The sequence below is a fragment of the Polaromonas sp. P2_G11 genome (assembly GCF_056403595.1).
Genome location: NZ_JBFUFE010000004.1, coordinates 112620 through 169420, shown reverse-complemented (window position 1 = coordinate 169420; position 56801 = coordinate 112620). Strand labels below are relative to the sequence as shown.

General features: G+C 63.7%; 50 protein-coding genes (2 of these 50 cut by a window edge). 17 read left to right on the top strand and 33 right to left on the bottom strand.

Translation table 11 applies throughout. The features are described 5' to 3' along the window. On the top strand, positions 1–107 hold the 3' portion of the coding sequence (locus tag AC1DWQ_RS14940; RefSeq protein WP_477670347.1) for an SDR family NAD(P)-dependent oxidoreductase. It extends 703 nt beyond the left edge of the window; 107 of the gene's 810 nt are visible here — the last part of the coding sequence; the start codon falls outside the window, past its left edge; its stop codon occupies positions 105–107. Positions 108–110: 3 nt separating this feature from the next. On the opposite strand, the gene AC1DWQ_RS14935 is transcribed toward AC1DWQ_RS14940, so the two are convergent. Then, complete coding sequence (locus AC1DWQ_RS14935; protein ID WP_477670346.1) at positions 111–1301, bottom strand: pyridoxal-phosphate-dependent aminotransferase family protein; 1191 nt, start codon at positions 1299–1301, stop codon at positions 111–113. A 9-nt stretch (positions 1302–1310) separates the two neighbouring features. Further along, positions 1311–2213 (bottom strand): DMT family transporter, encoded by a 903-nt coding sequence (locus AC1DWQ_RS14930; RefSeq protein WP_477670345.1) that lies wholly within the window; start codon positions 2211–2213, stop codon positions 1311–1313. 87 nt (positions 2214–2300) lie between these two features. Here AC1DWQ_RS14930 and AC1DWQ_RS14925 point away from each other — a divergent pair, with 87 nt between their 5' ends. The 4 genes from AC1DWQ_RS14925 (at position 2301) to AC1DWQ_RS14910 (ending at position 6589) form a co-directional block, all read left to right on the top strand. Then, complete coding sequence (locus AC1DWQ_RS14925) at positions 2301–3203, top strand: LysR family transcriptional regulator (RefSeq protein WP_477670344.1); 903 nt, start codon at positions 2301–2303, stop codon at positions 3201–3203. Positions 3204–3288: 85 nt separating this feature from the next. Beyond that, a complete protein-coding gene (locus AC1DWQ_RS14920) occupies positions 3289–4296 on the top strand; it encodes a Bug family tripartite tricarboxylate transporter substrate binding protein (protein ID WP_477670343.1) in 1008 nt (335 codons plus the stop codon). Between the two features lie 214 nt (positions 4297–4510). After that, on the top strand, positions 4511–5593 hold the full coding sequence (locus AC1DWQ_RS14915; protein WP_457281800.1) for an asparaginase: 1083 nt from the start codon (positions 4511–4513) through the stop codon (positions 5591–5593). A gap of 3 nt (positions 5594–5596) precedes the next feature. Then, a complete protein-coding gene (locus AC1DWQ_RS14910; RefSeq protein ID WP_477670342.1) occupies positions 5597–6589 on the top strand; it encodes a M14 family metallopeptidase in 993 nt (330 codons plus the stop codon). A gap of 22 nt (positions 6590–6611) precedes the next feature. Here AC1DWQ_RS14910 and AC1DWQ_RS14905 read toward each other — a convergent pair whose 3' ends face one another. Further along, the gene (locus AC1DWQ_RS14905) at positions 6612–7130 is read right to left on the bottom strand and encodes a flavin reductase family protein (RefSeq protein WP_477670341.1); all 519 of its coding nucleotides are present in this window, start codon (positions 7128–7130) and stop codon (positions 6612–6614) included. A gap of 203 nt (positions 7131–7333) precedes the next feature. Between AC1DWQ_RS14905 and AC1DWQ_RS14900 the strand changes: the two genes are divergently transcribed. After that, positions 7334–8080, top strand: a complete 747-nt coding sequence (locus tag AC1DWQ_RS14900; protein WP_477670340.1) for a M14 family zinc carboxypeptidase — start codon at positions 7334–7336, stop codon at positions 8078–8080. Positions 8081–8106: 26 nt separating this feature from the next. On the opposite strand, the gene AC1DWQ_RS14895 is transcribed toward AC1DWQ_RS14900, so the two are convergent. The 10 genes from AC1DWQ_RS14895 to AC1DWQ_RS14850 form a co-directional block, all read right to left on the bottom strand. After that, the gene (locus AC1DWQ_RS14895) at positions 8107–8925 is read right to left on the bottom strand and encodes a M55 family metallopeptidase (RefSeq protein ID WP_477670339.1); all 819 of its coding nucleotides are present in this window, start codon (positions 8923–8925) and stop codon (positions 8107–8109) included. Continuing rightward, complete coding sequence (locus AC1DWQ_RS14890) at positions 8922–9998, bottom strand: DmpA family aminopeptidase (RefSeq protein WP_477670338.1); 1077 nt, start codon at positions 9996–9998, stop codon at positions 8922–8924. The genes AC1DWQ_RS14895 and AC1DWQ_RS14890 overlap by 4 nt, the downstream gene beginning before the upstream one ends. An 18-nt stretch (positions 9999–10016) precedes the next feature. Then, positions 10017–10913, bottom strand: a complete 897-nt coding sequence (gsiD, locus tag AC1DWQ_RS14885; protein WP_477670742.1) for a glutathione ABC transporter permease GsiD — start codon at positions 10911–10913, stop codon at positions 10017–10019. A 68-nt stretch (positions 10914–10981) separates the two neighbouring features. Next, positions 10982–11902 (bottom strand): glutathione ABC transporter permease GsiC, encoded by a 921-nt coding sequence (gene gsiC / locus AC1DWQ_RS14880; RefSeq protein WP_477670337.1) that lies wholly within the window; start codon positions 11900–11902, stop codon positions 10982–10984. Between the two features lie 42 nt (positions 11903–11944). After that, a complete protein-coding gene (gsiB, locus tag AC1DWQ_RS14875) occupies positions 11945–13495 on the bottom strand; it encodes a glutathione ABC transporter substrate-binding protein GsiB (protein ID WP_477670336.1) in 1551 nt (516 codons plus the stop codon). Positions 13496–13567: 72 nt separating this feature from the next. Then, positions 13568–15469, bottom strand: coding sequence for a dipeptide ABC transporter ATP-binding protein (locus tag AC1DWQ_RS14870; protein ID WP_477670741.1), 1902 nt, complete (start codon positions 15467–15469; stop codon positions 13568–13570). A 26-nt stretch (positions 15470–15495) separates the two neighbouring features. Then, complete coding sequence (locus tag AC1DWQ_RS14865; RefSeq protein WP_477670335.1) at positions 15496–16506, bottom strand: isoaspartyl peptidase/L-asparaginase family protein; 1011 nt, start codon at positions 16504–16506, stop codon at positions 15496–15498. Next, positions 16503–17462, bottom strand: a complete 960-nt coding sequence (locus tag AC1DWQ_RS14860; protein WP_477670334.1) for a MurR/RpiR family transcriptional regulator — start codon at positions 17460–17462, stop codon at positions 16503–16505. The genes AC1DWQ_RS14865 and AC1DWQ_RS14860 overlap by 4 nt, the downstream gene beginning before the upstream one ends. Before the next feature lie 354 nt (positions 17463–17816). Then, positions 17817–18119, bottom strand: a complete 303-nt coding sequence (locus AC1DWQ_RS14855; RefSeq protein ID WP_477670333.1) for a hypothetical protein — start codon at positions 18117–18119, stop codon at positions 17817–17819. Positions 18120–18217: 98 nt separating this feature from the next. Beyond that, complete coding sequence (locus AC1DWQ_RS14850) at positions 18218–18784, bottom strand: flavodoxin family protein (RefSeq protein WP_477670332.1); 567 nt, start codon at positions 18782–18784, stop codon at positions 18218–18220. An 88-nt stretch (positions 18785–18872) separates the two neighbouring features. On the opposite strand from AC1DWQ_RS14850, the gene AC1DWQ_RS14845 reads away from it, so the two are divergent. Continuing rightward, entirely contained in the window at positions 18873–19322 is a 450-nt protein-coding gene (locus tag AC1DWQ_RS14845; protein ID WP_477670331.1) for a VOC family protein, read from the top strand. Here AC1DWQ_RS14845 and AC1DWQ_RS14840 read toward each other — a convergent pair. Together AC1DWQ_RS14840 and AC1DWQ_RS14835 are read right to left on the bottom strand one after the other, a co-directional pair. Next, complete coding sequence (locus tag AC1DWQ_RS14840; RefSeq protein ID WP_477670330.1) at positions 19291–19926, bottom strand: LysE family translocator; 636 nt, start codon at positions 19924–19926, stop codon at positions 19291–19293. The two genes, AC1DWQ_RS14845 and AC1DWQ_RS14840, sit on opposite strands and share 32 nt — an antisense overlap. A gap of 17 nt (positions 19927–19943) precedes the next feature. Further along, entirely contained in the window at positions 19944–20465 is a 522-nt protein-coding gene (locus tag AC1DWQ_RS14835) for a hypothetical protein (RefSeq protein WP_477670329.1), read from the bottom strand. A gap of 99 nt (positions 20466–20564) precedes the next feature. On the opposite strand from AC1DWQ_RS14835, the gene AC1DWQ_RS14830 reads away from it, so the two are divergent. Next, positions 20565–21515: a helix-turn-helix transcriptional regulator gene (locus AC1DWQ_RS14830; RefSeq protein ID WP_477670328.1), complete on the top strand. Its 951-nt coding sequence runs from the start codon at positions 20565–20567 to the stop codon at positions 21513–21515. A 15-nt stretch (positions 21516–21530) separates the two neighbouring features. Here AC1DWQ_RS14830 and AC1DWQ_RS14825 read toward each other — a convergent pair whose 3' ends face one another. Then, positions 21531–22883 (bottom strand): D-amino acid dehydrogenase, encoded by a 1353-nt coding sequence (locus tag AC1DWQ_RS14825; RefSeq protein ID WP_477670327.1) that lies wholly within the window; start codon positions 22881–22883, stop codon positions 21531–21533. A gap of 107 nt (positions 22884–22990) precedes the next feature. Between AC1DWQ_RS14825 and AC1DWQ_RS14820 the strand changes: the two genes are divergently transcribed. After that, positions 22991–23935, top strand: a complete 945-nt coding sequence (locus tag AC1DWQ_RS14820) for a LysR family transcriptional regulator ArgP (RefSeq protein ID WP_477670326.1) — start codon at positions 22991–22993, stop codon at positions 23933–23935. A gap of 209 nt (positions 23936–24144) precedes the next feature. Beyond that, positions 24145–28209 (top strand): PAS domain S-box protein, encoded by a 4065-nt coding sequence (locus AC1DWQ_RS14815; protein ID WP_477670325.1) that lies wholly within the window; start codon positions 24145–24147, stop codon positions 28207–28209. A gap of 295 nt (positions 28210–28504) precedes the next feature. Here the strand turns inward: AC1DWQ_RS14815 and AC1DWQ_RS14810 are convergent, their stop codons facing one another. Continuing rightward, a complete protein-coding gene (locus tag AC1DWQ_RS14810) occupies positions 28505–29056 on the bottom strand; it encodes a hypothetical protein (protein WP_477670324.1) in 552 nt (183 codons plus the stop codon). Positions 29057–29333: 277 nt separating this feature from the next. Then, positions 29334–30185 carry a metallophosphoesterase gene (locus AC1DWQ_RS14805; protein ID WP_477670740.1) on the bottom strand — a complete coding sequence of 284 codons (852 nt, stop codon included), beginning with the start codon at positions 30183–30185 and terminating at the stop codon, positions 29334–29336. A 117-nt stretch (positions 30186–30302) separates the two neighbouring features. Between AC1DWQ_RS14805 and AC1DWQ_RS14800 the strand changes: the two genes are divergently transcribed. Beyond that, positions 30303–30716 carry a DUF1801 domain-containing protein gene (locus AC1DWQ_RS14800; RefSeq protein ID WP_477670323.1) on the top strand — a complete coding sequence of 138 codons (414 nt, stop codon included), beginning with the start codon at positions 30303–30305 and terminating at the stop codon, positions 30714–30716. A 33-nt stretch (positions 30717–30749) separates the two neighbouring features. On the opposite strand, the gene AC1DWQ_RS14795 is transcribed toward AC1DWQ_RS14800, so the two are convergent. After that, the gene (locus AC1DWQ_RS14795) at positions 30750–32291 is read right to left on the bottom strand and encodes a sensor histidine kinase (RefSeq protein WP_477670322.1); all 1542 of its coding nucleotides are present in this window, start codon (positions 32289–32291) and stop codon (positions 30750–30752) included. Positions 32292–32481: 190 nt separating this feature from the next. Between AC1DWQ_RS14795 and AC1DWQ_RS14790 the strand changes: the two genes are divergently transcribed. Next, positions 32482–32658 carry a hypothetical protein gene (locus AC1DWQ_RS14790; RefSeq protein ID WP_431099058.1) on the top strand — a complete coding sequence of 59 codons (177 nt, stop codon included), beginning with the start codon at positions 32482–32484 and terminating at the stop codon, positions 32656–32658. Between the two features lie 135 nt (positions 32659–32793). Here AC1DWQ_RS14790 and AC1DWQ_RS14785 read toward each other — a convergent pair whose 3' ends face one another. From AC1DWQ_RS14785 to AC1DWQ_RS14770, 4 genes are all read right to left on the bottom strand, one after another. Beyond that, complete coding sequence (locus tag AC1DWQ_RS14785; RefSeq protein WP_477670321.1) at positions 32794–33795, bottom strand: Bug family tripartite tricarboxylate transporter substrate binding protein; 1002 nt, start codon at positions 33793–33795, stop codon at positions 32794–32796. 405 nt (positions 33796–34200) lie between these two features. Then, positions 34201–35088: a hypothetical protein gene (locus AC1DWQ_RS14780; protein ID WP_477670320.1), complete on the bottom strand. Its 888-nt coding sequence runs from the start codon at positions 35086–35088 to the stop codon at positions 34201–34203. Between the two features lie 80 nt (positions 35089–35168). Further along, the gene (locus tag AC1DWQ_RS14775) at positions 35169–37940 is read right to left on the bottom strand and encodes an autotransporter family protein (protein ID WP_477670319.1); all 2772 of its coding nucleotides are present in this window, start codon (positions 37938–37940) and stop codon (positions 35169–35171) included. Between the two features lie 730 nt (positions 37941–38670). Continuing rightward, positions 38671–39627 (bottom strand): LysR family transcriptional regulator, encoded by a 957-nt coding sequence (locus AC1DWQ_RS14770; protein ID WP_477670318.1) that lies wholly within the window; start codon positions 39625–39627, stop codon positions 38671–38673. Between the two features lie 182 nt (positions 39628–39809). Here AC1DWQ_RS14770 and AC1DWQ_RS14765 point away from each other — a divergent pair, with 182 nt between their 5' ends. Then, positions 39810–40466, top strand: coding sequence for a hypothetical protein (locus tag AC1DWQ_RS14765; protein WP_477670317.1), 657 nt, complete (start codon positions 39810–39812; stop codon positions 40464–40466). 152 nt (positions 40467–40618) lie between these two features. On the opposite strand, the gene AC1DWQ_RS14760 is transcribed toward AC1DWQ_RS14765, so the two are convergent. Both AC1DWQ_RS14760 and AC1DWQ_RS14755 read right to left on the bottom strand, forming a co-directional pair. Next, the gene (locus tag AC1DWQ_RS14760) at positions 40619–42511 is read right to left on the bottom strand and encodes a phosphoenolpyruvate carboxykinase (GTP) (RefSeq protein WP_477670316.1); all 1893 of its coding nucleotides are present in this window, start codon (positions 42509–42511) and stop codon (positions 40619–40621) included. Between the two features lie 494 nt (positions 42512–43005). After that, positions 43006–43173, bottom strand: coding sequence for a hypothetical protein (locus tag AC1DWQ_RS14755; protein WP_164483721.1), 168 nt, complete (start codon positions 43171–43173; stop codon positions 43006–43008). A gap of 138 nt (positions 43174–43311) precedes the next feature. Here AC1DWQ_RS14755 and AC1DWQ_RS14750 point away from each other — a divergent pair, with 138 nt between their 5' ends. After that, a complete protein-coding gene (locus AC1DWQ_RS14750; RefSeq protein WP_477670315.1) occupies positions 43312–43800 on the top strand; it encodes a glycine zipper family protein in 489 nt (162 codons plus the stop codon). A gap of 9 nt (positions 43801–43809) precedes the next feature. On the opposite strand, the gene AC1DWQ_RS14745 is transcribed toward AC1DWQ_RS14750, so the two are convergent. Continuing rightward, complete coding sequence (locus tag AC1DWQ_RS14745; RefSeq protein WP_477670314.1) at positions 43810–45012, bottom strand: threonine ammonia-lyase; 1203 nt, start codon at positions 45010–45012, stop codon at positions 43810–43812. A 253-nt stretch (positions 45013–45265) separates the two neighbouring features. Between AC1DWQ_RS14745 and AC1DWQ_RS14740 the strand changes: the two genes are divergently transcribed. Beyond that, entirely contained in the window at positions 45266–47629 is a 2364-nt protein-coding gene (locus AC1DWQ_RS14740) for an ATP-binding protein (RefSeq protein ID WP_477670313.1), read from the top strand. A 93-nt stretch (positions 47630–47722) separates the two neighbouring features. Here AC1DWQ_RS14740 and AC1DWQ_RS14735 read toward each other — a convergent pair whose 3' ends face one another. The 5 genes from AC1DWQ_RS14735 to AC1DWQ_RS14715 form a co-directional block, all read right to left on the bottom strand. Further along, positions 47723–48556, bottom strand: a complete 834-nt coding sequence (locus tag AC1DWQ_RS14735; protein ID WP_477670312.1) for a class II glutamine amidotransferase — start codon at positions 48554–48556, stop codon at positions 47723–47725. Between the two features lie 4 nt (positions 48557–48560). Further along, the gene (locus AC1DWQ_RS14730) at positions 48561–49304 is read right to left on the bottom strand and encodes an amino acid ABC transporter ATP-binding protein (protein ID WP_457281767.1); all 744 of its coding nucleotides are present in this window, start codon (positions 49302–49304) and stop codon (positions 48561–48563) included. Positions 49305–49323: 19 nt separating this feature from the next. After that, positions 49324–50427 carry an amino acid ABC transporter permease gene (locus tag AC1DWQ_RS14725; protein WP_477670311.1) on the bottom strand — a complete coding sequence of 368 codons (1104 nt, stop codon included), beginning with the start codon at positions 50425–50427 and terminating at the stop codon, positions 49324–49326. Between the two features lies 1 nt (position 50428). Further along, complete coding sequence (locus AC1DWQ_RS14720; protein WP_477670310.1) at positions 50429–51631, bottom strand: amino acid ABC transporter permease; 1203 nt, start codon at positions 51629–51631, stop codon at positions 50429–50431. An 85-nt stretch (positions 51632–51716) separates the two neighbouring features. After that, positions 51717–52691, bottom strand: a complete 975-nt coding sequence (locus tag AC1DWQ_RS14715; RefSeq protein ID WP_477670739.1) for an amino acid ABC transporter substrate-binding protein — start codon at positions 52689–52691, stop codon at positions 51717–51719. Between the two features lie 490 nt (positions 52692–53181). Between AC1DWQ_RS14715 and AC1DWQ_RS14710 the strand changes: the two genes are divergently transcribed. After that, a complete protein-coding gene (locus AC1DWQ_RS14710) occupies positions 53182–53694 on the top strand; it encodes a serine O-acetyltransferase (protein WP_457281764.1) in 513 nt (170 codons plus the stop codon). Continuing rightward, on the top strand, positions 53684–54718 hold the full coding sequence (locus AC1DWQ_RS14705) for a glycosyltransferase family 2 protein (RefSeq protein WP_477670309.1): 1035 nt from the start codon (positions 53684–53686) through the stop codon (positions 54716–54718). The genes AC1DWQ_RS14710 and AC1DWQ_RS14705 overlap by 11 nt, the downstream gene beginning before the upstream one ends. A 51-nt stretch (positions 54719–54769) precedes the next feature. On the opposite strand, the gene recQ is transcribed toward AC1DWQ_RS14705, so the two are convergent. After that, positions 54770–56662 (bottom strand): DNA helicase RecQ, encoded by a 1893-nt coding sequence (gene recQ / locus AC1DWQ_RS14700; protein ID WP_477670308.1) that lies wholly within the window; start codon positions 56660–56662, stop codon positions 54770–54772. Positions 56663–56779: 117 nt separating this feature from the next. Further along, positions 56780–56801: the 3' portion of a rhodanese-like domain-containing protein gene (locus tag AC1DWQ_RS14695; protein WP_477670307.1), read on the bottom strand. It continues 371 nt past the right edge of the window; the window shows 22 of its 393 coding nt (coding positions 372–393); its start codon lies off the right edge, out of view; it ends in the stop codon at positions 56780–56782.

Here is a 56801-nt window from a genome sequence, read left to right as displayed (position 1 = left end):
ACCCGCAGGACGTGGCGGGTGCGGCCGTTTTTTTTGCGGCGCCCGCATCCCGCTTTGTGACCGGGCAGGTGCTTTACCTCGACGGCGGCATCACTGCCTCGCAGTAGGTACTAGCGTTTACCTGCCAAGGCTGCAACGGCATGCTGCACGCCGCCGCCGATGGGAATGCCCTGCACCTGCATGGCCGCTTCCAGGCCGGCCAGGCAACCCAGGATCATGGCCGGGTTCATGTCACCCAGGTGGCCGATGCGAAAGGTTCTTCCCGCCAGCGGGCCCAAACCGCCTGCAATCGCCACCTGAAACCGTTCGCGCGCAACAGTGCGCAAGGCTTCGGGATCAATGCCCGCAGTGACAGACACCGTCGTGACGGAGACCGAGCGCGCCGCAGGCTCGCGCACAAAAAGGCCCAGAGCACCGCCTTCACTCCAGGCATCGACAGCGGCGTGCACCGCACTGGCGATCAGCTGGTGGCGGGCGATGACCTCTTCGACGCCCTCATGAAAGATCAGCCCCAGTGCAGCCTCCAGGCCGAACAGCAGGCTTTGCGGGGGCGTGCCGCAGAACTTGCGGTAGCTGAGCGGGCTTTGCCGCCGCGCCCAGTCCCAGTAAAAGCGCGGCGAGGGATTGGCAGCGGCTACCTTCATCGCTGCGGCATCCGCAGCCACAAAGGCCAGACCGGGCGGCACCATCAAGCCTTTTTGCGAGGCGCCCAGCACGACGTTGGCGCCCAGCGCATCCATGGCAAAGGGCGCCGCGCCCAGCGACGCGACCACATCTACCACCAGTAGCGCGGGGTGGGCCGTGGCTTCCAGCACCCGCCGGACCTTGCCCGGGTCACTGGTCATGCCGCTCGCAGTGTCGGTATGAACCACAAATACCGCCACGATGGCATGCGCAGTGTCGGCGCGCAGCGCGGCTTCTATGGCCGGCACGTCAATCGGGTAACCCTCGCGCCAGGGCGTGCGGATGACTGCTGCGCCCATGGCCTCGGCCTGTATGGCCCAGGATTCGGAGAAGTGCCCCGTTCCGGCGATCAGCACCTGCTGCCTGGGCGCCAGCAGGTTGGCGATCACGGCCTCCCAGGCGCCGTGGCCGTTGCAGGCATACAGGAAGACGTCGGCCGCGGCGGTTTGCAGCAGCGCCTTGAGCCCGGTCTCGCAGGCCTGGATCACACGATCAAGCCGCGGGTCGGCCAGATCCATGGGCTGGCGCCGCATCGCGTCCATCACCTCGTCGGGCACCCGCGTGGGGCCAGGTGAATGGAGGAAGCGATGGCCGGGGATGCGTTTATGAGGCGTCATGCTGAAAAATTATGCGCCTGCCGGCTTGCGATTGACCAGCACAATGCCCGCCGCGACCATGGCCAGCGCCACCAGCAGGCCCGTGGTGACGCTTTCTTTCAGCCACAGCGCGCCGAACAGCAGCGCGAACAGCGGCGTGAAAAACACGAACACCGAAATCTTGGTGGCCGGGTAGCGCCCCAGCATCCACATCCAGGCCAGGTAGCTGGCGAATGCGCCTATGACGGTCTGCAGCAGCAGGGAAGTAATGGCAAACGGGCTGAAATGCCACGACCATTGCTCGCCCAGGTAGAGCGACAGGGCCGGAAACACTGCGGCGCTAACGGCCAATTGGTAGAACAGGAGTTTTTCAGCGGAGATGCTGACCAGTTTGGTGGCACGTATCACCACCGTGGTCAGGCCCCACAGCATGCCGGCGGCCAGTGCCAGCAGATCGCCCCGCGCCGTCGACGCATGATCACCGGTGAAACCTTCACGCAGCGCGAACACCACGGAGGCGAAGGCGCACAACAGGCCCAGCCATTGCACGCCGCGCAGGCGTTCGGACTTCACCCACAGCGGTACCAGCAGGGCGACCCAGAAAGGCGAGGTGTACAGAAACACCGTGAGGCGGGAAGCGCTGGTGTATTGCAAGCCTACATAAATGCAGGCGAACTCTGCGCCGAACAGCGCGCCCGCCAGCAGGCCGGCCTTCAGCGAATCGTCGCGGCTGAAGAGCGGGACCTTGCGCCACAGGCACCAGAGCCAGAGCAACGCCGTGGCGCCAACCAGCCGCAGCGAGGCCTGGAACATCGGCGGTATTTCGCTGATCGTGGCCTTGATCAAGACCTGCTGCAGGCCCCAGAACAGGCAGCATCCCAGCAAGAGGGACATGGCGAGGAGATCGAGATTGGCTTTGCGGGCTGTCTTCATGCCTTGATGGTAGCCCGACCCCTGGCAGCTCGCTGGCCGGGGTAACAAGGAATACCATTGCATTAAATCCCTGGACAAGGTGCTGCCGTGGACCATAAATGGCTGGAAGACTTCATCGCGCTGGCACGTGAGCGCAGCTTTTCGCGTGCGGCGGAGCTTCGCCATGTGACGCAGCCGCAATTTTCGCGCCGTATCCGCGCTCTGGAGCTGTGGGTGGGCGCCGACCTGATCAATCGCGCGGTGATGCCTCTGGCCCTGACGGCCGCCGGTGAAGAGCTGCTGCCGGTGGCGCGCCGCGCGGCGGCGAGCCTTAACGATGCGCGCTCCCGCATCCGCCATGCACGGGGCGGGCTGGACTGGGTCACGTTGGCAACAGGCCGCACGCTCTCACGCAGCGCCGTGCCTGACTGGCTCGCGCGCGCCAAGCGCGGAGCCGGGGAGTTTCGCTTGCGCATTCTCACAGGCTCCATCCATGAAGGCGCCACCGCCCTGGAGCAGGGGGCTGCTGACTTCCTGCTGTCGTTCACGCATCCGCGGCTGCCGCTGTTGCTGGACGAACAGACGTTCGAAGGACTCGCGCTGGGCATCGACGAACTCGTGGCCGTCAGCGCACCGCGCGCCGATGGCCAGCCGCAGCACGCCTTGCCCGGCACGGCCCGCAAGCCGGTGCCGGTGCTGGGTTATGCGCCCACGCTCGCGCTGGGCCAGATCCTTCAGGACGGGCTCAGCCGCAGTGCGCGCGAGCTGCATCTGCATACCGTGACCGAGTCTGACTTCGCCGAGTCGCTGCATGAGCAGGCCTTGCAGGGCGTGGGCCTGGCCTGGCTGCCGCGCGGACTGGTCGAAGGTGACCTGCGCAGCGGAAGGCTGGTGGAGGCCGACGGCAAGGGCCTGACGGTCCGGTTTGAGATTCGCCTGTACCGGCCGCGCAGCCCGCGCAATGAATTGGTGCAGCGCATCTGGTCCGCCAGCACGCCGGCTGCTTCCTGAATCCAGGTCGCATGCGCCCATGCGTGATACGCATGGGCCGCGCAGGGGCGGCTCCTAGACTGGCGCCATCAACAAGGAGCGCGCCATGCCAGGAATGTTTACCCTCAATCGCCGCGGCGTGAGCCGCACACTTTGCCTTGCCGCCGCAGGGCTGTTGGGTTTGCCGGCTGCCTGGGGCCAGGCCTGGCCTGCCGGCAAGCCCATTTCGCTGGTGGTGGGCTACCCTGCCGGCGGAAGCGTGGACCTGGTGGCGCGCATCATCGCCGAACCGCTGGCCAAGCGCCTGGGCACACCCGTGGTGATCGAGAATATCGGCGGCGCCGGTGGAACCATAGGCGCCCAAAAAGTGGTCAGTGCCGCGCCCGACGGCTATACGCTGCTGCTGGGTTCGGGCAGCGAAATCTCGATTGCCAAACTGTTCAACGCTGCGGTCAAGTACAACGGTGAAACCGACTTGAGCCCGGTCGGGCTGATAGGCGTCACGCCCATGGTCTTTGTGACCAACACCAAGACCGGCGTCAAAACCATGGAGGAAGCGATTGCCAAATCCAAACGCGAACGCAACCAGCTGAGCTTTGCCTCTTCGGGCATAGGCACGCCGCTGCATGTGTCGGGAGAGCTGATCAACCTGATGGCTGGCACCACCTTCCGCCATGTGCCGTATCGCGGCGCAGGACAGCAGCTGCAGGACTTGCTGGGCGGCAATATCGAGTTCAGTGTCTCTGTGCTTTCCTCCGCGCTGCCACACATCGAGTCCGGCAAGATGATCCCCTTGGGCGTCACCACGCCGACGCGTTCGCGGGCTGCACCACAAATCCCTGCACTCGGCGAGAACCCCAAGCTCAAGGGTTACGACATGAACGTCTGGTTCGGCCTCTTCGGGCCCGCCAAGCTGCCGGCGCCCATGGTGGCGCGCCTGAACAGGGAGCTCAACGAAATCCTGCGCGAAGAAGCCGTTTGGCAAAAGCTCCAGAAAGCCGGCATCTCCAATGACGGCGGCACGCCACAGGCGCTCACGGCCTTTATCCGGGCTGAAACCCAGCGCGTGCGCAACGTGGTCAACAAGGCAGTGGCGACCGGCGCTACCTCGTAAGTCGTCAGCGGGAATTCACCCAAACCCATGCGGTGCCGTTGAAGCTGAAGCCGCGGGGGCCGGGCCGGGACAACGGCGGCAGGCCCACAGAAGACCCTGGCTCGCCATGATCTGTATTTGTTAATCGCGAAGCGTGCTGGCCAGGCCCCTCCGGAGCACTGGCGGGGCTCTGCACGCCGAGCAATATTTTTAGCCCGACACGGAGGGAATTGTCATGCACTTATCTGTCATATCAATGTTGCGCGGGCTCGCCTGCGGTCTGCTATTGCCGCTTGCTGTTTCGGCTTCGGCGCTGGCCCAGGAAGTGAAGAAACCTAACGTGGTGCTCATCGCCACCGGCGGCACGATTGCCGGCGTCGGAGCATCGAGCACCAACATCGGCGCCTATCAGGCCGCTGTGGTTGCTGTCGACAAGATCATGGCCGCCGTGCCGGAAATCCAGACTATTGCCAACGTCAAGGGCGAGCAGATCTTTCAGGTCGGCTCACACAACCTCACCAACGACCGCCTGCTCCAACTGGCCCGGCGGGTGTCTGAACTCCTTCGGTCGGACGAGGTTGATGGCATCGTGATCACCCACGGCACCGATACCCTGGAAGAGACCTCGTACTTTCTCAACCTCACCGTCAAAAGCAGCAAGCCGGTCGTGATGCTCGGGTCAATGCGGCCCGGCACGGCACTCAGCGCAGATGGGCCGCTTAACCTCTACAACGCGGTGGCGGTCGCCGGGAGTAAAGAAGCGGTGGGAAAAGGGACTTTGGTGGTCATGAATGACGAGATTCACAGCGCCCGGGATGTCACTAAAACCAATGCGACCAGGGTTGACACCTTTAAATCTCCCTACGGTCCCCTCGGTCTCGTGATCGAAGGTCAGGCCAGGTTCTACCGTGCGTTGATTCGCCCGCATACGGTGCAGAGTGAGTTCGACATTGACAAGATACAGACTCTGCCGCAGGTCGACATTGCTTATGGCTATCAGAACATGAACCGTGCGGCATACGACGCGCTGGTCGCATCCGGGGCCAAGGGCATCATTCATGCGGGTGTCGGCGCGGGAAGCGTTCCTGAGTACATAGCTGGCCCGCTTAACGAGATTCGCGCCAAGGGGGTGTTTGTCGTTCGGGCAACCCGTACCGGCAGCGGTGTGGTGATTCGGAACAATTCGGTGAAGGATGACGTCAATGACTGGCTCGTTGTTGACGACCAGAATCCCCAGAAGGCCCGAATTCTTCTGGCCTTGGCCTTGACGAAAACAAGGGACACCAAAGAGTTGCAGAAAATCTTCTGGCGGTACTGACACATGAAACGATCAGGAAGCGATCAAGCGAAGTCTGGCGAAGTGATCAGGAAAGCCCATGCGGTGCAGCTTCAGCCGCCAGGGTTGTCATTCTGGGCGGCCTCCTCCACAGGGGTGGCGCATGTGCAGGAGCGCACTTCAACCGAAGCCGGCCCGGAAGTGCTGGTGTCGGCGCTGGTGCATGGCAACGAATATTCGGGCGCCTGGGCGCTGGACGCGTTTCTTCTCAGCGGGCTGCAACCGCGGCGGGGGCGCATCACGGCCGTGTTCTGCAACACCGAGGCCTTCATGCGGTTTGACACCCGCAAGCCCGACGCCTCCCGTTTTGTTGACGAGGATTTCAACCGCGTATGGTCCCCTGAGCTGCTGGACGGCCCCAGGCGCAGCGCCGAGCTGCTGCGCGCCCGCGAAATCAGGCCGTTTGTTGACCGCGCCACCCATCTGCTGGACCTGCATTCCATGCATGAACCCGGTGGCGCTTTGCTGGTGACGGGCATGCTGCCGCGCAATATTGCTTTTGCACAAAGCCTGGCTACGACGGGCCAGGTGGTCGTCGATGCCGGCCACGCCGACGGGGTCCGCATGCGGGACTACGGGCCGTTTGGCGACGAAAACGGCGACCGCATTGCCCTGCTGCTGGAGGCCGGCCAGCACTGGGAACTGGCGTCGCTGCAGGCGGCGCGCAACGTGCTCATGCGGTTTCTGGTGGGCTCCGGGGTGATTGACCGCGGCGATGTGCCGCCTGGCTGGTTGCTGCCCGATGCGCCGCCGCCGCCGCCCGTGACGGTGACACACCGCGTGGTTGCGCGGTCAATGGACTTTGCGTTTGTGCAGGACTTTTGCGGCGGCGAAACCATACGCCACGCCGGCACGCCGATTGCGCATGATGCGGGCGAACCGGTGGTGACACCCTACGACGACTGTGTGCTGGTCATGCCGTCGGTGCGGCAGTTGCGGCCCGGTGTGACGACCGTGCGGCTGGGCAGGCTGGGCTGAACACGGCTTGCGCAGGTGCGGTTTACAGCGGATGCTCGGTATAAAACTTGCCGCCGTGAAACAGCAGCGGCGCGGCCCCCGCGCGGTGGGTGCAGCGCTCCACTTCGCCCACGAAGATCACATGGTCCCCTTCTTCGTACCGGCTGCGGTTGAAGCACTCGAAAGTGGCGGCTGCGCCTGTCAGCAACGGCGCGCCGCCGACGCCCTCCGTAAACAGCACGCCTTTCCAGCGGTCTTCGCGCCGGCTGGCAAAGCGCTCGGCCAGCTCTTTCTGGTCAGCCGCGAGGATGTTGATGACGTAGTGTGATCCGGTGCTGAGCGCGGCCATCGATCCGGCCGCCTGCGCCAGGCTCCAGAGCACCAGCGGCGGCTGCAGCGATACCGAGTTGAAGGAGTTGGCGGTCAGCCCGACCAAGGCGCCTTGCGGCGTCCGTGCGGTGACGATGGTGACCCCGGTGGCAAACATGGCCAGCGAAGCCCGGAACTCCCGCTGGGAGAAGCTGGGGCTGCTCGCTTTGCGGGGGATGGCAGGGGTCAGCATAGAAGGGTAATTTAACCGAAGCGGTACAGGCGTACCCGCGTCAGGGTTTAGGCCGCGTCTTGCGAGGGACTGGCGGCCCGGCAGTTAAACTGGGTGCCATGCCATTTTTTCGTTCTGCCGCCTGTTTTTTTGCTATCTATTTAATAGCTGCTGGCGCTCGTGCAGATTCACCTTGCGCCGATTACTCTTCCAAACTCCCGAATGTGAAGCGTGAGCTGTGTGAGGCGGCGCAACTGCAGGCTTCGGGGACGCGTTCGGTTGACGGCCGGGTGCTCTGGGTGCGTGACGTCAAGCCCGAGCAGCCCGGCTTGCGTGTGCTGGTCGTCGGTGCGATTCACGGCGACGAGTTGTCCTCAGGGGCCGTGGCGCTGCACTGGATCAGGCTGGCTTCCCAGCCGCCGCTGGACTCGCCCCAGGCGATCCACTGGCGATTCGTTCCTGTCCTCAATCCGGACGGCGTGCTTTCCAGGCCGCCTCGCCGTACCAACGCACATGGTGTGGATTTGAACCGCAACTTTCCCACCCCCAATTGGGAGCGCGACGCGAAGGTTTACTGGGAAAAGCGCACCGGCAAGGACCCGCGCCGCTGGCCTGGGCCCAAGCCGCTGTCCGAGCCCGAGTCGCGGTTTTTGCATGAGCAGATGCAAAGCTTCAAACCCAACCTTATCGTCAGCATTCATGCGCCTTACGGCGTGCTCGACTTTGACGGCCCCTCGGTGCCGCCCTCCAGGCTGGGGCGCCTGTACCTTGACCAGGTGGGCATCTTCCCCGGCTCACTGGGCAACTATGGGGGTGTGCACAAGGGCGTACCGGTGGTCACCATCGAATTGCCCAATTCGACCCGCACGCCGCTGGACGCCGAGATGCGCCAGATGTGGCTGGACCTGCTGCGCTGGATGAGTGAGCGGGCCGTGGGGCAGGGCGCGGAACACGCGCCGCGCGTGCCTTAGAACCCATTTAGGCCGCGAACAGCTTCCTAGCGCAGCATGCTCGACATGGCCGACAGGCTGTTGACCATGCGCACCGCGGCTTCCACGGTGGGTGCGTCAAAGCCGACTTCGTTACCGTCCAGCCGCCGCAGGGCCGGCCATTGGCAAAACAGGTCGGCCAGGGCCGGCGACTGGGTCTGGATGCGCACGGCGATGGGGCCTGGCAGCACATAGGGGCGGGCTGAACCGTGCTGCACCAGCGCAGCGGCCACGCCGGCGCGGATGGCGCCGCAGGCCTGGGCCGGGGAAAGGCTGATGCCGCTGGTCTGGCCGGTGGCCCGCTTGGTTTGCACAAAGGTGGCGTGCGGAAACAGCGGACGGTGTTCTTCGATGAACACATCGTCGCCGCTGGCCATCACCACCGGTACGCCGTACTCGCCGGCCAGCGCGCCGTAAATTCCGGCTTCGCCCAGTTCAAGGCCGTTGAAGTACACGCGTGCAAAGGCAAAGCTGTTGATGGTGTGCGCCAGAATGCCGCGGCCCTGCGCGCGCGAGTGGTAGCCGATCATGCAGACCGCGTTCACGCCGTCGTCGACGCCGGCCATCATGCTCAGGTAGCGCGGCTTGCCCATGACGGCCTGGGCGCGTGCGTCCAGCAGGTCGGGCGGCATGTTGCGAAAACTTCCGTGTGAATCGTTGACCAGCACCTCGGTGGCGCCTGCATCGAAGGCGCCGGCGATGGCGGCGTTGGCCTCGTGCGTCATCAGCAGGCGGGCGCGTTCGTACTCGGGGTTGCCGGCGCGCACCTGTTCGTGGTGAAAAACGCCGGCAACGCCTTCGATGTCGGTGGAAATCAGGACTTTCATGGGGAATCCGGTGAAGATGGAAAGGAGGATGAGGAGGGCCAGCCGGGCAGCAAGTCGTGCAGCGCGTTGCGATGATGGCCGTCGCGGCCGGTGACGGCGCGGGCCTGCCACAGGGCGTGGATGATGGCTTGCTCGGTGCTGTCGGCAACGGCCTGGAACAGCGGGTCAATCAGGCCGTCATGCAGCATCGCCACGGCCGGCATGGGCCTGGCGGTTTGCTGCGGCACGGTGTAGGCGGTGGAAAACGCCAGCGCGATATCGCCGCTGCCGTGGCCGAATACCGAGCCGGTGCGGGCCAGGCCGGCGCCGGCGCGCAATGCCAGCCGGCGCAGCTGGCGTGCGTCAAGGGGGGCGTCGGTAGCGATCAGCAGGATGATGGAGCCTTTTTCCGGCTCTGCCGCGTGCATGCGATGTGCCGCCAGCCTGGAACCCAGAGCCTGGCCTGCCAGGACCAGTTGCGGCAGCTGGCCGTAGTTGGCCAGCACCAATGTGCCTACGATGTGCTCGCTGCCCCCAGGTGTCGCCACGCGACGCGAAGCCGTGCCTATGCCGCCCTTGAGACCGAAGCTCGACATGCCGCGACCGGCGCCGACCGAACCTTCCTCCACCTCCACACCTGCCTGTTCGCAGGCCTGCAGGTAGTGCTGCCCGGTGACAGCCATGCGCTGGATGTCGTTGAGAAAGCCGTCGTTGCATTCAAACACCAGCGGGTTGACCGTTGGCAGGCCGCGCCCCGTTTCGGGGTTGGCCGCAACGCACTGTTGGATCTGCGCTGTGGCCACGGCGGCAGCCGAAAAGGTGTTGGTGAGCGCAATCGGCGTCTCCAGCACGCCGAGTTCCTCGACCTGCATCAGGCCTACGCTCTTGCCGAAACCATTGAGCACGACAGCCGCGGCCGGGACCCGGTCTCGGAACAGGTCACCGGCATGGGGGCGCACCACCGTCACGCCCGTTTGCAGCTCGTTCGCGTCCAGCGTGCAGTGGCCCACGGTCACACCGGCGACGTCGGTAACGGCGTTGCGCTGCCCGTGCGGCAGGCTGCCGATGTGGGGCAGCAGATGGCGGGGTGTCACGACGCGGCCTTGCCCCGGCTACTGGCGGTCAAGCTTGGGGTCCAGCGCATCGCGCAGGCCGTCACCCAGCAGGTTAAAGGCCAGCACGGTCAGGAAAATGGCCAGGCTGGGAAACAGCGCGATGTGCGGCGCGTTCAGCATGTCAGCGCGCGCCTCGTTGAGCATGGCGCCCCATTCCGGGGTGGGCGGCTGTGCGCCCAGGCCCAGGAAAGACAGGCTGGCCGCCGTGATGATGGAGGTGCCTATGCGCATGGTGAGGTACACCACTACCGAAGACACCGTGCCCGGCAGCAGATGGCGCAGCATGATGACCGAGTCGGGAGCGCCTATGGAGCGCACCGCCTCGATGTAGGTCTGGTGTTTGAGCGAAAGCACATTGCCGCGCACCAGGCGCGCAAACGCCGGCACGCTGAACACAGCCACGGCCATGATCACGTTGACCATGCCGTTGCCCAGGATCGCGACGATCCCGATGGCCAGCAAAATGCCGGGAAAGGCAAACAGCACGTCGGACATGCGCATCACGATGCGGTCCCACCAGCCTTCGTAATAGCCCGCCAGCAGGCCCAGCAGCGTGCCGATCACGGCGCCTACGGCCACCGAGACCAGGCCCGCTGCCAGGGAGATGCGCGAGCCCATCAGGATGCGGCTGAAGATGTCGCGCCCCAGCGCATCCACGCCGAACCAGTGCTTGGCTGATGGCGGCGTGTTCAGCGCGTCGTAGTCAAAGAAGTTCTCCGCATCAAAAGGTGTCAGCCATGGTGCGAACACGGCCACCAGCACCAGCAGCAGCACGAAGCCGCTGGCCACCAGGGCCACGCGCTGGTTCTTGAATTTCCGCCAGAACTCGGAGGCAGGCGTGCGTACGGCAAGGGCCGTCAAGGGCACGCCGGTTTCTGCGCCGGGCTGCTCCATGGCGGGATGCGCGCTTTCCGCAGGCAACGGCTCACCTGCGATGGCAGCGTGTGGGTGTTCGGGGGTAGTCACTTGAAGCGGATGGTCGGGTTGATGATGGCGTAGAGCATGTCCACCACCAGGTTGATCAGGATGAATTCGAGCGAGAACAGCAGCACCAGCGCCTGGATTACGGGGTAGTCCCGCATCTCCACCGCGTCCACCAGCAGCCGGCCCATGCCGGGCCAGTTGAAGACGACCTCGACGACGATGGAGCCGCCCAGCAGGAAGCCGAACTGCAGGCCCATCATGGTGACCACCGGGATCAGTGCGTTGCGCAGCGCGTGTTTCACCACCACCACGGTTTCGGACAAGCCCTTGGCGCGCGCCGTGCGCACGTAGTCTTCCTTGAGGATGTCGATGAAGGAGCTGCGCGTGAAACGCGCCATCACGGCTGCCACGCCCGCGCCCAGCGTGAGGGACGGCAGGATGTAGTGCCGCCACGAATCGGCCCCGACGGTGGGCAGCCAGCCCAGCTGCACCGAAAAGAGTTGCATGAGCAGCATGCCCAGTGCGAACGAGGGAAACGAGATGCCCGAGACTGCCAGCGACATGCCCAGCCGGTCGGGCCAGCGGTTGCGCCACACCGCCGACACCATGCCCAGCACCAGCCCCAGCAGCACCGACCAGCCCATGGCTGCGATGGTGAGCCAGAAGGTGGGCGCGAAGCGCTCCGAGATCTCAGTCGCCACGGGCCGTTTGGTGCGGATGGACAGGCCGAAGTCGCCCTGCAGCGCATGGCTGAAAAAGCGCACGAACTGCTGCGGCATCGGCAGGTCCAGCCCCAGGTCGCGGCGCACCAGCTCCACGGTTTCGGGGCCGGCGTCGGGCCCGGCGGCCAGGCGTGCCGGGTCGCCGGGCAGCAGGTGCACAAACAGGAACACCAGCACGGCCACGATCAGCAGCGTCGGCAGCAGGCCCAGCAGGCGCTTGAGAAGGTAGTAGGTCATGCGGGAGCGGGTTTCTTCAGATTGCTGTTGCTGCTGCCGGGATTACTTCAGTTCCACGTCGTCGAAGTTGAAGCTGCCGTCCGGGATGACGTAGAAGCCTGCCAGATTGCGCGCACGCACCGACAGCAATTTCTCGGTCACCAGGAATGCCCAGGGGGCGTCTTTCCAGATGCGCTGCTGGGCGTCGGTGTACAGCTTGGCCTTCTCGGCACCGCTGGTGGTGACCAGCGCCTTGGCGATGTCGGCGTCTACTTCAGCGTTCTTGTAGTAGGCGGTGTTGAACATCTTGGGCGGCAGGGACTCGGAAGCCAGCAGCGGGCGCAGGGCCCAGTCGGCTTCGCCGGTGGATGACGACCAGCCCACGTAGTACATGCGCACCGGCGCCGTGGCAGGGTCCTGTGCGCTTTCCACGCGCTCCACGCGCTGGCCGGCTTCCAGCGCCTGCACCTGCACCTTGACGCCGACCTGGGCCAGTTGCTGCTGCACGAACTGGATCACCTTCTGAGCGGTGGTGTAGTTGTAGGCCGACCACAGAGTGCTTTCAAAACCGTTGGGGTAGCCGGCTTCCTTCAGCAGCTCGCGCGCCTTGGCCGGGTTGTAAGGCCAGGGGCCCAGCTTGGCGGCGTATTCCACGCCGTGCGGCACCACGCCTTCGGCAGGAATCGCGTAGCCCGAGAACACCACCTTGACCAGCGCCTCCTTGTTGATGGCGTAGTTGATGGCTTCACGCACCTTCGGGTTGTCGAAAGGCTTTTGCAGCGTGTTCATCGAGAGGTAGCGGTGGATGATGGACGGCGCGCTCGTCACTTCCAGGCTCGGCTTCTTCGACAGGCTGTCCACCGTCTCGGGCGGCATCGGGAAGGCGAAATGCGCCTCGTTGGTCTGCATCATGGCCGCACGCGTGTTGTTGTCGACCACCGGGCGCCAGGTGATGCTGTCCACCTTGGGGTAGCCCTTCTTCCAGTAGCCTTCCCACTTGGCAACTTTCAGGTAGTCGGTGGCCTTCCATTCGACGAACTTGAAGGGGCCCGTGCCTACGGGGTTCTGCGCGATGCCCTTGCTGCCGTACTTGGCCAGTGCCGCGGGCGAAATGATCACGCCGGAAGGGTGGGCCAGCGTGTTGATGAAGGGCGAGAACGGCTCCCTGAGCGTAAAGCGCACGGTGGTGGCGTCCACGGCCTCGATCTTGGCGATGTTCTTGTAGAGGTTGTAGCGCTTGAGCTTGTTGTCGGGGTTGGTCACGCGTTCGAAAGTGACTTTCACGGCTTCGGCATTGAAAGGCGTGCCGTCATGAAACTTGATGCCGGACTTGAGCTTGAAGGTGTAGACCAGCCCGTCCTTGCTCACCGTGTGGCTGTCGGCCAGCACCGGCACCATCTTCATCTCCTTGTCGAAACCATACAGACCCTGATAGAAGGATTTGGCTACGGCCTGCGACAGCGTGTCGTTGGAGTCATACGGATCGGTGCTTGTGAAATTGGACTGGACGGCCACGACCACATCTTTGGCGGCATGGGCCGGCGCGGTGGTGAGACCTGCCAGGCCGATCAGGCCAACCAGCGCGGCTGTGAGGGTGGAAAGACGATTCTTCATGAAAAAACTCCTTGAGGCGAAACGAGAGGCAAACACGGGAGACGGAAAGACAATGCGAAAGGCGAGTGGTGGTCAATAAGGGCCTCCTACCGAATGCCGTGCCACGAAATGCCCCGGCGCCACCTGGTGCAGCGGCGCCACTTGCGGCGCGTCGCCCACAGCGCGTATGGGGCTGGGAATCTCGTCGGCCATGAGTTCGCGCATCCCGCCGCGGCTGGCCGGGTCGGCAACCGGCACGGCCGCCAGCAGGCGACGCGTGTAGGCGTGCTGAGGGTTTTCGAACACGGCGCGGCGCGGGCCGATTTCCACGATCTGGCCCAGGTACATCACGGCCACGCGGTGGCTGATGCGCTCGACCACCGCCATGTCGTGCGAGATAAACAGGAAGGCGACGCCGAATTCCTGCTGCAGGTCCAGCATCAGGTTGATGATCTGCGCGCGGATCGACACGTCCAGCGCCGACACCGCCTCGTCGGCGATCACCACCTTGGGGTTGAGCGCCAGCGCCCGCGCAATCGCCACGCGCTGGCGTTGCCCGCCGGAGAATTCGTGCGGGTAGCGATGGGCCGCTTCGGCTGGCAAGCCCACCTTGCCCAATAGCCAGCGCACGCGTTCCTGCGCCTCCTGGGGCGAGGCGAGCTTGTGGATCAGCATGGGCTCCATGACCGAATAGCCGACCGTCAGCCGCGGGTCAAGCGAGGCAAACGGGTCCTGGAACACAAACTGGATGTCGCGGCGCAAGGCCTGCAGGGCCCGGCCCTTGAGCGCCGAGATGTCGCGCCCCGCGACCTCGACCTGACCGCTGTTGAATTCCAGCAGCCGGGCCAGCGAGCGGCCCGTGGTGGATTTTCCGCAACCTGATTCGCCCACCAGCGACAGCGTTTCACCGGCCTTGAGCTCGAAGCTGAGCTGCTCCACCGCATACACCTGCCGGCGCACGCGCCCGAGCAGGCCGCTCGCCAGCGGAAAGCGTGTGACCAGGTCCTGCACCTTGAGGACAGGCGGCAGGTCGTGGCGCACGGTGCTTGCGGCGCTGAAAGCCTGGCCGCCTTCGTCATCTTTGCCCTGCGGCGCGCCCGGCACCGCAAAGCGCGCTGGCAGGTCCTGCCCGTGCATGGCACCCAGCCGGGGCACCGCTGCCAGCAGGGCCTGGGTGTAGGGTTGTTGCGGCCTCACAAAGAGGCTGGCGCAGTCACCTTCTTCGACCTTGTCGCCGCGGTACATCACGAGCACGCGGTCGGCAATTTCGGCCACCACGCCCATGTCGTGGGTGATGAAGATCACCGCCATGGCCAGTTCGCGCTGCAGCTGCTGGATCAGCGCGAGAATCTGCGCCTGGATGGTCACGTCCAGTGCCGTGGTGGGTTCGTCGGCGATCAGCAGCGTGGGCTTGCAGGCCAGCGCCATCGCAATCACCACGCGCTGGCGCATTCCCCCCGACAGCTGGTGCGGATGGCGGCCCAGCACGTTTTTGGCTTCCGGGATGCGGACCAGGTTGAGCATGCGCAGCGCTTCGGCAAGCGCCGCCTTGCGTGAAAGCCCCTGGTGCAGGCGTATCGATTCGGCGATCTGCTCGCCCACCGTGAACACCGGGTTGAGCGAGGTCATGGGCTCCTGGAACACCATGGCCAGGTCGGCGCCGCGCAGGCTGCGCATCTGCGATTGCGAGGCCTGCGCCAGGTCAAGGCGCTCGCCGTTGCGGCGCGTCAGCCACATGCTGCCGCTGCCCAGGCGGCCACCGCCTTGCTCCACCAGGCGCATGAGGGCCAGCGATGACACCGATTTTCCGGAGCCTGATTCGCCCACGATGGCGAGCGTTTCCCCGGCGTCGACGTGAAAGCTGAGGCGCCGCACCGCATGCACGGTGCGCTGCTCGCTGGCAAAGCTCACGCTGAGGTCGTTGACTTCAATCACGCGCTGGCGGCCGGCAGTGGGCGTGCCCTGTGCGCCGGGCGCCGTACTGGCGCGCGTCATGTCATCCAGTAGTCCGGGCAAAGCGGTCATGCGGCGCTTTCGTCGGCTTCGCCTGCGTAAATGGCGCTCACCGGCGCCTCACCCACGCGGGCCCAGCCACGGTACATGCCTTCGGTGTTGAAGGGAAGGCTCAGGTTGCCCTGTGCATCGACGGCAATCAGGCCGCCCCGCCCGCCGATGGCCGGCAGCACGTTCATGACCACTTCCCGGGCGGCCGCATCCAGCGGCATGCCGGCATAGGCCATGCGCGCGCAGATGTCATAGGCCGCTGCGGTGCGAATGAACATTTCGCCCGAGCCGGTGCAGGAAATGGCGGCCGTGCGGTTGTCCGCATAGGTGCCGGCGCCTATCAGGGGTGAGTCGCCGACCCGGCCGGCGCGCTTGTTTGTCATGCCGCCGGTGGAGGTGGCGGCTGCCAGGTTGCCCTGCGCATCCAGGGCAACGGCGCCCACGGTGCCGAATTTTCGGCCTTCGTCCAGGGGCGCAGCGCCGGCTGCGGGCGAGCGGAACACCAGCGCCGCGCCATCGTGATCCAGCACCGCCGTGTCGGCGGCGAGCGCGCGCCGCAATTGCTCGCGGCGTGCATCGGTCGAAAAATAATCGGGCGAGACCATCTCCAGCCCCTGCGCTTCGGCAAAGGCTTCGGCGCCGGCCGCAACCAGCAGCACATGTTCGCTGCGCTCCATCACGGCACGCGCTGCGCGCACCGGTCGGCGTACACGGCTCACGCAGGCCACCGCACCGGCGCGCAAAGTGGCGCCGTCCATCACCGCCGCGTCCAGCTCATGGGTCCCGTCGTGGGTGAAGACAGCGCCGTGCCCGGCATTGAAGAGCGGGCAGTCTTCAAGCAGGTCGACCGCCAGGCTGACCGCGTCCAGCGCGCTGCCGCCGCCGGCCAGCAGTTGCTGCGCGGGCCGCAGGATGCCCCGCAGGGCAGCGTGATACGCCGCGTTTTGTTCTGCGCTGATATGGCTGCGGCTCATGGTGCCGGCGCCGCCGTGGATGGCGATAAGGGGAAGGGGCTTGGGCCGTGTCACTTGGATGCCTTTGGCAGTTTCGGTTGGGCGCGGGGTTTGCGTGGGGCAGGTGCTGCGGCATCGGTATCGGGACGCAGCCGGTCGGCGTGGTTGCCGTGCAGCCAGGGCAGCACCGACTCGGCCAGCTGGGTTGCGGCTTTGAGCGAGCCTTTAGCGCGGTGAGCGACCGCGCTGCACAAGGCCTCTATCAGTGCCAGGACGGTGGCTTCGGAGTTGGCGAAGTACTGGCTTTCGGTATGGGCGTAGAGCGCGACGGTGGCCAGCGGCGCCAGCGGCGACGTCACGCGGTCGGTCAGCGCCAGCACCGGCACGCCAGCGTCGCGCGCGCGGCGCGCCAGCAAAATGGTGTCGCCGAAATAGCGCGGGTAGGCAATGGCGATCAGCAGGTCTTCGGGCTTGAGGCGTGCCAGCACGCGCGCGCCGTAGGACGAGCTTTCCATGCTGGCCAGGAGCTGGACGTTGTCGCAGTAAGGGTCCAGCGAGCGCTGCAGCAGCCCGCCCAGCCAGCTGCTGCTGCCAAAGCCGGCAATGTAAATGCGCCGTGCCTTCAGGATCGCCGCCACGGCCTGCTCACAGCTCTGGGCATCCAGCGACTGCCGTGTCAGGTCGATGTTGCGCTGGCTTTGCACCAGGGCGGATGCAAACACGTCTGCCACCGTGGCGGGGTGCTCAAGGTTGTTGCGCAGCTTTTCAACCGGCGCCAGCGTGGCTTCAAACCCCAGCACCAGCGCGGCGCGGAACTGCGGGTAGCCGTCAAATTCCAGCGCCCGGGCGAACCGGTTGGCGGTGGCCACCGAAACCCCGAGCGTGGCGGCCAGCTCGTCGATGGGCATGGTAGCTGCTTGCAAAGGGTGAGCCAGCACATAGTCGGCCATTTGCCGGTGCGAGCGCGTCAGCGTTGGCAATAAACGCCCAATACGCTGCGCCATTGAAGGGTTGCCAGGGAATGTCGCCATCAGGATTGGGAGTGGAACTGGATGTATATAAATTTACAAAACAATTCATGATAACGAAATTTTTGATCATTTCAAATCAAATTCAGGCACCGTGATGCGCGGTGGGGTGAGTGCTGGCCGTGACCGGGGGCAGGTTTCAGGCCTCACTGCCGGAAGGCAGATGCACTTCAGTGCATCGTTGTTTAAATGAATATAGCCTGCAATGCCGGTGGATTGTGCGCTGACAGCTATTAAAACAATAGCAAATGGAGTTGCCGCCTGATACGTCGGCCGGGATGTAGATACGTCGGCGATTCGGCAAGCAGCGATTTGCCCCGGTGAGGCATGGCCGCCATGAGGCCGTTTGGGCTTGCCCTAGGACTTGAGCTTCTTGTAGGCGTGGCCCATTTCAGGGCCCTTGCTGGTGTCTTTCAACCCCCGCCGCAGATCGCGCCCGGCTTGTTCGACTTCGGCACTGGATTGCCCGCCCGTCATGTCAACGGACTGGTCGCGCTCATGAGGCAGTTCCAGGCTGGCTTCGACAGAGGTGTCTTTGGACGAACCCGCCCGCTCAGGACGTGAGCTCTGGACGCGCGGAGTTTTCGCCGGCATGCCCTTGCCCGAGACGGGTTGCTCCAGGTTGTTTTGCCGTGCGGCAGCGGATTTGGAAGATGTCATGGCACCTACTGTCGGCCCCGCCCCCCGGCAGGGCTGTCAGCCCGAAAAGGCAGCGTTTGTAGGAAACGGCCACCTTGCCTGCGCGAAGCCCGCGCGGCTCAAGCGGCCAGGAACGTCGCGGCTTGTGCCGTGGCGGCGGCATCGGCTTTGACGGCGTCGGGTGGCCCGCCTTTGCCCCACAGTTCGCCGCCGTAGTTCATGGCCATGAACTGCGCGCAGAGCCTGATTGAGTCCACCATGGGCTGCGCTTTGGCGCGGTCGCCGCTGGTGGTGATCAGCCACAAGGTTTTTTTCGCCATCTCTTCCTTGAACGGCAGGCCGGGCACGCGCATCCAGGCGCTCCAGTGGTCGAGGTAAATCTTCAGCGGCGCCGGAATGCTGTACCAGTACACCGGGGCCACAAACACAATGTCGGTGGCGTCCATCGTGGCGTCCAGCAGCATCTTCATGTCGCCTTCCGGCATGGCGTACTGGCCCGTGGTGTGGCGCTGATCGACAAACAGCGGCATCCGCATGCGGGACAGGTGATGCCAGGCCTGGGGCGTGCCGGCCGGCAGTGCGGCGGCGGCTTGCTGCGCCAGCCACTCGGTGTTGCCCAATGCGCCGGGCTCGCGTGTGGAGGTGGCGAGGAAAAGAAATCGGGGGTTCGGATTCATGGCGGCCATGGTACTGGCTGCCGCAGGCCTTTGCTTGTGCAGGGTTTGGGTACGGCGTGCCAGAATAAAGCGCAGCCTCACTGGAGCCTTCCTCGCCATGATCCACATTCGCGACATCGACCACATCGTTCTTCGTGTCATTGACCTGCAGGGCATGCTGCGCTTCTACCAGCAGGTGCTGGGCTGCAGCCTGGAACGCCGGCAGGACGAAATCGGCCTGGTGCAACTGCGCGCCGGGCGTTCGCTGGTGGACCTGGTGCCGGTGGACGGCACGCTGGGCCGGGCCGGCGGCGCGGCGCCAGGCAAGGAGGGCCGCAACGTCGACCATGTCTGCTTTCGTGTCGAGCCCTTCGACGCAGAGGCGATTCATCGTCACCTGGCGGCCCACGGGGTTGAGGCAGGCAAGGTGGAGTCGCGCTATGGCGCCGAGGGCGAAGGGCCTTCGATTTATCTCAACGACCCCGAAGGCAACACCGTGGAACTCAAGGGGCCGGCATGGCCCGAGGGCGCCAACCCTAAAACTGCCGCCAGCCCTGCCATGCCGTGAAGCATGCGCCGGCGATCAGCACGGCACCCACGGCGCGCGCCATGGCAACACTGGCGCCCGGCCGCACCGCCAGCCATCGCCGGGTACCCGCAGCAGCCAGCGCCAGCGAACCGTATACGCCGCTTTGGGTAATGGCGATGATCAATCCAAGCGCCACAGCCTGAACCCAGAGCGAGCCGTATTCCAGCCGCAAAAACTGCGGAAAGATGGCCAGCATGAAAAGGTAGGCTTTCGGGTTGAGCAGGCAGGTGAGCGCGGCTTGCCGGAAGGTGCGCCACGGGGACGGCGGCTCGATGTCGGGCAAGGCGCCGAAAACAGATGTGCTGCGCATCAGTGACCACCCGATCCAGGCGATATACAGGCTGCCCGCCACCAGCATGACATTGACCATGCCCGGAACCAGCTGCAGCAGGATGCCCAGCCCCAGCGCGCCTGCCACGACGTGGCAAATACCGCCCGCCACAATGCCCGCCACGGCGAAGAGGCCGGCCCTGCGCCCGCCGGTCAATGAGCTGGCCATGACGAACGCCATGTCCATGCCGGGCAGGATGATGATGCCCAGCACCATGAGAAAAAACAGCCAGAGGTGTGCGAAGTGGTCCATCGACGAGCCTGTTTTTTTTAGCGGTGTACCGCGTGGTAAGCGGGGCGTGACAGGCTCATCACCCAGTTGGTTTCCCAGTGGCGGCCGTCGTCTTCCGAAAAGGCCTGTTCCCAGCGGGCGTGGGTAGGTGTGATGCCGGACCAGGTGAAACGAACCCGCACGGGCCGGCCTTCATGGCTGTCGTTTCCCTCAAACCGGCCTATGCCGCCGGCAAACGAGCCGGTCACCGGCGGCTGCAGCAAGCCGTTGTTCTGGCTGACCCAGTAAATGCTCCACAACCGCGTTTGCGGATTGAAAAACCGCAAGGCCATGCCGATGGTTTCCTTGTTTTCGGTGACGAGGTCGTTCATGTTGCCGAGCCCGCCCAGCAGCAGCGCGCCGTCCTGCACGGCTTCGAAACTTTCCCAGTCGGTACAGCCCTCCAGTCGCCGGCGCAGACGCTTGTTGCTGACCAGCCAACGCCCGGTAATGAAATTGAAATCGTGGCGCCCGTCGGTGAGCTCGGCAAGCTCCGGTGTGTGAGTCAGGGTGGTGGTCATGGCTTGAAGTGCATGTGGCACCGCAGTGGATATGTGAAAACCAGTCTAAAAAGGTAATAGGGCTGTTTCAGCCCTAATTAAGCGTTAGACTTTTTCACCATGTACTCCCCCACCACGCGCGTGCTCACCGTCCTGGAACTGCTGCAGTCCCACGGCCGGCTGAGCGGTGCCGAGCTGGCACGGCGGCTGCAGGTGGATGGCCGCACCCTGCGCCGCTACATCGCCAAGCTGGAAGACCTGGGCATTCCGGTGGTGGCCGAGCGTGGCCGCTACGGGTGCTACAGCCTGATCGCCGGCTTCAAGCTGCCGCCGATGATGTTCACCGACGACGAAGCGCTGGCCCTGTCGCTGGGCCTGCTTGCCGCGCGCGGCCTGGGGCTGGCTGAGGCAGCGCCTGCCGCGGAAAGCGCGCAGGCCAAGCTGGAGCGCGTGATGCCGTACCAGCTGAAAAACCGCGTCCGAGCGCTCGGTGAAACAGTGACGCTCGACATGCGCCATGCGGTGGCCCCCGGTGACAACACGGCGTTGCTGGCCTTGAGCACCGCAGCGCACGGCTGGCAGCGTGTGCACATGGCGTACCGTTCAGCCGACGACGATGTCACCGAGCGAGACTTTGACGCCTATGGCCTGGCATTTCGCCGCGGCCGCTGGTACGTGGTGGGCTGGTGCCATCTGCGCGGGGCGCTGCGCTCATTCCGCCTGGACCGTGTGCAGGAAGTCCGGCCGCTCAATGTGGTGTTCACGCCGCCGGCAGATTTCAATGCAGCGCAGCATCTCGTCCTGGGGCTGGCCACCATGCCGCGCACAAACACCGTGCGCCTGTTGCTGCACACCGATTTGCAGACGGCGCAAATGGAACTCCCCGACAGCATTGGCGTGTTCCAGCCCAGTGACGAAGGCGTGCTGCTGCACAGCCAGACCGACCACATCCCGTGGTTCGCCAGACAGCTTTCGCGGTTGCCATTTGCTTTCGAAATCCAGGAGCCGCCTGCGCTGCGCACCGCGCTGCGCGACCACGCACAACGCACGCTGGACCAGCATGCGGCCTGAACAGGCAGGCGTGGATCAGGCGGTTTCAGGCTCCAGGCGGCCGCGCGCGCGGGCCAGCCCGTAAAAACCGAAATCCATGGCCGGGACCTCCCCGCAGATCAGCTCGGCCATGGCCTTGCCAGACCCGGCGCCATGCGTCCAGCCCAATGTGCCGTGCCCGGCATTCACCCACAGGCGGCCGACTTTGGTCTTGCCGATGTAGGGAATGTTGGTGGGAGTGGCGGGACGCAGGCCGGTCCAGAAATTCGGTGTACCGCCCTGCGCTTCAAGGCGGGTGTCGCACACGCCTGGCAGCACTTCTTCGATGCGGTCGGCCAGCATTTTGCAGCGCGCCCTGGCCAGCGGGGTGTCCAGCGAAAGGTCATAGCCACCGACTTCGATGGTGCCGGCCACGCGCAAGTGATCGCCGAGGCGGCTCATGGCGCATTTGACCTCGTCGTCAATGGTGCTGACGAAGGGCGCAAGTTCCGGCTTGAGCAGCTTGAAGGTGGCGCTGTAGCCTTTGCCCGGATAGATCGGCAGGTCAACGCCCACCGAGCGCAACAGCGGCGCCGTGTACGAACCGCAAGCCACCACGATCTCGTCGGCCTTGAGTTTCATGACGGGACTCTCACTGCTGCCCGGCACGGTGCGTGCCCGGACGGCGACCGACTGGACCGCTCCACCGGACTTTTCCAGTCCTTCGATGTTGTGTTCGTAGAGAAAGCGTACGCCCTTGTCGGCGCAGCGCTGTGCCAGCGCCTGGGTGAAGACGCGCGCGTCGCCGCTTTCGTCGCTGGCGGTATAAGTGCCTCCCACGATGCGGTGCGCAAATGACTTGAAGGCCGGCTCTATGCCCAGCAACTGGGCGGTGCTCACCACGCGACGCGCCACGCCGTACTTCTGCATCAGCGCCGCCGCTTCACCGGCGGTATCGAACGACTTCTGGTCGGTGTAGTAGTGCGCGATGCCGCGCTCCAGCCGGTTGTATTCAATGCCGGTGGTCCTGACCACCTCCTTGAGCGCGATATGGCTGTAAGCGCCGAGTGCCACCAGCTGCTGCACGTTGCGCTCAAACGCGGCGTCGTTGCATTGCGACAGAAACTGCAGGCCCCAGCGCCATTGCTGCCAGCCATCGCCGAAGGGCAGTTGTGGCCGGAACAGCAGGGGGGCGTCGTTGCGAAACATCCATTTCAGGGCCTTCAGGGGGGCGTCCTTGTTGGCCCAGGGTTCGCAATAGCTGACCGAAATCTGCGCGGCATTGCCAAAACTGGTTTCCAGGGCGGCTCCGGGCTGCCGGTCCACCACAGTCACCTCATGGCCGCGCTCCAGCAGGTGCCAGGCGGTGCTGACGCCGATGATTCCCGCTCCCAAAACCACTACTTTCATACAAGCCCCTTTACAGCTTTCAAGTGTGAAGGATGTTGCTTTCAATTAATAGAAAAATTAAACTATCAGTGAAAACATCAGAACAACTAATACAAAGGAGGCTCTGCATGAGCACTTTTGATCCGGATGCGCTCGAATGCCTGGCAGCCATCGTGGAAGAGGGCGGCTTTGAGCGGGCGGCCCAGCGCCTGTCGATCACGCAGTCGGCTGTGTCGCAGCGCCTGCGTGCACTGGAGGCCCAGGTCGGGACCGTGCTGATCGTGCGCAGCAGGCCGCTCAAACCTACTTCAGCCGGCCAGCTGTTGCTGAAACACACCAAGATGCTGCGGCTGCTGCGTGCCGACCTTGAGCGCGACCTGAAAGAGCTGGCGCCCAGCTCGCTTGGCGGTGCGCGTGAGGAAGAGCGCATTTCCATCGCCATCAATGCCGACAGCATCGCCACCTGGGCCCTGCCGGCGCTGACCGACCTGGCGCAGCAGGGCCTGCCCATGGAGATCATCCACGACGACCAGAACTTCACCCACGAGTGGCTGCGTGAAGGCCAGGTGCTGGGCTGCGTCACCACACTCAAGCAGGCACTGCGCGGCTGCAAGGTGGAACCGCTGGGCGCGATGCAGTACATCGCGGTGGCTACGCCGGGCTTTGCGCAAAAACGGCTTGGCCTGGGCGAGGGCCCTGGCGGCAAACAGAACGCGCCCGCCTTGACGCAATACAACTTTCGCGATGTGCCTTTTATTGCGTTCAACCGCAAGGATGAGCTGCCGGTCGATTTCGTCGGCAAAGCTTTCGGGCTCAAGCGCGTCACCCTCAACCAGCTCTTTGTGCCGTCATCGGAAGGCATGGTCAGGGCTGTGCTGGCGGGCTGGGGCGTCAGCGTGGTGCCGCGCCTGCTGGCGCAAGGACTGATTGACACAGGCCAGCTCGTCAACGTGGCGTCCAGCTACACCCTGCCCATCCAGCTCTACTGGCATTGCTGGAACCTGGAGTCCGAAGTGCTGGATGCGCTCACCGCTGCACTCAAGCAGTCTGCAGCGCAGTCGTTGGTGACCTGATCGCACGAAAAGAGGCGCGCACCGCGTAGTGGCTGTGCACGGCTGGCGGCCGACCGGGAACACCGGGGCAGCCATGCGCTAGTCGCTGTTTCACTCGCTGACAAAGGCAGGTAAGGGAGTAGTCCCATTTACAAAAGGCACTGGCTTCCGCACACTGTGACCTGATGCGCGCTTGGCGCTGCATTGCAGTGAAAGGCACGAGGTAACGAATGCTGGGATGGCTGGGGCTGCGTACCCGTCTGGTTTTGCTGGTGCTGCTCGCGCTGCTCCCGCTGTTCGGCTTGCTCGCGTATTACGCCGAACAAGGCCGCCGCACTGCGCTGGAGCATGCACAGGTTGACCTGCAGGCCCAGGTCGCGCTGCTCGCCACACACCAGCATCGCACGGTGGACAAGGTGCATGAGCTTCTCAATGGCCTGGCCAGTGCGCCTCATATCAAGAGCCACGAGCCTGGACTGTGCGGGCAACAGCTGAAAAACATCCATCGGGAGCACCCCGAGTTCACCCATGTGGGCGTTGTTGCGCCGGACGGCCGGCTGGTCTGCAGCTCACTGGGCCTTCCCGCCGGCAGTATCCAGGAAGATGACCGGCCATTTTTCCTGCAGATCATGACCGGCCAGCGTTTTGCCATTGGGACCTACGGCATTGGCCGCAGCAGTGGCCTGCCGGGCCTGATCTTCGCCATACCGATCCACACCGATTCCGGCGCCATGGGGGGCGTGGCCTTTGCCTCCCTGGGCCTGAAGGCCCTCGCAGAGCCTTTGACCGCCGCCTCCATGATGTCGGGCGCAAGGCTGACGGTGCTTGACCGGGACGGCGTGGTGCTGGCCGTTTCCCCGCAGACACCTTCCTGGCTGGGCCGACAGCACCCGGACGCCGCCGTGCGCCAGGGCGTGCAAACGCGTCACCTGGGTGTGCTGCATGCACCTGATGCGCAGGGAAGCCAGCGGGTCTACGCTTTTGCGCCGGTTTCCGTCGAAGGCCGCGATGGGCTATTTGTGGCAGTCAGTGTCCCGCAGGAAATCATCGGCGCAGAAAGCCGCGACAACCTGCTTTCGGAGCTGGCGGCTTTGCTCGCCATGGCCGTGGCAAGTGCAGCCTGTGCATGGTGGATAGGCAACCGCCTGATCGTCAACCCGGCCAAGGCGATCCTGAAAGAAGCCAATGAGGTTGCAGAGGGCAATCTGGGGGCGCGTGTCAGGCTGGGTCCGTTGTACCAGGGGGAGCTTGGCGACATTGGGCAGACCTTCAATCGCATGGCTGGCTCCCTTCAGGCGCGCCAGGAGGAGCTTGATGCCGTGCTCAGCCGCGTGGACAAGGAGCGCTCCTTGCTCGATCTCATTCTCAACAGCATGAGTGAAGGTGTAATCGCGGCGGACACCGAAGGTCGTTTCCTGGTGTTTAACGCGACGGCTCGCAAGCTCTTTGGCGTAGCGCCAGGCCCCGGCGTGCGGGTCGAGGACTGGCGCCGCGACCACGAGCTGCTGACGCTCGACGGAAAAACCCCCTTGCCGGCGTCGGAGCGGCCGCTGGCGCGCGCAACGCGCGGCATCAGTATCGACAACTGGGACCTGGTATTTCGCAGGCCCGGCGCCGAAGACCGGGTACTCAGGATGAGCACGCGGCCCTTGCAGGATGACGCCGGCACGCTGGTGGGCGGCGTCGCGGTGTTCAATGACATTACCAAGGTCAAGGCCGCGGAGGATTTTGCCCTGGCGCAGGAACAGGTATTGGCGCTGATTGCCGGGAGCGCGCCCCTGCAGCGCTCGCTCGAGGCCGTGGTGCAATTAATTGAGACGAGTTCCCCGGACAGCCTGTGCTCGATCCTGCTGCTGGACGGGCAACACCTGCGCCTGGGTGCAGCGCCCAGCCTGCCGGACAGCTACAACCAGGCCATTGAAGGCCTGCCGGTAGGTGAAGGGGTGGGTGCCTGCGGTACCGCGGCGTTTCGCAACGAGATGGTCGTGGTGGAAGACACCCAGCTCGACCCGCTGATGAAGGACTACCGGGAGATATTGCTCGCGCATGGCCTGCGCGCCTGCTGGTCCCACCCTGTGGTTTCGACCGACGGCGAGCCGCTGGCAACATTTGCCATCTACCACCGCTATCCATGTGTACCCCAACCGCACGATCTGGAACTGATCGACACTGCGGCGCGGCTGGCCGGTATTGCGCTGGTACGTGCCCGCGCCGAGGCGGCGCTGGTCAGCAGCGAAGCGCGTTTTCGTGAACTTGCAGAAAACATCAACGACGTTTTTTACAACGTGGATCCCCGCTCCGGCCAACTTCTCTATATCAGCCCCGGCTATGAGAAGGTGTGGGGCCGCAGCCGTGAGAGCCTGTATGCCAACCCCCTGTCATATGCCGACGCTGCGCTGCCGGAGGATCAGCCTTTGCTGAAGCTCGCCAGGAAGCGCAACCGCACTGGCGAATCCTCCGACATCGAATACCGCATCCTGTCCGCGGACGGCAAGCTCCGGTGGATACGCGACCACTCCTATCCGGTGCTCGATGCGTCGGGTGTCCTCGAGCGTGTGGTGGGCACCGCCCGCGACATTACCGACCGCAAGCTTGCCGACCTGGCGCTCGCAAACACCAACCGGGCCCTGCAGATGCTGAGCCAGTCCAGCATCGCCATCAACCGGATTGAAGACGAGGAGGCCCTGTTGGCCGAAGTCTGTCGTGTCGCCGTCGATGTGGGCAGCTACCGCATGGCCTGGGTGGGGTATGCACAGAACGACGAAGCGCGCACCATACAGCCCATGGTGCACGCCGGTAACGAGGGCGGGTACCTGACGGTGATCCGCCTGACCTGGCGTGATGACCAGGTTACGGGCCAGGGCCCCGCGGGCCAGGCCATTCGCACCGGGCTGCCCCAGCAAAGCGACATCAGCCGGGCCGACAATCATTTTTACTGGCAGGCCGATGCCATGAAGCGAGGCTACCAGAGCGCGGTTTGCCTGCCTTTGCGCGAAGGGTCCAGCAGTTTCGGCGTGCTATGCCTTTATTCGGCTGAGCCGCAGCAGTTCACCGCTGAAGAGGTCAAACTTCTGCAGGAGCTTGCCGACAACCTGGCGTTCGGCATCGTCAGCCTGCGTGAACGCCTGGAGCGCCAGCGCAGCCAGGAGGCCGCACGCCAGGCGGCAGTCAAGCTGCACGAACAGGCTTCGCTGCTGGACAGGGCCCAGGACGCCATCATGGTCCGCAACCTGGACCGGACCATACGTTTCTGGAACAAGGGTGCCGAACGCCTTTACGGATGGACAGCCGAAGAAGTGCTGGGCAAATCGATGGAAGAGTTCATGTACGAGGATCCCCAGGTGCTTGTGGGCGCCATGGCCCGCACGCTGGCCAATGAAGGGGACTGGACCGGTGAACTGGAGCAGCGCGCCAGGGATGGCTCAACGGTGGCCATCGAAGCACGCTGGACGGTGGTGCGCGACGAAGAAGGCAAGGTTAACGGGGTGCTCGGCATCAACACCGATATCCGCGAACGCAGGCGTGCGCGCGAGGAGATATTGCGGCTCAACGCCAGCCTGGAAGAGCGCGTGCAGCAACGCACCGCGCAACTCGAATTTGCCAACAAACAACTGGAGGCATTTTCTTATTCCGTATCCCATGACCTGCGCAGCCCGCTAAGTGCCATCGACGGATTCAGCGACCTGCTGCAGCGTGCCATGAACAAGTCCGACAGCACACCGCTGTCGGAGCGCAGCCGGCATTACCTGGCGCGCATACGGGCCGGGGTGGGGCAGATGGGGGAATTGATCGATGCGATGTTGACGCTGGCACAGGTGTCGCGCTCAAGCCTGCGTTGGGAGCCGGTCGACCTCAGCGCACTGGTCCAGGGCATCCTTGACGGCTACCGTGAACGCGAGCCCGAAAGGCCGGTGGCGCTCCATGTTGAAGCGGGCCTGACGGGGCAGGGTGACCCGCGCCTGCTCATGCAGTTGCTGGACAACCTGCTGGGCAACGCCTGGAAATTCAGCGCCAACCAGGAGCGCACCGAAATCACCTTCGGCCATGAGGTCGGCGAAGACGGGGAGACGGTTTATTTTGTCCAGGACAAGGGCGCCGGCTTCGACATGGCCTACGCGGAGAAGCTGTTTGGCGCGTTCCAGCGCCTGCATTCGCTGTCGGAATTTGCCGGCACCGGCATTGGGCTGGCCACGGTGCACCGCATCGTGGCACGGCATGGCGGGAAGGTCTGGGCCCAGTCATCCCTCGGGCAAGGCGCCACGTTCTATTTCACGCTGGGTGACAGGACTTTGTAAGGGGTGGAGCCCCCACGCTCCTCCACTGCGTGTGGGTCGCGAGGCCTTGCAGGCCGCAGCTCGCGAGACGCTTCGCCTCTGTCGCCCGTCCGAGCCTGCGCAGGCAGGCTCGGAGGCCGCTCGCCTGCAGTCCGGCAAAGTCGGTCCTGCGGCTCATGCTTGCATGAAGAGTTCGGCGGCGTAACCAGTGGGCGTATTTCACCAGTGGGGGCCGCGGGTCCGGCTTTGCCGGCCCCAGGCGCCGCCCCCTTGAGGGGGGAACAGGCTACACGCAGTGAGCCTGGACGGGGGTGGTTTAAAAGCTCTGCGGGCGCAGAGTTTCGCGCAGCGTCTGCGCTTTATCTGCGTCGAACTGGCCTTCAACCCGCGCCAGCACTTCACCCTGGCGGTTGACCACCACGGCGTAGACCTGGTCGGTGCCGTTGAGGCCGGCCGCACGCACAAAACTGGCTCGGTCGGTGAACACCGGCACCAGCCTGGCGCGCTCGGTATCTGCGGTGTAGTGCTTGAGCAACCTGTTTTCGACGGCGCTGCGCCCCGTCGGTGTGCCGGGGTCATTGACGATCGGCATGCGCATCCACGCGATGGACGAGTCGTTACGCAGGTTCAGCCCCTGGATCCAGCTCTCGGCCTGGACATGCTGGCCGCGCTGGAAGGTGATCAGTGCAAGGGTGCGGTCAGAGGGCAAGCCATCCGGCACGTTGACCGGCTGGCGCAGCAGTGTTTGCGCCATGAAAGCCGGCATGTGCCCCATGACGCTGGCCTCATTGGGTGATGCGAACGCAAACGCAAACGCGAGGCCGACGGCAAGCAGCCAGGCGCCAAGATAGGACACGTTGCTTTTCATGGTGCTCTCCCCAATGCGGGTGCGGTGCAGGAAGTCCTGCATGAACCCTTCATGCAAGATACATGCAAGCCGAACAGTGCGCAAACCAACAATTGGAACAAAGTGTTATCACTTTCGTGCTGACCCTTGGGTTCCGCGTTGCCGGTCGTGGTTGGGTTACGCGATGCGCAGGAAGTTCAAAAAAATGCCGCCGCCGTGTGCGCTGCGGCGCTACGACTTTAGTCACCAGCGGCACGTGGGCACCACGCCCATAAGAGGACGACTGAGTGCTTGAGTGCTATTGGCCGACGCGGATCAGCAAGTCGGGTAAAAACCCGTCCTGTTCATGCTTGCGCGCATAACCCAGCGGGTTCGCCACTACGCGGCAGCCGCGGCTGATGTAATTAATTACGCAATGCAGGTGCCCGTGCAGCCATAGGTCGGCCAGCGGCAGCAGGTCATCCAGCGTATTGCAAAAGCCCGCCGTACCCGGCACCAGGCCATAGCGCGGGTCGGCGCTCAGCAGGCTGGGGGCGAAATGCGTCACGGCCACAGTAGGCCCTTCAAATGGTACGGCCAGTGCCTGCCGCAACCAGGCCTGGCTTTTGAGGCCCTTTTCGCGCAGGTCGGCCGCCAGCAGTGGCTGGCCATCGCGAAAGGAATGGTTTTTTCCGAGATAAAAGTTGGCTGCGCGGAATGCTTTTTCGCGCGCTTTCAGTTGCTCGCCCGGCGTGATGTCCGATGCCTGGGCCTGGCCTGCGCTCAGGGCGTCAAAGTCGGTCCACAGCGTGCTGCCCACAAAACGCACACCCTGCAGCACCACGGTTTCACGTTCAAGCCAGACCATGCCCAGGCGCTCGCAGGTTTCGCGCAGCCGCACATGGGTTTCATCAAAGTCCAGGCCGTCGTATTCGTGGTTGCCCGGGACAAACAGCACCGGCGTCGGCCAGTCCGCACCGCCTTGGGCCAGAGGCAAGGGCGAAAACTGCCCCAGGCCGAAGTCGGCAATGCCCCTCTCGCCCAGCAGCGAGCCCTGCTGATAGGAGCCAATGTCGCCGGCCAGTACCAGCAGGTCGGCGCCGGGTACGGGCACGGCCTTGAAGTCGGGGTTGCTCTCGAGATGCAGGTCGGACAGGAGCTGGATGTTCACCCCGCCGATTGTGCGGGAAGACGGGGCCGGTTCCGGGTGGCGGGCTTTTTCGCTTGCGTCGCCCAGTGTCCGTGCGCTAGATTGCGCAGGCATGAAACAGGAACCAGGGAGCCACCGGTGACACCTATCCAGAACACAGCCGTCGCGCAGGCCTTCGCGGCCTACCCGCCACTGCTGCGGCGCAAGCTGATGGCCCTGCGCCAATTGATTCTGGACACGGCATTGGACACACCCGGCGTCGGCGATCTGGAGGAAACACTCAAGTGGGGCGAGCCGGCCTACCTCACGTCAGCCAGCAAAAGCGGCAGCACCATCCGACTGGGGCCGGTCAGATCCAGTCCAGCGCAGTACGCCCTGTACTTCAACTGCAACACCATGCTGGTGGACACCTTCCGCACCTTGTTTCCCCGCGAGCTGCGCTACGAGGGCAATCGGGCCATCGTGCTCGATGCGGCTGATCCACTGCCGAGGGATGCCTTGTCGTTCTGCATTCAGGCGGCGCTGACCTACCACCGGAAAAAAGGCCCCTGAAACGGCAAAACCGCCGGCGCCGGGCGGGGGGTGTCAGGCCAACGGCGCCAGCAGGCGCACGGTGAATGTCGTGCCTTGCCCGGGCCGGCTGGTGACTTCAATCTGCCCCTGATGCAGGTCAACGCATTCCTTCACGATGTGCAGGCCGATGCCGGTGCCGGAAATATTGCCGACATTGGTGCCGCGGTGAAAGCTGCCGAACAGGCGCGGCAGGTCGGCTTCCGGGATGCCGATGCCGTGGTCGCTGATGCGCAGGTGAATCTGGTCGCCCACGCCGCGAACGGCAAACTGCACCGGCGTGTCCGGGTCCGAATATTTCAGCGCATTGCCCAGCAGGTTGACCACGATGTGCCGCAGCAACTGCTGGTCCGCCGTGCGCGGCGCGTCCAGGCCGTCGCAGGTCAGCGACACGCGCGCGGCCTGCGGGTTGCCGCGCTCAAGCTCACCCATCACCTGCACCAGCCAGTCGGGCACGGCCAGCGGCGCGGCTTCGAACTGGAACTTGCCCAGCTCCAGGCGGCTGGTCAGCAGCACCTGCTCGACCATGCTGTTCATGCGGGCCACCGCCGTCTTGATCTGCCCCAGCAGCTCCCGGCGTTCGCTGGCCGGAAAGCTGGCCCCGTAGGCATCCAGCAGCTCCACAGACGACAGGATGGCGGCCAGCGGCGTGCGGAACTCGTGCGATGTCACGGCGACAAACCGTGACTTCAGCTCCGACAGCTCGCGCTCGTGCGCCAGCGCCTTGCGCATGTCTTCCTCCGCCTGGCGCTTGCGCGTGACATCGGTCAGGAAGTTGAGCGTGGCGGGCGCGCCCTGCCATTCAAACATCACCGCGCTGATCTCAAGCCAGCGTATGGCGCTGCGGCTGTGCTGCACGCGAAACTGGTAGTAGTTCTCCACCGGCTCGCCGCGCAGGCGCTTCATGTGATTGCTCAGCACCTTCTCGCGGTCGTCGGGGTGGATGAATTCGATAAAGGGCAGGGACTTGGCGGTTTCCTCGTCCAGCGAGGTCAGCTCCAGTGCCTTGGGGTTGGCATACAGGATGCGCCCGGCCGCCGTGACAAGAATGCCCTCGCTGACGTTTTCCACCACCGCGCGGTACTTGGCCTCGGAGTCGGTGCGCCGGCCGATCTCCACACGCAATTGCTTGGAAGTGTCGAGCTGCCAGGTGATGTTGTTGGCCAGGTGGATAACGCGCAGCAACTGCCCCGAAGGGCTGTGCATGGGCAGCGCGCGCTGGCTCAGCCGGGCATTGCCGCCCTGGGGCCGGATGACCCTGTACTCTTCGCTGCGCTTCAGGGGGCTGGTTTGCAGGCTCAGCACCCGCTCGCGGTCTATTGGGTCCACATGCTCCAGCCATTGCCACGGCCGGTCTGCCAGGGTGTCGGCCGACAGGCCCCAGAACGCCTCGAACGCCGGGTTGGTATAGGTGATGCGGCCAGTTTGCGGGTCCCAGGACCAGAGCATCGCGTCAATATTCGAGGCGATCTGCCGCAGCAGCGCCAGCGCCCCGTCCGGCGATGAAGCAGGGGTCTCAGCCGTGGGCAGGGAAGAGGGATTTGGGGGATGGGCCACAGCCCAAGCATAGCCGCCGGCTCCGTGAAGTTTTCCCCGGAAATCACGTAGAAATGACCTGCATGTGCCGCCGCGGAGCACGGCATGCATTTTTTGCATGGGTTTGGGGCCCGGTTAGGCTTGAAACCCTAGGGAAAACCCTTATTCTTCATTCACCGCAACTTTTTCACCCCATGAAGGTGACCCTGACATGTACAGCCTGATTTCCCAGATCGCCCGTTTCCTGCCCGCCGCAACCCGCGTGGCCCCTGTGAACGGTGTGGCCCACAACCTGATGGAACGCGCCGAAGCACGCGCCGGCCGCAATCCGTTGCAGGCCCAGGAACTGCGCAGCGCCGCCTACGCTTACCTCAGCGTGGTTCGCTGAGCCCCCACGCTTCCCCACTTCGAGCCTGCGGCGCGCTGCCCCTTTCCTCACGTATGGGGCCGGCCGCCTTGCGGCTGGCAACGCCAGACCGCGGCTTCAGCTGGTAAAGACGGGGCCTTGTTCGGGCGGATGCGGTCAGAGCTTAACCCCTGCTCCTTTGACGGCGGGCGACAGTACGGCCACCTGCTCCCTGACGAAGCCGGTGAACGCCGCCGGGCTCATGGGCTGGGTGGTGATGCCCAACTCCAGCATCTTCTTTTTGATCTCCGCCGTTGCCAGTATTTCGTTGCAGGCGCTGCTCAGCCGTGCCACGACGTCGGCCGGCATGTGCGCCGGACCGCTCAAACCAAAGAAGTTGTCCAGCACCAGCTTGCGGTAGCCAAACTCCACCACGCTGGGCACATCCGGCACCAGCGGTGAGCGGCTGGCCGACGTTACGGCCAGCGGCACCAGCTGCCCGCTCTTGAAGTAGGGCACAAAAGCCGTCAGCACGTCGATGCCCACGGGGATCACGCCCGCGATCAGGTCTGTCGTCATGGGCGCACCGCCGCGGTACGGGATGTGCACCAGGTTCACGCCCATGGACTTTTTCATCAGCTCGCCGTAAATGTGGCCGATCGAGGCCGGCCCGCCCGAGCCGAAGTCGAGCCGGCCCGCTTTGCGGGCCTGCGCTTCCACATCGGTAATCGTCTTGATGGGCGCGTGCGGGTTGGCCATCACCACGCAGGGGGCGTTGCCGATCAGCGCGATGTGGGTGAAGCCTTCCACCGGGTCATAGGGCTGCTTTTCCAGCGCGAACGGGCCGATGGACACCGGTGTCGAGTTGCTCAGCATCAGTGTGTAGCCGTCTGCCGGCGCCTGCGCCACCACCAGGCCTCCCACGCTGCCGCCCGCGCCCGGCCGGTTGTCGACCACCACCGCCTGCCCCAGCTTTTTGCCTAGCTGCTCGGCCATCACCCGCGCGACGATGTCACTGGCGCCGCCGGCTGGAAAGGTCACCACGATCTTGATCGGCTTGTCCGGCCAGGCAGCCAGGGCCGGCAGCGCCATGGATGCGGCGCCGCTGGCGAGGATCTTCAGCGCGGTGCGGCGCGCAAGTGGGTGTGAGGGCGTTGGGGGGTGTGGGTGGTCTGGCATGCGCGGCTCCTGCGTACAGTTTGTGTGCAAAAGTGTGTGCAAAAACCATGCCCCTCGGCCGCGAGCCGCTTGAATGGGATTGCCCGCGGGCGTTTGGCGTCAGCGTGACGCTACTGAATTAGTAGCGGCTCGCGCCTGTCCTCATTGGTTTACAGCCCGATTGAGGGGGTAAAAAGGCGACTCAGGGGGGCTTTTGACCCTCCAGCCTGCCCCTGGGGTGCCGCAAAAGCCCTGGCGATGCCGGAAACCCCCGTGAAAACCACTGATTTCAAGCACAAAAGATAGCTGAAACCCAATACAGATGGGCGCAAGCAGCTATCTATTTGATAGCGATAGCATGGCAATCTGCCGCCGGCTTCAGCCGCCTCGACAGGGTGCATGCGTGATCCTGCTGCCGGCCCGCGATTACCGCCAAAGCTCCCCATTAAAGGAAACGCTTTTGACCATGTGTTCCTCCAGGTAGGCTTCCTTGTAGGCGGAACGCACGGTTTTCCAGGTTTCGCTGGTCACCGGGAGTTCCGTGCGTGCCGAGATGACGGCGCGAAACGGAATGTGGCCGACACCGGTGAAGGTGGCTTCTGAACGCAGCACCACATTGCAGTTAATGGTCTCTCCCGGCCCGATCAAGCCGCCAGGGCAGATGTCAGCCTGCACATCACTGGCTTTCAGTGCCAGCTTTGTGTTGGGCAGAGGGTTGAGGGTCAGGGCGATGCGCGGCGGGGTCACGCGGACGGCGCGGCGGCTTGCGTTGGTCAGGCTAAAACCGAATGAGACGCTGCGGTCCAGCCACGTGACCTTTTGCTGGAACTTGACCTGCAGGTTCGGCGTCAGCGAGTCCACCAGTTCATCGACCACCTTGACGCGCTCCAGCCGCTTGCGTTCCGCGGCCTGGGCGTCGGGCACCGGTTTCTGCACCGGCTCCGGAACCGGTTCCGCTGCGGCCTTGGGCTGCTGGATCTCGGCCTTCATCTGCTCCATGTTGGCGCGCAATGCCTCGGTCTGGGCCTTGGCTTCGGCGAGCTTCTGTTCAAGCTGCTGCTGGTTCTTCTGGTTCGCGGCCATCAGCTGCTGCATCAGCAGCTGGGCTTCCTTCTGTGCCTTGGCCGCAGGCCGGTCTACCAGGGTGTAACGCGCTGCGCTGCCGGCCACCACAATCGCCAGGCCGATGATCAGCAAAAAAACGATGGTGTCGTATCGGTGGGCGCCGGCGTCCTTGCCGGGTTTCGGTTTGGGTTGGCGCGGCGGGAGAGGCGGCAGGGATGGCGGGATGGGGGGCATGCTTTTGTAAGCCATGAGGTATGCGCGGGTGTGGCTGGATTAAATGTGTTGTGAATCAGGTCGGTCAGGGGTCAACATGCTTTGAGATGCCCGGCTCACCATTTGCCGCGCACCCCCATCAGCAGGGCCAGGTTGCGCTGGCGTGCGTTCTGTTCGGTCTGGAGGTCGGCGAAGAGGTTGAAGTTGTCGTGGATGCGGCCCGAGACGCCGACACCAAGGACCACCGTGTTGGCATTGAGGGCCACGCCCGCGATCTGGAACTGGTAGGGCGTGCCGGCGCCCTGCAGCTGCGCCGTCATCGGGGTGTTGTATTTGCCAAACTCATGCGCCCACGCCACCCGCGGTTCGATCCGCAGCCGGCCCACGTTAAAGCCGGCTTTCAGCCCCAGCATCGATTTGGTCGAGTACACGGTTTGCGCGGCAACCTGCAGGTTGAGCGCGCCGGCGCCCTGCTCGCTGAAACCGTTGGTCTGGTTGCGGCTGAAGGCCAGTGCGGCCATCGGCTGCAGCGTCCAGCCGATCATGTCCAGGTCGTACGTCAGCTCGCCGTAGGCCGTGGCGGTGCTGCTGTCGAAGTTCGACGAGGCCACGCGGCTGATCGGACCGACCACGATGCCGCGGTCCATGTGGTTGCCGTGAAACGCCACGCTGGTCACGCCATTCAGGCGCCATGCGCCATCAGCATAGCCGGCGTACATCGCCAGCGCTGCGCTGCGGGCCCTGCCCAGGTCACCGGAATCAAAGCTGACCCTTGATGTGCCGATGGTCACGGCGCCGCCCAGCATCAAGCCCGGCGACACTTCGGCGTCATAACCCGCGCTCAGGCCGGTGCTGTTCAGGCGGCTGGCCATGGCATTGCCGTCGCTGTCGGTGGTTTGGTGGCTGCCGTAACCGCGCAGCCAGAAACCGCAACCGTCTTCGGCGGCCGGGAAAAGTGCCCTCAGGGCTTCGCGGCCACCGACATCGTCGCTGCCGCAGACTGAGCCCAGGCTGCTTCGGCCCACGCGTGCCTGCAGCTGTTCGCCGAACGCGGCGGTAAAGCTGGGGCCGGCACGGCGCAAGGCCACCAGGTTGGCACCGCCTATGGCATCGAAGGCCGCGAGGGCCTGCGGCACTGACAGGCTGTTGAGGGCGCTGAGCACCGTGCTCATGTCGCCGCTCGCGCTGCCGGAGGCATCTTGAAGTGCGTTGGAGGCCGACTGCTGGTTGGGCGTCATGCCGGGCAGGGTGTTGTAGCCGGTGCTGTTGCGCGCCAGGGTCAGATACACGTTGTTGGGGTCGTAGGTGAGCGACGGCGTCAAAAACGCCAGGTTGGTCGTGAGCCCGCTGAAGACGCCGGTGCGCCCGCCTGTGGCATTGAGGATGGTGTACTGCGTGGTCGGCGAATAGGTGCCGGCGCTGGCCAGCACATTGACCGTGCCGCCGTTGATGGTCAGCGTGCCGGTGGCGTTGGTGCGGTCGTTGCTGCCGGCTGCATCGACCTCCACGCTGTAATTGGAGCCGGCGTTGAAGGTCAGGTTGCCGACCACGGTGAGCGTGCCGATGGAATTGCCCGGCGCCAGCGTGCCGCCCGACTGGATGGTGGTGTTGCGCACGGAACCGGTGCCGCCCAGCGTGCCGCCGTTCTGCACCTGCACGGCAGAGTTGGTCAGGCTGCCGTTGACCGACAGCGTGCCGCCGCTGACGACGGTGGCCCCGCTGTAAGTGTGGGTGCCGGAAAAGGTGACATTGCCGGTGCCGCTTTTGACCACATTGCCGGTGCCGCTGATGACACCGCCAAACGTTCCGTTGCCTGCTTGCAAGAACTCCAGGTTGGCGTTGGTGGTAATCAAGCCCTGCAGGTTGGCGGTGGTGCCGCGCAAGGTGCCGCCATTGATGGTGGTGCCGCCTGTATAGGTGTTGGTGCCAGAAAGAATCACCGTGCCGCTGCCTTCCTTGACCAGCGTGCCGCCTCCATTGATGGAGCCTGCAAAGGTGCCGTTGGTGGTCTGGTCGAAGGTCAGCACGCCGTCGTTGCTGATGACTCCCTGCAGGCTGGTGGTGCTGCCGGTCAGGCGGGCATTGGTTCTGACGAAAGTGCCGCCGGTGTAACTGTTGGCGCCCGTCAGTACGGTGGAGGAGCCGCCGATAGCGAATACCTCGACCCACCCGCTGCCGCTGATTGCGGGGGAGAAGATGTAGGGGGTGGCGTCGTCCTGATTGAACTTGATGCTGGAGCTGGCATTGCCGAAAACCACGGCGCCGGCATCCAGGGTACCGCTGGGCCCGATGTTGCCGATGACCAGCGTCCCGGTGCCCACATTGCCCAGATGCAGGGTGCGGGTGCCGCCTACCGTCACGGTGGCGCCGGTGCGGATGCCCAGGAGCCCGTCTCCATTGTTGCCAACAATGAACTGGTCTCCCGGAGCCAGGCTGGGGGGAGACACGTTCAAGCTGGCGCCGGCGCCGCCGATGAGGATCTGCCCTCCGGTCGCCGTGTCGCCCACGCTCAGCCGCGTGGCCGTAACGCTTCCATTAATCAACAGGGATCCTGCGTTACCCGGCGCTGGCGTGGTGCCCAGCAGGAGCGTGTCGGCGGCCAGGGTGCCGCCGGCGTGGACGACCACCTGGCCGTCTCCCTCCACTTGCAGCGTGCCCACCTGGCCAGCCCCGGTAACGTCCACCTGCTGGTTCGTCGGGACCCTTGCCACGCTGGCGGCTGTAGGCGTGCCGCCACTCCAGTTGGCCGCGTCGTTCCAGTCCTGGGTGCCTGCGGCCGAGAAATCGTTGGTGGCCTGGGCATGGCCGGCATGCGGTGCCATGGCCAGGCCGGCGAATGCCAGCGCCAAGCCAAGTGGCTTGAGGGGAAAGTGCAGGCAGGAATTCATGCGGGCCAGTTTTGGAGTGTGGGTTCAGGCCGTGCCGGTCAACGGAACCCAAAGGCGATTGCCTTGCCAGAGGACATCGCGATCTCGGCTGCAAACGCAGTTAATGATTTAGCTAACATTTTTTAACGTGTGCCTCGCAGTAACTACGGCCTCTGGGAAGGACTCCGTACGGGTGTGATGTCCATGTTTTGACTTTGCTTCACGTTACATTTTTTTGCAAGTAGGCCGTTTGACGACTTATAACGCCTAGAGCATCAAATAGAAGAACTAAAGAATTAATTTGATCTGGCGGCGCCGGTCAGGAGCGGCCGGAGGCTGGCCTGTAGCCCGAAAAAGCGGTGCAACACGCTGGAAATTGCGCCGCAGGGCACCGGATTCGGGCCTTTAAGTGCGCTGTTGCGGTGTCTGCGTTGCGTGCTGGCCACACCACAGCCGGGAGCTGCAGCGGTTTGATCCGGTTGCCACGGCTGCTATCAAATAGCTAGCTCCCTGCGCTTGTCCTTATTGGCCAAAACAGCAATTTGATGGGCAAAAAATGTGTGCTGGAGAAGCGCGCTCCAGTAGCAATGGCCCCCGGGCGACGATTTCTGCACCCAAAACTGCCTGTTTTGGCATCAAAAATGACCCTCGCCCAATACTGACTTGCGCGAGTAGCTATGATTTTTATAGCGCTGTGTAGACGTCTCTTCGGATAGCCAGGCTGGCCAGTCCTTTGGGTGGGTCAGGGGCTTCAGGCCAAAAACGCCCTGTCGGCCGCACGCACCAGCACCTGCCGCAACCACACATGCGCGCTGCGTTGTTGCGAACGCCGGTGCCACAGGGTATCCACGTGCACCGGTGACACGTCAAACGGCAGGGGGCGCAGCACCAGCTGGTCGGCAATGCCCGTCACCCCGACGAAATGCCGCGGCAGCACAGTAAGCAAATTCGAGTTGGCCACCACCCGCCCCGCCGTGAAGAACTGGTTGACCGTCAGCACCACATGCCGTTCCCGGCCCAGGGAGGCAAGGGCTTCGTCGACGAAACCATAGGGCCGGCCCGAAAAACTCACCAGCATGTGGCGCGCCGCGCAGAACTTGCTCAGTGTGAAGGGGCCGGTAGCCAGCGGGTGGTCTTTGCGCATGACGCAGACGTATTCGCCGTCATACAGCCGCTGGTGCAAAAAGGGCAAGGGCTCGCCGCTTTGCGCGCCGGCCGTCAGGTCGGCCAGCACCGAGGGAAAGTAGCCGACCGCCAGGTCGCACAGTTCCTCGTCCAGCAGGCGCCGCGGGTCGCGTGTGGTCAATGGAATCACGCGAATTGAGACACCGGGCGCTTCCTGGTCCAGTGTTTCCACCAGGCCGGGAATCAATTCAGCCGCGGTGGCATCGGCCATGGCCAGCACAAAGATGGTGGTGGCTTCGCCGGGCACGAATTCGTTGGGCACCAGCGACTCCTGCAACTGCTGCAGGGCTTCGCGCACGGCCGGCCAGATCGCCACGGCGCGCGGGGTGGGCGCCATGCCCTGGCCGCTGCGCTGCACCAGCTCGTCGCCCAGGGTTTCACGCAGCCGGCGCAGGGCGTTGCTGACAGCCGGCTGCGTCAGCGACAGGTTGCGCGCCGCCCGGGTCAGGCTGCGCTCAGCCATTACTTCGTCGAACACGCGAAGCAGGTTGAGGTCCAGGGTCCGGAAATTGAGGGGGGTCAAGGGCTTGGGGCGGGTGTTGAAGGGTGAAAAGAAGGTGAAAAGAGGGCGGAAAACCTCAGGTTATCACCAATATGAATGAATCACATCATAAAGATAAAGTTGAATAACATCAGTGGTAACCCTAATATCCCCTTACCCGCTGCAATTTTGGTTCAGCGGAGTTAACCCAAAGGGAGTTCACCATGACCAGCTTCGTCAATATCAAATATTCCACACAGCACCCCGGCGTTGTCCGCGCTGAGTCGGCCTTTGGTGCCGTACGCCAGCTGGGCGGTGCTTTTTCCGGCACCCGCGGGTTGGCCACGCTGCTGTTGTCCGCTGTTGCGGCCGCCGTGATGGTGGTGGCTTATCAGGTGATGGACAGCGTCGCCGAAGGCCACCTGCTGGTCATGTGGATCGGCCTCTGGGCTGTCGCTTTTGCTGTCCTGGCGATTTTCGCCGGCGCTGCGCGCAATGCAGCCGTCAGCCTCAAGGTCGGCCTGGACGCCTGGTCGCGTAGCCTGGCCGAAGCCCGCGCCGACCAGCGCCTGTGGCAAGCCGCCAAGAACGATCCCCGCGTGATGGCCGACCTGCAAGTTGCAATGGCCCGTCAGCAAGTCGCCGTTGAAGAGGCTGTTGCTGCCCCCGCAGCCGTGGTGTCCGCTCCGGCCGGCCTGACACAGCGCGCCCTCCGTCTGGGCGGTGCAGAACTGAAGGCTTTCCTGCGCAGCCAGGCCGACACGAAAGTTGCCGCTGCTGAAGCTGTGGTTGATGAGGTATCTGCTCCAGCCGGTCTGTCACAGCGCGCCCGCCGCCTTGGTGGTGCGGAACTGCGGGCTTACCACCGCAGCTACATCTAAGCGCCAGGCGCCTCTACGCCGCGCCGCTCTTTGCAGCGGCCCACAAAAAAAGCCACCGGATCGGTGGCTTTTTTTTGCCTTGGCGCAGTCACTGCACCAGGAATGAGGCGTACCGCAGGTTGTGCGAAACGCCCCCGCGCGTGGCGTGCCGGTCAGGCGGCCAGGCGGCGCTCGATCGCGGCTTTGGTCTCCTCCAGCTCTTTCGGCAGGTGATGTTCGAGTTGCTTGAACAGTTCGGCGTGCAGCTCCAGCTCTTTCTGCCAGGCGGCCTTGTCGATGCTGGTCACGGTCTTGAACTGCTCGGCGCTGAAGTTAAGGCCGGTCCAGTTCATGTCTTCGTAGCGGGGGCTGACGCCGGTAATGTGCTCGACGCCCTGGCCCTTGCCTTCGATGCGATCGATCATCCACTTCAGCACGCGCATGTTTTCGCCGTAGCCGGGCCAGACAAACTTGCCGTCTTCGCCTTTGCGGAACCAGTTGGCCGTGAAGATCTTGGGCAGTTTGGCGCCGGAGGCTTCCAGCTTCTGGCCCACATTGAGCCAGTGCTGGAAGTAGTCGGCCATGTTGTAGCCGGCAAAAGCGATCATCGCGAACGGGTCGCGGCGCACTACGCCAACCTGGCCGGTGATGGCGGCCGTGGTTTCGGAGCCCATGGTGGCGGCCATGTACACGCCTTCCACCCAGTTGCGGCCTTCGGTGATCAGCGGCACGGTGTTGGAACGGCGGCCGCCGAAGATGAAGGCGTCAATCGGCACGCCGGCAGGGTCGTTCCAGGCCGGGTCCAGCGCCGGGTTGTTGGTGGCGGCCACGGTAAAGCGTGAATTGGGGTGGGCGGCCTTGGCGCCGGTTTCCTTGGCGATCTGTGGCGTCCAGTCCTTGCCCTGCCAGTCGATCAGGTGCGCCGGCAATGCCTTGCCGGGGGCGTCCTGCTCCATGCCTTCCCACCAGACGTCACCGTCGTCGGTCAGGCCGACGTTGGTGAAGATCACGTTTTTGTCCAGGCTGCGCAGGCAGTTGGGGTTGGTCAGCATGTTGGTGCCCGGCGCCACGCCGAAGTAGCCGGCTTCCGGGTTGATGGCGTAGAGGCGCCCGTCCTTGCCGGGTTTGATCCAGGCGATGTCGTCGCCAATGGTGGTGACTTTCCAGCCTTCAAAGCCTGCCGGCGGCACCAGCATCGAGAAATTGGTCTTGCCGCAGGCCGAGGGGAAGGCCGCAGCGACGTGGTATTTCTTGCCTTCGGGCGAGGTCACGCCCAGGATCAGCATGTGCTCGGCCAGCCAGCCCGGGTTGCCGGAACCGTCTTGCGAAGCGGCGCGGCCCATGTTGGAGGCGATGCGCAGCGCAAAGCATTTCTTGCCCAGCAGCGCATTGCCGCCATAGCCGGAGCCATAGGACCAGATCTCGCGCGTCTCGGGGTAATGGACGATGTACTTGGTCTTGTTGCAAGGCCACTTCACATCTTGCTGGCCTTCGGCCAGTGGTGCGCCCACGGTGTGCACGCAGGGGACAAACTCGCCGTCGAGGCCGAGCACGTCAAACACGGCCTTGCCCATGCGCGTCATGATCTTCATGTTGACGGCCACGTAAGGGCTGTCGGACAGTTCAATGCCGATGTGCGCGATGGGTGAGCCAAGCGGGCCCATGCTGAAAGGCACCACGTACATGGTGCGGCCCTTCATGCAGCCATCAAACAGGGGCTGCAGCGTGCTGCGCATTTCAGCGGGCGCCATCCAGTTGTTGGTCGGGCCGGCGTCTTCCTTTTTGGCCGAGCAGATGAAGGTGCGGTCTTCCACGCGCGCCACGTCAGTCGGGTCGGAGCAGGCCAGGAAGCTGTTTGGGCGCTTGGCTTCGTTGAGTTTTTTGAAGGTGCCGGCGTCGACCAGTTGCTGGCACAGGCGCTGGTACTCGGCGTCGCTGCCGTCGCACCAGTAAATGTTGTCGGGCTTGCACAGGGCCACCATGTCGGCGACCCAGGCAATCAGTTTGGCATTCTTGACGTAGGGGGGCGTGTTGAGGTTAAGCCCTTGCATCGCGGGATGGTTCATCGAAAAAACTCCAAAGTTAAAAAGCGTTATTTCGGGAAACGTCGCGCGGCAACCTGGGTGGTTGCGACACGGAGACGTTTATCGGAATAAGGCTTGGAAGCTTCCCTTTGCACAACAAACAAGTCCCGGTCGGCGGGCGGTGCGCAAGCTTCAAAAGTGCTGCGGCGCAATGACAAAAAGCGGCAGCGTGAGGCTGCTTTTCATCTTCCACGGGTCGGCCAGTCAATTCATTTTAAGAAGATCGGCGCGAGTTACCTGTAAGTTACAGGCAAAAGTTATGCATAACCGGCATGAGGTTATGCATAGGCTACACCGGGGTTCCGGCAGTCATGACATCGGGGCGAAGAATGCCGGGACGGTCGTTTCGGCCCGCAATTTCAGGCTGGTTCTTCGATGAACAGGCTGAAGATGGCCGAGAGAGATGGGAGAGGGCACGGAGCCTGGAAACAAAAAAGTCCGCGAGATGCGGACTTTTGGGGTGAAAGCGGGGGCTTTCAGGCCATGTAGATGGCGATAAACGCCAGCAGGAACATCAGCACGCCGCCCACCACGGGCAGAACAATGGGGATCAACGGAACGATCGCGTCGACGGCATCCTGCTCCTGGGCGGGGGTGGCGCTGTCGTGGGCTGCATTGGTGGTGTGGCTGGCTGGACTGGACATGGGGGTGATTCCTGAAATGCTTGAGACTCTTCGCAGATTTTACCCGCATGAAGATGGTTACACGAAGATGCGGGCGACAAAGATGCCCGGCGCCTGGCTTGCGGTACCCTTTGCCATGCTTATTTGTGGAAGGAATACATGAAATCCCCAGCCCATTTCGCGCCTCAGCAGCGGTTCCGTTTTTTCCAGGCCGGTGCCGCCTTGTCCGCCCTGGCCCTGTTGTCGGCATGCGCTTCCGGCGGTCCCAACAGCGCCTCGGCAAAGCCCGTGCTGTATCCCAACGCCACCCTTAACCGGGTAGGTGACGCGCAAGGCCAGGCGGAGGCCAGCGCCTGCATGTCACGGGCGTCGGCCGCCGGGCTCAGCCCGTCGCAAAGCACCAACGAAGTCGGCCGGCGTGCCGGTGAAGGCGCAGCCGTCGGGGGTGTGGCTTCGGCGGTGGGCGCGCTGATCACCGGGCGCGGCGGCGAAGGCGTACTGCGTTCCGGCGCCGCGGGCGCCGCCGTGGGCGGCTCTGCGGGTGCGGTGTCAGGTGCGTTTCACAACGACAAACCCAACAGCACCTACCGTAGCTTTGTGCAGCGTTGCCTGAGCGAAAAGGGCTTTGAGGTGATCGGCTGGAACTAGGGTCTTAGCTTAGTGCTGCTCTGAAGCCTCAAAGCCGGCCATATTCAGTGCCGCCAGCACCTGCTGGATATGGTCGCGCCCGCGTGTCTGGATCACCAGCTCGATCTCCACGTTCTGGGCCGAGAGCATGGTGAAGGCGCGCTGGTGATGCACCTCATCGATATTGGCCCCGGCGTCGGCCACGGTGGCGGTGATCTTGGCCAATGAGCCCGGAATGTCGCGCACGCTGACCTTGATGCGGGCCAGGCGCCCGGCGCGCACCATGCCGCGCTCGATGATGGCCGCCAGCAGCAGCGGGTCGATGTTGCCGCCGCACAGCACCAGGCCGATCTTCTTACCCGCAAAACGCTCCGGGTACTTCAACAGCGCCGCCAGCCCGGCCGCGCCGGCACCTTCGACCAGGGTTTTCTCGATCTCTAGCAGCATGACCATGGCCTGCTCGATATCGCCCTCGTCCACCAGCACCAGGTCGTCGACCAGCTTCGCGATGATGGCCTGCGGGATGACGCCCGGCGTCCCCACCGCAATGCCCTCGGCGATGGTGCTGGTGCCCTGGGGGTGCCGGGTGCCCTTGATGGCGTTGACCATGCCCGGGAAGCGCGAGGTCTGCACACCGATGATTTCAATGCCGGGCTTGATCGCCTTGGCCGCCGTGGCCATGCCGGCAATCAGGCCGCCACCGCCGACGGCTATAACCAGCGTTTCGAGGTCGGGTTGCGCGTGCAGCATCTCCAGCACCACCGTACCCTGGCCTGCGACGATGGCTTCGTCGTCGTAAGGGTGCACGAAGACCAGGCCCTCCCGCTCAGCCAGCGTCAGCGCGTGGGTGCGTGATTCGTCCAGCGTATCGCCGTGCAGCACCACCTCGGCGCCAAAACCCCGGGTGCGTTCGATTTTGACGCCCGGCGTGAAGCGCGGCATCACGATCACCGCCCGTATGCCCAGCCGCTGTGCGTGGTACGCGACGCCCTGGGCATGATTGCCAGCGCTCATCGCGATCACGCCGCGGCGCCGTTCGTCGGCTGAGAGCTGGGCCAACTTGTTACAGGCGCCGCGCTCCTTGAAGGACGCGGTGTACTGCAGGTTCTCGAACTTCAGGTAAATCTGCGCGCCCGTCAACTGGGAAAGCGTCTTGGACTCCACGCAGGGCGTATCGAGCAGGTGGCCCTGCAGGCGCTGGGCGGCTGTTTCTATATCTTTGAGACTGAGCATGGGAATTCCTCTGCGGGGCTATGGTGGGATTGTGCGGGATCATCTTTGCGCATCTTCGCAGGAGTTTCTGTGGTGCATTTCACACGTGGGGGTACAAGTAGCGTCTTCCATGATGCTTCAAGCTGCGTTATGGTGGAGTCTCATTGAACCAGGTCGCATCTGCGGTGCTCATAGCCAGTGAGGCGCCGGTCTTGAAGCAGGGTATCTCACAGGCATGTCTACCAACCGTGTAGTTGCAAAGGGAGGTTTGTCCATGAGCAAGCGTTCCGTTAGCGAGCAGCAGTGGCTGCTGTCCCCCGGGCTGAAAGAGGCGCCGGTGCTGGACCTGATGTGCTCGCATTTCGTGCTGACGCTGGCGGCAAGGCAAGGCGCCAAGTTCAATGTGCGCCGCGACCTCAACAGCCTGCTCTCGCTCTCGGGCCGGCATCTTGTGTGGCCCCTGCCGGCGGTGCAGCGGTTGCGCGAGTTTCTCGGCCGCCGCTGCAAGGACAACGAGTTCTGGCGCGGCCATGAAAGCCTGACCGACACCGAGTTCATGGCGCGCCACGGCGCCTGGCGCGGCCCCTATGAAGAAGGCACGCTGTTCTTCTATCTCGACGAGCATGCGAAGGACCAGCCCAAGGACTTGCTCTCGGTGCTGGCTGCCACCGGCGAATGGCTGACCCAGGCGCTCAAGAAACAATCCACCCTGGTCGAGAAAAACATCGATGCACTGGCCAACCTGCTGCAGCTCAACCGGGCCGAGCGTGCGCTGCTGCTCTACGGCACCCTGGCACGCTACCAGCGCGACCTGCGCTCCCTGCTGGTGGAGTTCAAGGTCAACAATGCCCCCGAGGCGTATGCCGCCATTGCCGATGTGGCCGGCGTGAAGGCCCCCGAGGTTGCCGAAGCGCTGCGCGCCGGCTCGCGCCTGGAGCGCATCGGCATGGTCGAGAACCTGATTTCCGAGCACAACATCACCGACCTTGCGGACCTGATGAAGGTCAGTGAAAAACTGCCGCCCGTGCTGATGCGCGAATACCGCGACCAGAACGAGCTGATGGCTGTGTTTACCCGGCCGGCCGCGCACAGCAGCCTGGGTCTGGCGGACTTCGCTTTTGTGCAGGAGGATGCGCAGGTGCTGGTGTCGCTGCTGCGCAATGCGGTGGCCGGCAAAGAGCAGGGCGTGAATGTGCTGCTTTACGGCCCACCCGGCACCGGCAAGACCGAGCTGGCCAAGGTGGTGGCACAGGCCGCCGGCCTGGACCTGTTCGAGGTCGAATATGCCGACCGCGACGGCAACTCGCTCAGTGGCCGGGACCGCTACCGTTCGCTGCAAATCGCGCAGGTTTTCCTCAAGGGCAGCACGCACTCCGCCTTGTTGTTTGATGAAGTGGAAGATGTGTTTCCGCCGATTTCCAGCGAAGCCGCGCAGCTGATGGCGCGCTCCGAACAATTGCCCGTACCTGCCAGTGGGTCGGTCAGCGGCAAGGCCTGGGTCAACCAGATCCTTGAATCCAACACCGTGCCCACCCTGTGGGTCACCAACCGCATCGAGCAGATCGACCCCGCCTTTCGCCGGCGCTTTGCCTACCACCTCGAACTCAGGTCGCCGCCGCCGGGTGCCCGTGAAGGCCTGGTGCGCAAGACACTGGAAGGTGTTCAGGTCAGCGATGCCTTTGTGGCCAAGCTGACGGCCCGCAAGGGCCTGACGCCCGCGCAAATACGCACGGCTGTCCGGTTTGCGCGGCTGGCCAGCGCGCCCGAAGACGCAGTGGATGCGCAGGTGGACGCAGAAGGCATGCAGGCCATCCTGTCCGGCGGGCGGCCGCTGTTGATGGAGTCGCTGATCGAGCGCCAGCTCAAGAACGCCGACGTGGCGCTGGGCAACCGGGCGGAAGCTTCCGGCCGGCGCAACGCGACCACTTATGACCTTTCCATGCTCAATGTCGAATCCCGGTTCGAGGTGCCGCGTATCGTTGAAGCACTGAAAAGCCGAAGCCATGGCAGCCTGTGTTTTTATGGCCCGCCAGGCACGGGAAAGACGGCATTGGCCGAACACATCGCCAAAGCACTGGATTTGCCGCTCATCATCAAGCAGGCCAGCGACCTGATGAGCAAGTATGTCGGTGAAACCGAACAGAATATGGCGGCGATGTTCCGCGAAGCTGAATCGGAAAAAGCCGTGCTGCTGCTGGATGAAGCGGACAGTTTCCTGCAGGACAGGCGCGGCGCCCAGCGCACCTACGAAGTGACCGAGGTCAACGAAATGCTGCAGGGCATGGAGCGCCATGCCGGCATCTTCATCTGCACCACCAACCTGCTCGAAAGCCTGGACCAGGCGGCGCTGCGGCGTTTCACCTTCAAGATCAGGTTCATGCCGCTGACTCACGCGCAGCGTGAGCAGATGTTTGTCACCGAAGCACTTGGAGGCGATGCCGACCGGCTTGCGGCCCCGCTGCGGGAGAGGCTCGGCAAACTGGTGCAGCTGTGCCCGGGTGATTTCGCGGCCGTGAAGCGGCAGGTGGATATTCTCGCGGCAGAGTTTTCCAGCGAGGAATTTTTGGCCCAGCTGGAGGCCGAGCACCGCATCAAGCCCGAGGTACGCGAAGGGCGGGCCATGGGGTTCATGCAATAAGAACAGGCGCTGTTACAGACGCTCCGTCAGGGCTGGACTGCTATCAAAAGAATAGCTGCTTACGCCCGTCACTATTGGTCTGAGGCCTGATTTTTATACGCAGGCCAGGTTGGCTTCGTTTTTACGCCGTACGTCCTCGCTGACCTTCAGCTGCGCCTGCCGCACGATGCGGCCCCCTTCAATCCACAGCAATTGCCCGGGCTGCAGCTGTTGCCAGTTTTCATTGAGCGTCAGCGGCTGGGTAGCGACGACACACAACCGGTCTTCCTGGACATTGGTTTGGGCAAAGTCGATGCTCAGGTCGGCGTCAACGAGCTTGGCGTGTGAAAACGGCCATTCCCGCACCAGGTAATACAGCCGCGTGGAGCAGTGCGCGAACAGGGCTTGCCCGTTGGAGAGCAGGTAGTTGAATACGCCATACTCGCCCGTGCCTTCGCTCATGCTGCACAGGGTGTCAAACACGGTGTCCAGCGAGCAGGGTTCGCGCGGGCTGATGGCCTTGAGTTTTTCCATCAGGGCGCAAAAAGCGCGTTCGCTGTCGGTGGTACCGACGGACTGGTAGTTGCCGCCAAGAGCCGGAAAGTAATTGATCAGGTCGCCGTTGTGGGCAAACAGCCAGTGGCGGCCCCAGAGCTCACGGGTGAACGGATGGCAGTTCTCCAGGCGCTGCGGATCGCCCTGCGTCGCCTTGCGGATATGGGACACGACATTGCAGGACTTGATGGCGTAGCTTTTGAGCAGCTCGGCCACGGGTGAGGTGGCGGCCGGCTGGCTGTCCATAAAAATGCGGCAGGCCTTGTCTTCAAAAAAGCCGATGCCGAAGCCGTCGCCATGATGGTCCGTCAGACCGCCGCGTGCGGCAAAACCCGTGAATGAAAAGCGAAGGTCTGCGGGTTTGGCAGCATTCATTCCGAGGAGTTGGCACATTCCTCTAGTGTCCCAGAATCTTGGAGAGGAAATCCTTCGCCCGGTCGGTCTGCGGGTGATTGAAGAAGTCCGTGGGCGTGTTCTGTTCAACAATCTGGCCTTGGTCCATGAAGATCACGCGGTCGGCCGCTGCCTTGGCAAAGCCCATTTCATGCGTCACGCACAGCATGGTCATCCCCTGTTCGGCCAGCGAGATCATCACGTCCAGCACTTCCTTGATCATCTCGGGGTCCAGCGCGGATGTCGGCTCGTCAAACAGCATGATTTTCGGCGTGAGGCACAACGCGCGCGCTATCGCAACGCGCTGCTGCTGGCCACCCGACAGCTGCAGGGGATACTTTTGTGCCTGCTCCGCGATGCGCACCCGCTCGAGCTGGTGCATGGCCCGCTCGGTCGCTTCTTTTTTGGACAGGCCCGCCACCCAGGTTGGCGACAGCGTCAGGTTTTCAAGCACGGTCAGGTGCGGAAACAGGTTGAACTGCTGGAACACCATACCGACCTGCCGGCGCACGGCATCGATCGCCTTGATGTCATCACCGAGCACGGAGCCGGCCACGGTGAGCTTGCCTTCCTGGTAGTCCTCCAGCGCGTTGATGCAGCGGATCATCGTGGATTTGCCCGAACCGGAGGGCCCGCAAATCACCAGGCGCTCGCCTTGCTGCACGTCCAGCTGCAGGTCGCGCAGCACATGGAAATTGTTGCCATACCATTTGTTGACTTTGTCAAAGCGGATGATGGGATCACTCATGTTGGTCCTTGTTTTTTTGTCAACGGGCCTTGCCCACAGCCAGCCGCCGCTCTATCCAGAGGCTGTAGCGGGACATGGCGAAGCAGCAGGTGAAGTAAATCGCGGCGATAAAGAGGTAAGCCTCAATCTTGAACGGCCGCCAGTTCGGATCGGACCCGACCGCCAGCGAAAGGGCCCCGGTGAGTTCATACAGCGACACGATGGTCACAAGGGAGGTGTCCTTGAACAGCGAGATGAAGTTGTTCATGATGCTGGGCACCACGGCGCCCAGCGCCTGCGGCAGGACAATCTTGACCTGCGTCTGCCAGTAACCCAGGCCCAGGCTGGCGGCCGCTTCGGTCTGGCCCTTGGAGAGGGACTGCAAACCACCCCGGACGATTTCCGCCATATAGGCCGCGGCAAACAGCGTGATGCCGACGATCACCCGGATCAGCACGTCGGGCGATTTGCCGATGGGCATGAACAGCGGAAACATGAAGCTGGCCATGAACAGCACGGAGATCAGCGGCACGCCACGAATCAGCTCGACGTAGATGACGCACAGGGTCTTGATGGCGGGCATGTTGGAGCGCCGCCCCAGCGCCACCGCCACCGCAATCGGGAAGGCGATCGTCATGGAGATGACCGTCAGCATGACGGTCAGCGGCAGGCCGCCCCACTGGTCGGTGGACACTTTGGAGAGCCCGAACATGCCGCCGCTCATGAGCGTGAAGAACGCCGTCAGGACCACGACCCAGATCAATCCCAGCCAGGGTTTCCAGAACCAGCGGCTGCAGCTTGCAACCACCAGGCCCAGCAGCAAAAAGGTTGCCAGCTCCGGCCGCCAGTGCTCCGTCAGGGGGTAGCGGCCCAACAGGATGATGCGGGCTTTTTCGTTGATCACGCCCCAGCATGCGCCCATGCCGCGTGCGGCCTGGCAGGCATCCGCGTCGGCGGCGGTCACGGCATTGAACACCGCCCAGCGGAGGGCCGACGATGCGGCCCACAGCAACAGGGCGATAACCCCGACCGACACAAGCGCATTGCCGACGCTGGAAAACAGGTTGTTGCGCAGCCAGGGGCCCGGGCCCTCCATCTTGATGGGGGCCGGGCGGGGCGCGACGGGAACAAAGGTCTGGTTCATGTCAGCGTTCCTTGATGGCGGCGCGGCTGTTGAACCAGTTCATCAGCGCCGAGGTGGCCAGCGATGTGGTGAGGTAGATCAGCATGATGATGGCAATGCATTCGACGGCGCGGCCGGTCTGGTTGAGCGAGGTGTTGGCAATCGACACAAGGTCGGGGTAGCCCACGGCAACGGCCAATGACGAATTTTTGGTGAGGTTCAGGTACTGGTTGGTCAGCGGCGGGATGATGACCCTCAGCGCCTGGGGCAGCACCACCAGGCGCATGGAGTGGCCGCGTGAGAGCCCCAGCGACGCGCTCGCCTCGTGCTGGCCCAGTGAGACTGAGGCAATGCCGGCGCGGACCACCTCCGCCACAAAGGCCGAGGTGTAAAGCACCAGCCCGAGCAGCACCGCCAGGTATTCAGGCGACAGCGCGCCGCCACCCTCCACTTGGGTTTCCGTCAGCTTCGGCAGGTTCCATTCGGAAGGCGCACCACCGGCCAGCCAGCCCAGGAGCGCACCGGCCGCGACCAGTCCCAGCACCACCCACAACACGGGACGCGCATGGCCGGTCTGGTCAAAGTGGCGGCGTGCCCGGCGCGCATAAACAAACCCCGCCACACCACCGGCCGCCATGCCGACGAGGGCCAGCGTCTGCCCGAGGTGCCACACCGGAAAGGGATAAGACAGGCCGTTCTTGCTGATATACACCAGGCTGCCGATATGCAGGGCCTGGTCAATGGCCGGCAGGTATTCCGTGAACAGCAGGTACCACATCAGCAGCTGCAGCAGCACCGGGATGTTGCGGAACATCTCGATGTAGCCGTAGCACAGGCCGCGGATCAGGGCGTTTCGCGAAAAGCGTCCCACGCCCAGCAGGGTTCCCAGCACGGACGTGAGCACAATGCCCACCACGGCCACGCGAAGGGTGTTCACCAGCCCCACGAGGAAGGCTTTCCAGTAGGGATCGATCGAGTCGTAATTCAGCCAGCCTTCCCCAATGTCAAAACCGGCGGGCTGAAACAGAAAATCAAAGCCGCTCTGGATACCGCGCGTCTTCATGTTGCTCATGGTGTTGCTCACGAGCAGCCACACGAGGAAGACGATCAGGCTGACGGCCAGGATCTGGTAAACAACGGCGCGCGCCTGCTTGCTGCGCCAGGAAAAAACTCTGCGCCGCAGCGCCGGCGCCGGCCGTGCGGGAATCAGGGAATGCTCGGACATAAGGCGGTTACCCAAGTAAAACGGGCCGCTCGTCAACGGATGGTTGCGAGCGGCCCGTTGCGTTCAGCGCATCGGAAGGAGTCGTTCAGCGCACCGGCATGGCGTACATCTGGCCGCCTTTATTCCATTGGTTGTTTTGGCCGCGCGGCAGTGCCAGGGGCGTTTTGGGGCCGACGTTGCGGTCGAAGATTTCACCGTAGTTGCCGACGGCCTTGACGGCGCGAACCAGCCATTCCTTGTCCAGGCCCAGCAGCTTGCCGGTGTCTTCGCCACTACCGGTCAGGCGCATGACCACCGGGTCTTTGCTTTCCTTGGTCATGGCATCGACATTGGCCTGGGTCACGCCATATTCTTCCGCTTCGATGAGGCCGTAGATCACCCATTTGACAATGGCGAACCATTCATCGTCACCGCGGCGCACCATGGGGCCCAGCGGCTCCTTGGAGATCAGCTCCGGCAGGATCAGGTGGTCGGCCGGTACTTTGGCTTCCTTGTTGCGCACCGAGGCCAGGCCGGATGCATCCGTGGTGTAGGCTTGGCAACGGCCGGAGAAGTAGGCGGCGTTGACGGCTTCCTGCTTTTCAAACACGACGGGCTTCATGTTGAGGTTGTTGGCCTTGGAGAAGTCCGTCAGGTTTTTTTCCGTGGTGGTTCCGGACTGCACGCAGACGGTGGCGTTTTTCAGCTGCTTGGCGCTTTTGATCTTGCTTTTCACCGGGACCATGAAGCCCTGGCCGTCGTAGTAGGTGACGGCGGTCATGTGCAGGCCCAGAGAGGCGTCGCGCGTCAGCGAGAACGTGGTGTTGCGCGACAGGACATCGACCTCGCCGGACTGCAGGGCGGTAAAGCGCTGCTGGGCGTTCAGGGGAACCCACTTGATCTTGCTGGCGTCGCCCAGCACGCTGGCGGCGACGGCTTTGCAGACGTCCACGTCAAGCCCGGTCCAGGCGCCGTTGCTGTCGGCAGAGGAAAACCCGGCCAGCCCGACGTTCACGCCGCAGATGACCTGACCCCGTGCCTTGATGGCGTCCAGTGTCTTGCCGGCATGGGCAGGTGCCATGGCCGCAACAGTGAGGCCGGCCGCTGCAAGGGCGACAAGTCCATGTTTCTTTACGAGTTTGATCACGGGGATTCTCCAGTCAATAAGTAGGTCGACATCAGCACGAACCATGCCAATGGCGGATGCTAGCCCAACTATGGCGGGTACCTCTCAGGGCAAGCCCTTACGAGGCCAAGACAAACCACGGCGAAAGATGCATAACCTTATGCGGGAATACGGCTGACAGGGAACCCCAATCATCCCCGGCACAATGGCCTTCTGACAGTTTGCTTGCGCCGGTGGTACCGCAGCCAGGCAAGTTCCGGGTGAGTCCATTGGTACGAATCTTGCGCCGCATTTCCGCAAGGGCTGAATTTTCTGCTCCGGCTTTTGTCGGGTTCTGATGGACTTGCCGCGGACTTCATCCCCCAAACCCGAGCGGTCTCCGTTGGAGCCTGCGGCCGGGGGAGGGGTTTCACGTCTTGATGCATGTTACGAAAGCTCAATAACAATGGCTTTTCTTGAAGACTTGCGGGTGGCGCAGGAAGGCGTCCTGTCCCTGGGCTTCTGGGCATTGCAGGTGTACCGGCTGGGGCACCTGCGCTACCGGTTTCAGTCCAGGTTGGTGCGTTATCCGCTGGGTGCCGTGCACCTGGTGCTGGCCAAACTGGCTGAAATGTTTTGCGGCGTCACGATAGGTGTCTCGGCCCAAATTGGGCGGCGCCTGGTGATTGAGCATTCCGGTGCGATTGTGGTGCATGGCCGCGCCGTGATCGGGGACGACTGCATCATCCGCCAGGGCGTCACCATCGGCAACCAGCGTATCGACAGGCCGCTCGAGGCGCCGCACATCGGCAACCGCGTCAATATCGGCGCCGGCGCGAAGATCCTGGGGGCTGTACGGATCGGGGACGACGTCGACATTGGTGCCAATGCCGTGGTGATCACGGACGTCCCCGCCGGAGCCCTTGCCGTGGGTGTGCCGGCCCGCATTATTTTGAGGAGCCGTGACGATGCTTCCTGAAGCCAGCGAAACGCCTTGCACGGTCAGCATCGTCATCAAGGCCCTGAACGAAGAAAAGCGCATTGTGGCCGCGGTAGAAAGTGCGCTGGCGGCCGTCCGGATGGTCGGTGGCGAGGTCGTGCTCGCCGATTCCTGCTCCAGCGACCGCACCGTAGCGCTGGCGTCTGCCTATCCCATCCGCATCGTGCAGCTGGCACGCGCCGATGAACGTTGCTGCGGCATCGGTCCGCAGCTGGGGTACCAGCATTCGGCGGGCGAATTTGTGTACATCCTGGATGGCGACATGGAAATGCTGCCCGGGTTTTTGCCGCAGGCGCTGGCCTTCATGCAGGCGCACCCCGACGTGGCCGGCGTGGGAGGGCAGGTTGTTGAGTTGAACACCAGCAGCCTGGAATATGTGGCGCGTGTGGAGCGGGGTCTGGGCCATATGCAGGCAGGCATGGTGGACCGGCTGGACATGGGCGGCCTGTACCGCAGGGCCGCGGTGGAGCAGGCCGGGTATTTTTCAGACCGCAACCTGCACAGCTATGAAGAGTTCGACCTGGCGATGCGCCTGCATGCCAGGGGCTGGAAACTGTGGCGCCTGGGCACCGATTCCGTGCGGCACCATGGCCACGATGCGCCTCCCTATCAGTTGCTGGTGCGGCGCTGGCGCAGCCGCTACATCTGCGGCCTGGGCGAAGTGCTGCGCGCGGCCTGGGGCGAGTCGCACCTGGGGCTGGTGCTCACGCGGGTGCGCGAATTGCGCCTGTATGCTGCCGTACTGATGTGGTGGGCAGTGTTGCTCGCTGTTCTGGTGGTTCCCATGCCGTGGACAGCGCGCATCGGGGCCTTCTCCTGCATTGCAGCGGCACCTCTCCTGTTGATGACATGGCGAAAGCGCAGCGCCACCAAGGCTGTGTTCTCGGTCGTGTCGTGGTGCTTTAACGCCGCTGGCCTGGTACGCGGGTTGTTGACACCGCAGCGCCCTGCGCGGGCCGCCATAGACAGCGTCGAAATCCGCAATACGTCTGGCGCAGCTTAAGCAGCCGGGCGGCCGGCACCGCACGGGAATCGGCCATCGGCTTGCAAGGGCCTAGTCCGCCCCGGCGCAGACGCGCAGCACCTCTGCCCCGTAGGCCTCAAGTTTTTTGACGCCGATACCACTGATGCCCTCGAGGTCGGAAATGCCTTGCGGCGCGCGTTCTGCAATGGCTCGCAAGGTTGCATCATGAAAGATCACGAAGGCGGGCAGATTGTGTTCGCGGGCGACTTCGGCGCGCCAGGCCTTCAGGCGGGCCAGACGCTCCAGCGCGCCGGCATTGAGCGAGGCTTCGGCCATGCCTTTGGCGGAGGTCTTGGTGCCTTTTTTGGAGCTGCCTTTGCGCCGTTCACTGGCGCCGGCCGACTGCTCGCGCAGCATCACGCTGACTTCGCCCTTGAGCACCTGGCGTGCATCAGGCAACAGCTGCAACGTGTTGAACGCATCGGGGTCGACCCGCACCATGCCCTTGGCGATCAATTGGCGTAACACGCCACGCCACTGCACTTCGGACAGGTCGGCGCCAATGCCGAAGGTGCTGAGCTTGTCGTGGCCGTACTGCAATACTTTTTCGGTCGCCTTGCCGCGCAGGATGTCCATCAGGTGGCCTGCGCCAAAGCTGATGCCGCTGGCCTGCTGCACGCGGTAGATGCAGCTGAGCATCTTGCGCGCGGCTTCGGTCGCGTCCCATACCACCGGCGGCTGCAGGCAGTTGTCGCAGTTACCGCAAGGCTGACTGTCTTCGCCGAAGTAATGCAGCAGGCTGACACGCCGGCAACGCGTGTCTTCAGCCAGCGTCAACAAGGCATCTAGCTTGCCGCGCATGACCTGCTTGAACTCTTCGCTGGCGGCTTCGCTGGTGTCTATCATGCGGCGCTGGTTCACCACGTCCTGCAGGCCGTACGTCATCCAGGCATTGGCCGGGAGGCCGTCGCGGCCGGCGCGGCCTGTTTCCTGGTAGTAGCCTTCGATGTTTTTCGGCATGTCCAGGTGGGCGACAAAACGCACGTCGGGTTTGTCAATGCCCATGCCGAAGGCAATCGTCGCGACCATCACCGTGCCTTCCTCGCGCAGGAAGCGGTCTTGCCGCTGTTGGCGCAGGGCACTGTCCAGACCCGCGTGGTAGGCCATGGCCTTGAGACCGGCATCCTGCAGGGCTTCGGCAATTTCCTCCACGCGTTTGCGTGACTGGCAATACACAATGCCGGCTTCTCCGGCGTGTTCGCTTTCAATGAATCGCAGCAGTTGGCGCGTGGCGTCGGTTTTTTCGACGATGGTGTAGCGGATGTTCGGCCGGTCAAAGCTGCTGACGAATGCGCGTGCGTCTTCCAGCTTGAGCCGCTCAATCATGTCCTGCCGTGTCAGCGCATCCGCGGTCGCCGTCAGGGCAATACGCGGCACGTTCGGGAAGGTTTCGTGCAACAGGCTCAAGGACCGGTATTCGGGCCGGAAGTCATGACCCCACTGGCTCACGCAATGCGCTTCGTCAATCGCAAACAGGCTGAGCAGGCCGCGTTCATGCAGGGAGCCGAGCAGGCCTTTCATGCGCGGGGTGTTGATGCGCTCGGGCGCGGCATAAAGCAGCGTCAGTTCATTGCGCAGCAATTGCTTTTCAAGCTGGCTGCTTTCTTCAAAGCTTTGCGTCGAGTTTAAAAATGCGGCGGACACGCCGGCCTCATGCAGGGCGCCCACCTGGTCATGCATCAGCGCAATCAGCGGCGAGATCACCACCGTGACCCCGTGGCCGGCGTTTTGCCGCACGATGGCCGGGATCTGGTAGCACAGTGATTTGCCTCCGCCGGTGGGCATTAGCACCAGGGCATCGCCGCCGCGAACCACATGGTCCACGATGGCCTCCTGCGGCCCGCGGAAGCTGTCATAGCCAAAAACCCGGCTGAGCACGTCCAGGGGTGTCGGCAAAGGCGCAGAAATGGGCAATGAAGACAAGGTTTTAAGCCGGAAAATCGAAACGATGAAGAGGGGTGCTATGAAAATAGTAGCTGCTTGCGCTGGTGGAATAAAGCTGCGAGCCTGTTTAATGCATAAATAGCAGTAAAAAACCGGCTACATCTGCTCCCAGGGCAAG

Coding starts and splice junctions, on each gene's coding strand:
- AC1DWQ_RS14935 (WP_477670346.1), bottom strand. CDS start 1,301: ATGACGCCTCATAAACGCATCCCCGGCCATCGCTTCCTCCATTCACCT.
- AC1DWQ_RS14930 (WP_477670345.1), bottom strand. CDS start 2,213: ATGAAGACAGCCCGCAAAGCCAATCTCGATCTCCTCGCCATGTCCCTC.
- AC1DWQ_RS14920 (WP_477670343.1), top strand. CDS start 3,289: ATGCCAGGAATGTTTACCCTCAATCGCCGCGGCGTGAGCCGCACACTT.
- AC1DWQ_RS14915 (WP_457281800.1), top strand. CDS start 4,511: ATGCACTTATCTGTCATATCAATGTTGCGCGGGCTCGCCTGCGGTCTG.
- AC1DWQ_RS14910 (WP_477670342.1), top strand. CDS start 5,597: ATGAAACGATCAGGAAGCGATCAAGCGAAGTCTGGCGAAGTGATCAGG.
- AC1DWQ_RS14905 (WP_477670341.1), bottom strand. CDS start 7,130: ATGCTGACCCCTGCCATCCCCCGCAAAGCGAGCAGCCCCAGCTTCTCC.
- AC1DWQ_RS14895 (WP_477670339.1), bottom strand. CDS start 8,925: ATGAAAGTCCTGATTTCCACCGACATCGAAGGCGTTGCCGGCGTTTTT.
- gsiD (WP_477670742.1), bottom strand. CDS start 10,913: ATGGAGCAGCCCGGCGCAGAAACCGGCGTGCCCTTGACGGCCCTTGCC.
- gsiC (WP_477670337.1), bottom strand. CDS start 11,902: ATGACCTACTACCTTCTCAAGCGCCTGCTGGGCCTGCTGCCGACGCTG.
- gsiB (WP_477670336.1), bottom strand. CDS start 13,495: ATGAAGAATCGTCTTTCCACCCTCACAGCCGCGCTGGTTGGCCTGATC.
- AC1DWQ_RS14870 (WP_477670741.1), bottom strand. CDS start 15,469: ATGACGCGCGCCAGTACGGCGCCCGGCGCACAGGGCACGCCCACTGCC.
- AC1DWQ_RS14860 (WP_477670334.1), bottom strand. CDS start 17,462: ATGGCGACATTCCCTGGCAACCCTTCAATGGCGCAGCGTATTGGGCGT.
- AC1DWQ_RS14855 (WP_477670333.1), bottom strand. CDS start 18,119: ATGACATCTTCCAAATCCGCTGCCGCACGGCAAAACAACCTGGAGCAA.
- AC1DWQ_RS14850 (WP_477670332.1), bottom strand. CDS start 18,784: ATGGCCGCCATGAATCCGAACCCCCGATTTCTTTTCCTCGCCACCTCC.
- AC1DWQ_RS14845 (WP_477670331.1), top strand. CDS start 18,873: ATGATCCACATTCGCGACATCGACCACATCGTTCTTCGTGTCATTGAC.
- AC1DWQ_RS14840 (WP_477670330.1), bottom strand. CDS start 19,926: ATGGACCACTTCGCACACCTCTGGCTGTTTTTTCTCATGGTGCTGGGC.
- AC1DWQ_RS14835 (WP_477670329.1), bottom strand. CDS start 20,465: ATGACCACCACCCTGACTCACACACCGGAGCTTGCCGAGCTCACCGAC.
- AC1DWQ_RS14830 (WP_477670328.1), top strand. CDS start 20,565: ATGTACTCCCCCACCACGCGCGTGCTCACCGTCCTGGAACTGCTGCAG.
- AC1DWQ_RS14825 (WP_477670327.1), bottom strand. CDS start 22,883: ATGAAAGTAGTGGTTTTGGGAGCGGGAATCATCGGCGTCAGCACCGCC.
- AC1DWQ_RS14820 (WP_477670326.1), top strand. CDS start 22,991: ATGAGCACTTTTGATCCGGATGCGCTCGAATGCCTGGCAGCCATCGTG.
- AC1DWQ_RS14815 (WP_477670325.1), top strand. CDS start 24,145: ATGCTGGGATGGCTGGGGCTGCGTACCCGTCTGGTTTTGCTGGTGCTG.
- AC1DWQ_RS14810 (WP_477670324.1), bottom strand. CDS start 29,056: ATGAAAAGCAACGTGTCCTATCTTGGCGCCTGGCTGCTTGCCGTCGGC.
- AC1DWQ_RS14790 (WP_431099058.1), top strand. CDS start 32,482: ATGTACAGCCTGATTTCCCAGATCGCCCGTTTCCTGCCCGCCGCAACC.
- AC1DWQ_RS14785 (WP_477670321.1), bottom strand. CDS start 33,795: ATGCCAGACCACCCACACCCCCCAACGCCCTCACACCCACTTGCGCGC.
- AC1DWQ_RS14780 (WP_477670320.1), bottom strand. CDS start 35,088: ATGGCTTACAAAAGCATGCCCCCCATCCCGCCATCCCTGCCGCCTCTC.
- AC1DWQ_RS14775 (WP_477670319.1), bottom strand. CDS start 37,940: ATGAATTCCTGCCTGCACTTTCCCCTCAAGCCACTTGGCTTGGCGCTG.
- AC1DWQ_RS14765 (WP_477670317.1), top strand. CDS start 39,810: ATGACCAGCTTCGTCAATATCAAATATTCCACACAGCACCCCGGCGTT.
- AC1DWQ_RS14760 (WP_477670316.1), bottom strand. CDS start 42,511: ATGAACCATCCCGCGATGCAAGGGCTTAACCTCAACACGCCCCCCTAC.
- AC1DWQ_RS14755 (WP_164483721.1), bottom strand. CDS start 43,173: ATGTCCAGTCCAGCCAGCCACACCACCAATGCAGCCCACGACAGCGCC.
- AC1DWQ_RS14750 (WP_477670315.1), top strand. CDS start 43,312: ATGAAATCCCCAGCCCATTTCGCGCCTCAGCAGCGGTTCCGTTTTTTC.
- AC1DWQ_RS14745 (WP_477670314.1), bottom strand. CDS start 45,012: ATGCTCAGTCTCAAAGATATAGAAACAGCCGCCCAGCGCCTGCAGGGC.
- AC1DWQ_RS14740 (WP_477670313.1), top strand. CDS start 45,266: ATGAGCAAGCGTTCCGTTAGCGAGCAGCAGTGGCTGCTGTCCCCCGGG.
- AC1DWQ_RS14735 (WP_477670312.1), bottom strand. CDS start 48,556: ATGTGCCAACTCCTCGGAATGAATGCTGCCAAACCCGCAGACCTTCGC.
- AC1DWQ_RS14730 (WP_457281767.1), bottom strand. CDS start 49,304: ATGAGTGATCCCATCATCCGCTTTGACAAAGTCAACAAATGGTATGGC.
- AC1DWQ_RS14725 (WP_477670311.1), bottom strand. CDS start 50,427: ATGAACCAGACCTTTGTTCCCGTCGCGCCCCGCCCGGCCCCCATCAAG.
- AC1DWQ_RS14720 (WP_477670310.1), bottom strand. CDS start 51,631: ATGTCCGAGCATTCCCTGATTCCCGCACGGCCGGCGCCGGCGCTGCGG.
- AC1DWQ_RS14715 (WP_477670739.1), bottom strand. CDS start 52,691: ATGGCACCTGCCCATGCCGGCAAGACACTGGACGCCATCAAGGCACGG.
- AC1DWQ_RS14710 (WP_457281764.1), top strand. CDS start 53,182: ATGGCTTTTCTTGAAGACTTGCGGGTGGCGCAGGAAGGCGTCCTGTCC.
- AC1DWQ_RS14705 (WP_477670309.1), top strand. CDS start 53,684: ATGCTTCCTGAAGCCAGCGAAACGCCTTGCACGGTCAGCATCGTCATC.